The 57,043-nt window shown below is 43.8% G+C and carries 56 protein-coding genes and 2 pseudogenes (2 of these 58 only partly in view); 24 read left to right on the plus strand and 34 right to left on the minus strand.

What is annotated here, in order from left to right; translation table 11 throughout:
• Positions 1-111, plus strand: the end of a protein-coding gene (locus tag AC4CU3_RS09305) for an IS701 family transposase (RefSeq protein WP_176537626.1). 918 nt of this gene lie to the left of the window's left edge; 111 of the gene's 1,029 nt are visible here — the last part of the coding sequence; its start codon lies beyond the left edge, outside the window; the stop codon is at positions 109-111.
• 80 nt (positions 112-191) lie between these two features.
• Positions 192-1,820 carry a TonB-dependent siderophore receptor gene (locus tag AC4CU3_RS09310; RefSeq protein ID WP_490738149.1) on the plus strand — a complete coding sequence of 543 codons (1,629 nt, stop codon included), beginning with the start codon at positions 192-194 and terminating at the stop codon, positions 1,818-1,820.
• Here the strand turns inward: AC4CU3_RS09310 and AC4CU3_RS09315 are convergent.
• A pseudogene (locus AC4CU3_RS09315) lies at positions 1,742-2,131 on the minus strand (transposase); the annotation flags it as partial. The gene AC4CU3_RS09310 and the pseudogene AC4CU3_RS09315 overlap by 79 nt on opposite strands.
• 47 nt (positions 2,132-2,178) lie before the next feature.
• Positions 2,179-2,484 (minus strand): IS630 transposase-related protein, encoded by a 306-nt coding sequence (locus tag AC4CU3_RS09320; RefSeq protein WP_000122230.1) that lies wholly within the window; start codon positions 2,482-2,484, stop codon positions 2,179-2,181.
• Between the two features lie 35 nt (positions 2,485-2,519).
• Here AC4CU3_RS09320 and AC4CU3_RS09325 point away from each other — a divergent pair.
• Positions 2,520-3,182, plus strand: a pseudogene (locus AC4CU3_RS09325) (TonB-dependent siderophore receptor); the annotation flags it as partial.
• Between the two features lie 161 nt (positions 3,183-3,343).
• The gene (locus AC4CU3_RS09330; protein WP_490738150.1) at positions 3,344-4,081 is read left to right on the plus strand and encodes a sulfite exporter TauE/SafE family protein; all 738 of its coding nucleotides are present in this window, start codon (positions 3,344-3,346) and stop codon (positions 4,079-4,081) included.
• Here the strand turns inward: AC4CU3_RS09330 and AC4CU3_RS09335 are convergent.
• The 4 genes from AC4CU3_RS09335 to AC4CU3_RS09350 form a co-directional block, all read right to left on the minus strand.
• Positions 4,078-4,983: a LysR family transcriptional regulator gene (locus tag AC4CU3_RS09335; RefSeq protein ID WP_490738151.1), complete on the minus strand. Its 906-nt coding sequence runs from the start codon at positions 4,981-4,983 to the stop codon at positions 4,078-4,080. The genes AC4CU3_RS09330 and AC4CU3_RS09335 overlap by 4 nt on opposite strands.
• Positions 4,984-5,142: 159 nt before the next feature.
• Entirely contained in the window at positions 5,143-6,444 is a 1,302-nt protein-coding gene (locus AC4CU3_RS09340) for a solute carrier family 23 protein (protein WP_004691860.1), read from the minus strand.
• Between the two features lie 299 nt (positions 6,445-6,743).
• Positions 6,744-9,428 carry a phosphoenolpyruvate carboxylase gene (gene ppc / locus AC4CU3_RS09345; protein ID WP_490738153.1) on the minus strand — a complete coding sequence of 895 codons (2,685 nt, stop codon included), beginning with the start codon at positions 9,426-9,428 and terminating at the stop codon, positions 6,744-6,746.
• Between the two features lie 204 nt (positions 9,429-9,632).
• On the minus strand, positions 9,633-10,259 hold the full coding sequence (locus AC4CU3_RS09350) for a TetR/AcrR family transcriptional regulator (protein WP_270428725.1): 627 nt from the start codon (positions 10,257-10,259) through the stop codon (positions 9,633-9,635).
• Positions 10,260-10,408: 149 nt separating this feature from the next.
• Here AC4CU3_RS09350 and AC4CU3_RS09355 point away from each other — a divergent pair, with 149 nt between their 5' ends.
• The 4 genes from AC4CU3_RS09355 (at position 10,409) to dnaJ (ending at position 16,382) form a co-directional block, all read left to right on the plus strand.
• On the plus strand, positions 10,409-11,509 hold the full coding sequence (locus AC4CU3_RS09355) for an efflux RND transporter periplasmic adaptor subunit (RefSeq protein WP_125273791.1): 1,101 nt from the start codon (positions 10,409-10,411) through the stop codon (positions 11,507-11,509).
• Between the two features lie 2 nt (positions 11,510-11,511).
• Positions 11,512-14,649: an efflux RND transporter permease subunit gene (locus AC4CU3_RS09360; RefSeq protein WP_490738154.1), complete on the plus strand. Its 3,138-nt coding sequence runs from the start codon at positions 11,512-11,514 to the stop codon at positions 14,647-14,649.
• A 131-nt stretch (positions 14,650-14,780) separates the two neighbouring features.
• Positions 14,781-15,158 (plus strand): hypothetical protein, encoded by a 378-nt coding sequence (locus AC4CU3_RS09365; protein WP_004978426.1) that lies wholly within the window; start codon positions 14,781-14,783, stop codon positions 15,156-15,158.
• Positions 15,159-15,263: 105 nt separating this feature from the next.
• Entirely contained in the window at positions 15,264-16,382 is a 1,119-nt protein-coding gene (gene dnaJ / locus AC4CU3_RS09370; protein ID WP_004978425.1) for a molecular chaperone DnaJ, read from the plus strand.
• A gap of 63 nt (positions 16,383-16,445) precedes the next feature.
• Here dnaJ and AC4CU3_RS09375 read toward each other — a convergent pair whose 3' ends face one another.
• The gene (locus AC4CU3_RS09375) at positions 16,446-16,685 is read right to left on the minus strand and encodes a hypothetical protein (RefSeq protein ID WP_279663576.1); all 240 of its coding nucleotides are present in this window, start codon (positions 16,683-16,685) and stop codon (positions 16,446-16,448) included.
• 197 nt (positions 16,686-16,882) lie between these two features.
• Between AC4CU3_RS09375 and dapB the strand changes: the two genes are divergently transcribed.
• Together dapB and AC4CU3_RS09385 are read left to right on the plus strand one after the other, a co-directional pair.
• Positions 16,883-17,704, plus strand: a complete 822-nt coding sequence (gene dapB, locus AC4CU3_RS09380; protein ID WP_490738155.1) for a 4-hydroxy-tetrahydrodipicolinate reductase — start codon at positions 16,883-16,885, stop codon at positions 17,702-17,704.
• Between the two features lie 59 nt (positions 17,705-17,763).
• Positions 17,764-18,411 carry an START domain-containing protein gene (locus AC4CU3_RS09385; RefSeq protein ID WP_279663580.1) on the plus strand — a complete coding sequence of 216 codons (648 nt, stop codon included), beginning with the start codon at positions 17,764-17,766 and terminating at the stop codon, positions 18,409-18,411.
• 48 nt (positions 18,412-18,459) lie between these two features.
• On the opposite strand, the gene AC4CU3_RS09390 is transcribed toward AC4CU3_RS09385, so the two are convergent.
• Positions 18,460-18,861 carry a hypothetical protein gene (locus AC4CU3_RS09390; protein WP_490738156.1) on the minus strand — a complete coding sequence of 134 codons (402 nt, stop codon included), beginning with the start codon at positions 18,859-18,861 and terminating at the stop codon, positions 18,460-18,462.
• Positions 18,862-18,960: 99 nt separating this feature from the next.
• Between AC4CU3_RS09390 and AC4CU3_RS09395 the strand changes: the two genes are divergently transcribed.
• Positions 18,961-20,412 carry an aminotransferase-like domain-containing protein gene (locus tag AC4CU3_RS09395; protein ID WP_279747116.1) on the plus strand — a complete coding sequence of 484 codons (1,452 nt, stop codon included), beginning with the start codon at positions 18,961-18,963 and terminating at the stop codon, positions 20,410-20,412.
• 28 nt (positions 20,413-20,440) lie between these two features.
• Here the strand turns inward: AC4CU3_RS09395 and ahr are convergent, their stop codons facing one another.
• The 8 genes from ahr to AC4CU3_RS09435 form a co-directional block, all read right to left on the minus strand.
• Positions 20,441-21,463, minus strand: coding sequence for an NADPH-dependent aldehyde reductase Ahr (ahr, locus tag AC4CU3_RS09400; RefSeq protein ID WP_490738157.1), 1,023 nt, complete (start codon positions 21,461-21,463; stop codon positions 20,441-20,443).
• A 36-nt stretch (positions 21,464-21,499) separates the two neighbouring features.
• Positions 21,500-22,054, minus strand: coding sequence for a DNA-3-methyladenine glycosylase I (locus AC4CU3_RS09405; protein ID WP_490738158.1), 555 nt, complete (start codon positions 22,052-22,054; stop codon positions 21,500-21,502).
• A 19-nt stretch (positions 22,055-22,073) separates the two neighbouring features.
• Positions 22,074-22,319 carry a hypothetical protein gene (locus tag AC4CU3_RS09410; protein ID WP_004691836.1) on the minus strand — a complete coding sequence of 82 codons (246 nt, stop codon included), beginning with the start codon at positions 22,317-22,319 and terminating at the stop codon, positions 22,074-22,076.
• Between the two features lie 15 nt (positions 22,320-22,334).
• On the minus strand, positions 22,335-22,877 hold the full coding sequence (locus AC4CU3_RS09415; RefSeq protein WP_281963133.1) for a M23 family metallopeptidase: 543 nt from the start codon (positions 22,875-22,877) through the stop codon (positions 22,335-22,337).
• A gap of 84 nt (positions 22,878-22,961) precedes the next feature.
• Positions 22,962-23,996, minus strand: coding sequence for an A/G-specific adenine glycosylase (gene mutY, locus AC4CU3_RS09420; protein ID WP_279747114.1), 1,035 nt, complete (start codon positions 23,994-23,996; stop codon positions 22,962-22,964).
• A gap of 108 nt (positions 23,997-24,104) precedes the next feature.
• A complete protein-coding gene (locus tag AC4CU3_RS09425; RefSeq protein ID WP_201706929.1) occupies positions 24,105-24,467 on the minus strand; it encodes an HIT family protein in 363 nt (120 codons plus the stop codon).
• Positions 24,468-24,541: 74 nt separating this feature from the next.
• Positions 24,542-25,288: a dienelactone hydrolase family protein gene (locus tag AC4CU3_RS09430; protein ID WP_490738159.1), complete on the minus strand. Its 747-nt coding sequence runs from the start codon at positions 25,286-25,288 to the stop codon at positions 24,542-24,544.
• A 159-nt stretch (positions 25,289-25,447) separates the two neighbouring features.
• Positions 25,448-25,606: a DUF1328 domain-containing protein gene (locus AC4CU3_RS09435; RefSeq protein WP_004647174.1), complete on the minus strand. Its 159-nt coding sequence runs from the start codon at positions 25,604-25,606 to the stop codon at positions 25,448-25,450.
• Between the two features lie 202 nt (positions 25,607-25,808).
• Here AC4CU3_RS09435 and AC4CU3_RS09440 point away from each other — a divergent pair, with 202 nt between their 5' ends.
• On the plus strand, positions 25,809-26,261 hold the full coding sequence (locus AC4CU3_RS09440; protein ID WP_039890724.1) for a YcgN family cysteine cluster protein: 453 nt from the start codon (positions 25,809-25,811) through the stop codon (positions 26,259-26,261).
• A gap of 99 nt (positions 26,262-26,360) precedes the next feature.
• Positions 26,361-27,638: a replication-associated recombination protein A gene (locus tag AC4CU3_RS09445; protein WP_087011969.1), complete on the plus strand. Its 1,278-nt coding sequence runs from the start codon at positions 26,361-26,363 to the stop codon at positions 27,636-27,638.
• A 99-nt stretch (positions 27,639-27,737) separates the two neighbouring features.
• Here AC4CU3_RS09445 and AC4CU3_RS09450 read toward each other — a convergent pair whose 3' ends face one another.
• Complete coding sequence (locus tag AC4CU3_RS09450) at positions 27,738-28,358, minus strand: LysE family translocator (protein ID WP_490738160.1); 621 nt, start codon at positions 28,356-28,358, stop codon at positions 27,738-27,740.
• Positions 28,359-28,444: 86 nt separating this feature from the next.
• On the opposite strand from AC4CU3_RS09450, the gene AC4CU3_RS09455 reads away from it, so the two are divergent.
• Positions 28,445-28,900, plus strand: coding sequence for an Lrp/AsnC family transcriptional regulator (locus AC4CU3_RS09455; protein ID WP_490738161.1), 456 nt, complete (start codon positions 28,445-28,447; stop codon positions 28,898-28,900).
• A gap of 171 nt (positions 28,901-29,071) precedes the next feature.
• On the opposite strand, the gene AC4CU3_RS09460 is transcribed toward AC4CU3_RS09455, so the two are convergent.
• The 8 genes from AC4CU3_RS09460 to dapA all read right to left on the minus strand — a co-directional run bounded on the left by AC4CU3_RS09460 (position 29,072) and on the right by dapA (position 35,824).
• The gene (locus AC4CU3_RS09460; RefSeq protein ID WP_004691823.1) at positions 29,072-29,848 is read right to left on the minus strand and encodes an ABC transporter ATP-binding protein; all 777 of its coding nucleotides are present in this window, start codon (positions 29,846-29,848) and stop codon (positions 29,072-29,074) included.
• Positions 29,849-29,856: 8 nt separating this feature from the next.
• The gene (locus tag AC4CU3_RS09465; RefSeq protein WP_126034760.1) at positions 29,857-30,570 is read right to left on the minus strand and encodes an ABC transporter permease; all 714 of its coding nucleotides are present in this window, start codon (positions 30,568-30,570) and stop codon (positions 29,857-29,859) included.
• Positions 30,567-31,256 (minus strand): ABC transporter permease, encoded by a 690-nt coding sequence (locus tag AC4CU3_RS09470; protein ID WP_126034762.1) that lies wholly within the window; start codon positions 31,254-31,256, stop codon positions 30,567-30,569. Before AC4CU3_RS09470 ends, AC4CU3_RS09465 begins: the two co-directional genes overlap by 4 nt.
• A 75-nt stretch (positions 31,257-31,331) precedes the next feature.
• Positions 31,332-32,195, minus strand: coding sequence for an IS982 family transposase (locus tag AC4CU3_RS09475; protein WP_004679438.1), 864 nt, complete (start codon positions 32,193-32,195; stop codon positions 31,332-31,334).
• 131 nt (positions 32,196-32,326) lie between these two features.
• Entirely contained in the window at positions 32,327-33,112 is a 786-nt protein-coding gene (locus AC4CU3_RS09480; RefSeq protein ID WP_490738162.1) for an ABC transporter substrate-binding protein, read from the minus strand.
• Positions 33,113-33,546: 434 nt separating this feature from the next.
• A complete protein-coding gene (purC, locus tag AC4CU3_RS09485) occupies positions 33,547-34,266 on the minus strand; it encodes a phosphoribosylaminoimidazolesuccinocarboxamide synthase (RefSeq protein WP_004691818.1) in 720 nt (239 codons plus the stop codon).
• A gap of 36 nt (positions 34,267-34,302) precedes the next feature.
• Positions 34,303-34,911 (minus strand): hypothetical protein, encoded by a 609-nt coding sequence (locus AC4CU3_RS09490; protein WP_005401459.1) that lies wholly within the window; start codon positions 34,909-34,911, stop codon positions 34,303-34,305.
• 13 nt (positions 34,912-34,924) lie between these two features.
• Positions 34,925-35,824 (minus strand): 4-hydroxy-tetrahydrodipicolinate synthase, encoded by a 900-nt coding sequence (dapA, locus tag AC4CU3_RS09495; protein WP_234954706.1) that lies wholly within the window; start codon positions 35,822-35,824, stop codon positions 34,925-34,927.
• A 595-nt stretch (positions 35,825-36,419) separates the two neighbouring features.
• On the opposite strand from dapA, the gene pncA reads away from it, so the two are divergent.
• From pncA to ppk1, 3 genes are all read left to right on the plus strand, one after another.
• Positions 36,420-37,058, plus strand: coding sequence for a bifunctional nicotinamidase/pyrazinamidase (pncA, locus tag AC4CU3_RS09500; protein ID WP_490738163.1), 639 nt, complete (start codon positions 36,420-36,422; stop codon positions 37,056-37,058).
• A 70-nt stretch (positions 37,059-37,128) separates the two neighbouring features.
• A complete protein-coding gene (locus tag AC4CU3_RS09505) occupies positions 37,129-38,103 on the plus strand; it encodes a bile acid:sodium symporter family protein (protein ID WP_114837605.1) in 975 nt (324 codons plus the stop codon).
• Positions 38,104-38,248: 145 nt separating this feature from the next.
• The gene (ppk1, locus tag AC4CU3_RS09510; RefSeq protein ID WP_114837604.1) at positions 38,249-40,312 is read left to right on the plus strand and encodes a polyphosphate kinase 1; all 2,064 of its coding nucleotides are present in this window, start codon (positions 38,249-38,251) and stop codon (positions 40,310-40,312) included.
• A 56-nt stretch (positions 40,313-40,368) separates the two neighbouring features.
• Here ppk1 and AC4CU3_RS09515 read toward each other — a convergent pair whose 3' ends face one another.
• The gene (locus AC4CU3_RS09515) at positions 40,369-41,622 is read right to left on the minus strand and encodes a hypothetical protein (protein WP_004691810.1); all 1,254 of its coding nucleotides are present in this window, start codon (positions 41,620-41,622) and stop codon (positions 40,369-40,371) included.
• A gap of 77 nt (positions 41,623-41,699) precedes the next feature.
• Here AC4CU3_RS09515 and serB point away from each other — a divergent pair, with 77 nt between their 5' ends.
• The 3 genes from serB (at position 41,700) to AC4CU3_RS09530 (ending at position 44,296) form a co-directional block, all read left to right on the plus strand.
• Positions 41,700-42,920, plus strand: coding sequence for a phosphoserine phosphatase SerB (serB, locus tag AC4CU3_RS09520; protein ID WP_490738164.1), 1,221 nt, complete (start codon positions 41,700-41,702; stop codon positions 42,918-42,920).
• 410 nt (positions 42,921-43,330) lie between these two features.
• Positions 43,331-43,666, plus strand: coding sequence for a ciprofloxacin tolerance protein AciT (gene aciT, locus AC4CU3_RS09525; protein ID WP_004691806.1), 336 nt, complete (start codon positions 43,331-43,333; stop codon positions 43,664-43,666).
• Positions 43,667-43,816: 150 nt separating this feature from the next.
• The gene (locus AC4CU3_RS09530; RefSeq protein WP_004691804.1) at positions 43,817-44,296 is read left to right on the plus strand and encodes an SCP2 sterol-binding domain-containing protein; all 480 of its coding nucleotides are present in this window, start codon (positions 43,817-43,819) and stop codon (positions 44,294-44,296) included.
• A gap of 103 nt (positions 44,297-44,399) precedes the next feature.
• Here AC4CU3_RS09530 and dtd read toward each other — a convergent pair whose 3' ends face one another.
• Positions 44,400-44,840 carry a D-aminoacyl-tRNA deacylase gene (gene dtd, locus AC4CU3_RS09535; RefSeq protein WP_078425125.1) on the minus strand — a complete coding sequence of 147 codons (441 nt, stop codon included), beginning with the start codon at positions 44,838-44,840 and terminating at the stop codon, positions 44,400-44,402.
• A gap of 300 nt (positions 44,841-45,140) precedes the next feature.
• Between dtd and pncB the strand changes: the two genes are divergently transcribed.
• The 3 genes from pncB to asd all read left to right on the plus strand — a co-directional run bounded on the left by pncB (position 45,141) and on the right by asd (position 48,211).
• Entirely contained in the window at positions 45,141-46,352 is a 1,212-nt protein-coding gene (pncB, locus tag AC4CU3_RS09540) for a nicotinate phosphoribosyltransferase (protein WP_058951496.1), read from the plus strand.
• Positions 46,353-46,514: 162 nt separating this feature from the next.
• On the plus strand, positions 46,515-47,363 hold the full coding sequence (locus AC4CU3_RS09545; protein WP_490738166.1) for a sulfurtransferase: 849 nt from the start codon (positions 46,515-46,517) through the stop codon (positions 47,361-47,363).
• Complete coding sequence (asd, locus tag AC4CU3_RS09550; RefSeq protein ID WP_062031857.1) at positions 47,360-48,211, plus strand: archaetidylserine decarboxylase; 852 nt, start codon at positions 47,360-47,362, stop codon at positions 48,209-48,211. The genes AC4CU3_RS09545 and asd overlap by 4 nt, the downstream gene beginning before the upstream one ends.
• Positions 48,212-48,309: 98 nt before the next feature.
• On the opposite strand, the gene phoR is transcribed toward asd, so the two are convergent.
• From phoR to AC4CU3_RS09565, 3 genes are all read right to left on the minus strand, one after another.
• On the minus strand, positions 48,310-49,668 hold the full coding sequence (gene phoR / locus AC4CU3_RS09555; RefSeq protein WP_004691795.1) for a phosphate regulon sensor histidine kinase PhoR: 1,359 nt from the start codon (positions 49,666-49,668) through the stop codon (positions 48,310-48,312).
• A 9-nt stretch (positions 49,669-49,677) separates the two neighbouring features.
• The gene (gene phoB, locus AC4CU3_RS09560; RefSeq protein ID WP_004691794.1) at positions 49,678-50,388 is read right to left on the minus strand and encodes a phosphate regulon transcriptional regulator PhoB; all 711 of its coding nucleotides are present in this window, start codon (positions 50,386-50,388) and stop codon (positions 49,678-49,680) included.
• Positions 50,389-50,602: 214 nt separating this feature from the next.
• Entirely contained in the window at positions 50,603-51,301 is a 699-nt protein-coding gene (locus AC4CU3_RS09565; RefSeq protein ID WP_063454377.1) for a TetR/AcrR family transcriptional regulator, read from the minus strand.
• 203 nt (positions 51,302-51,504) lie between these two features.
• Between AC4CU3_RS09565 and AC4CU3_RS09570 the strand changes: the two genes are divergently transcribed.
• Positions 51,505-52,344 (plus strand): SDR family NAD(P)-dependent oxidoreductase, encoded by an 840-nt coding sequence (locus AC4CU3_RS09570; RefSeq protein WP_078388286.1) that lies wholly within the window; start codon positions 51,505-51,507, stop codon positions 52,342-52,344.
• 99 nt (positions 52,345-52,443) lie between these two features.
• On the opposite strand, the gene AC4CU3_RS09575 is transcribed toward AC4CU3_RS09570, so the two are convergent.
• The 4 genes from AC4CU3_RS09575 to AC4CU3_RS09590 form a co-directional block, all read right to left on the minus strand.
• On the minus strand, positions 52,444-53,811 hold the full coding sequence (locus AC4CU3_RS09575; protein WP_279691148.1) for an MATE family efflux transporter: 1,368 nt from the start codon (positions 53,809-53,811) through the stop codon (positions 52,444-52,446).
• A 124-nt stretch (positions 53,812-53,935) separates the two neighbouring features.
• The gene (locus AC4CU3_RS09580; protein ID WP_279691146.1) at positions 53,936-55,093 is read right to left on the minus strand and encodes a methionine aminotransferase; all 1,158 of its coding nucleotides are present in this window, start codon (positions 55,091-55,093) and stop codon (positions 53,936-53,938) included.
• 112 nt (positions 55,094-55,205) lie between these two features.
• Complete coding sequence (locus tag AC4CU3_RS09585) at positions 55,206-56,513, minus strand: DUF445 domain-containing protein (protein ID WP_178895738.1); 1,308 nt, start codon at positions 56,511-56,513, stop codon at positions 55,206-55,208.
• A 16-nt stretch (positions 56,514-56,529) separates the two neighbouring features.
• Positions 56,530-57,043, minus strand: partial view of a CC0125/CC1285 family lipoprotein gene (locus tag AC4CU3_RS09590; protein WP_125273763.1) — the 3' portion only. It continues 56 nt past the right edge of the window; only the last 514 of its 570 coding nucleotides appear in the window; its start codon lies off the right edge, out of view — the gene reads right to left on this strand; it ends in the stop codon at positions 56,530-56,532.

Raw genomic sequence — 57,043 nt, forward strand, 5'->3', positions numbered from 1 at the left:
GAAAATGTATATCGTTGGCAGAAGAAATTATTTAGACCAGTTATCAAAAACTTCATTGATGACTTTATTCTCGATAAAAATCATCTGCTACCACAGAGAATCTATAAATAATAGTGCGTAAGTCCTAAATAAATAGGCTTCCAAATGAAAATGATTATAATTAGCATTCTTTCTGTCTATTGATCGATGTTATGCGTTTTCATATTTCTTCTTTGAGTTTATCCATTCTGGCCGTGATGACTACAGCAGCGTTTGCTCAGGGCGAGACACAGGAAACAGCATCATCCCAAGTTTTACCGACTTTGCAATTTGAAGCCCAAGATGTAGATGCAAAAGCGGCATATGCAGCCAAAACGGCATCAGCTGTTTTACGTTCCGATGCACCGCTGTTTGAAACCGCGCAATCGATCAGCGTGATTAGTGAAAAACAACTGGAACAGAAACAAGCGAAAACACTGTCTGAAGCCTTGCAGGGCGTAGCGGGGGTTACCGCAGGACAGTATGGTCGCCGTGGTTGGGATGATTTTATTATTCGTGGGCAAATTTCGAGTTCGCAAACGTATATTGATGGTTTACGCATACAAGCATCGGATAATGTTTTAAGAGCAGAAGATATCTCAGGTCTTGAGTCGATTGAAGTGGTGAAAGGGCCGACATCGACTGGTTTTGGCTTTGCCTTACCGGGCGGCTTAGTTAACTTAACCACCAAACGTCCTGAAGCTAAAACTTTTTCTCGGGGCAGTGTGAGCTATGGCAGCAATGCCTTTGTGGATGGCACATTTGATATCAACTATGCGCCAAATGATAGCGAAAAAGGGGCGTTTCGTGTGGTGGGTCATGCCTCTGACCAAGATGATCCAACCGATTATGTTTATTATAAAAATTATTATATTGCACCGTCTTATAATTTTGACTTAGGTGAAAAAGACGAACTGTCTGTGATTGCCAGCTATCAGTATCGGGATTTTATTCGCCAGCAGGGGATTCCCTATAGCAATGGCGCTTATAAAAACTATTCACAGACCTTATTTTTTGGTGCGCCGAATCTAAGTAATACGGTCGATGTTTTGCGCTTAGGTTCGAACTATGCGCATTATTTTGATAATGGCTGGACCTTTAAACAAAATTTTGCGGTCACCAAAACCGATGCAGATAACAATCTTGTATTGGCGGGGAGTAATAACACTTTACCGACCATCAACCGGACGGTGGAAAGACAGATTAAAAACGATGTGAATTTTGTGCTGGATCATAATTTGTCACGTCATTTTGATTGGGGCAAAACCCAATATGATTTGATGGTTGGTTTGGACATGATGCATGAGCGCAGTGACTACGAGCGCCGTAGTAACAGCTTGTCATCCTTTAATGCCGATAATCCGATCTATACGCCTATCGCAAAGGCGACCACGACCAAATCGCATCAAATTACAGATACCCAATATATGGGCGTATATCTGCGTAATAATTTTAAAATTGATGATCATTGGATCTTGGGCTTATCGGGTCGTCATGACTGGACACAGGTCGAAGTCGATGACCTTTTCAATGATACGACGCTGAAAAACTCGGACAATGCTTTCACGGGTAATGCATCTTTGATGTATCAGATTAATGATAAGTTTGCTCCCTATAGTCAAACTACTTTATTATTCATACAAGATTCGAAAAAAACTCGAAATAACTCATCGACTGAGTCGATCAACCATTCTTTACGCTTACGTTTAACCCATGCCCACATGTGTTCTATAGGATTTAAATCAGGGCTGTATGCAGGAAGCCAAAGAATTTTATGCCCTTGTTGTTCCAATAACTCCTGAATATCTGCTCTTTTATGAAATGCTGCATTATCCATAACCACTACACTATTTTCTGGTAATGCCGGTATGAGGAATTGCTCAATCCAAAAATGAAAAACATCTGAATTGATTTTGCAGTCAAATAAACCGACTGAAAATAACTTACCCTCATGGATTGCTCCAATGGCATTGGTCTGATTCTTTAATTGCCAATTATATTGCCATAAACAGGGTACTCCTTTTCGTGAGTAGCCATGAGGTCTATAATCATGTGACTTAAAACCACTTTCATCCAGATAAATAATCGGATGGTTTTTTTCTAATTCATTCACTTGCAGAATAAATTTATCCCTAAGCTTTGTATCTGCTTTAGGATGGCTTAACGTCTTTTTTTAACTGTAATATTTAAGCGCTTTAATGCAGCACCAATAGATGAAACACCACAATTAAAACGTGCAGCACGTTCATATTGATAAGCATCAGGATACTTTTCAACATCTTCACGTAAAGCATCATCGTTAATTTTAGAAGGTTTACGTACACGAGTTTTTTTAATCTCTATACGTTTCTTCCATTCAACAATGGTATTTTTATTAATTTCAAATTGTGCAGCTACCGCTCGAATAGAATAACCTTCCTCAAGCTTAGCTAAAATTTTACGTCTAAAATGTTCTGAATAACTCATTGCACCATTGTATTGGTTTTATAATGATTTGACTATATGTGAGTTATGCAACTTCATTCTTTCCTGTGAGCGACACTGGCGCTGGCGGAACATTATTGGACCCTGAAGAGGGAGAGCAGTTTGAGGTTGGGGTTAAGTTCCAAGGGCTGAATCAACGGCTGCAAGGCTATGTGGCTTATTATGATTTAACCCGTCAGAACGTGACTGAGTCGGATTCTACCCTCGGTTATTCTGTGCAAATCGGTGAACAAAAAACCAAAGGTTTTGAGACTGAGTTATCCGCTGCGTTGACGGATCAATGGAACTTGACCGCAACCTATAGTTATATTCCTACTGCGGAAACGACAGAAAGTACCACCACCAATGATATCGGCAAACGAATTAACCATGTGCCTAAAAATGCCGCCTCTTTATCAACCCAATACTTCTTTGGTGGTGATCAACTGGGCTGGAATATTGGTGCCAGTGCGAATTATCAAGGCGAGCGTACAGCACAACGTGGGACTGATTATGTGCCACTATTGAGCTATACGCTGTATGACGTCAGTGCCGGTTATGAGGCGAAAAATTGGGGCGCAAAATTCAGCGTAAAAAACCTGTTTGATAAAGAGTATTTAGTCGGCACCACGCCAAATGCGCAATTGGTCAATTGGGGCGATCCACGTACTTTCCGCTTCAGCCTAAATTTCAAATACTAAGCAGAATCGCACTGCATCACATCTGGATTCAATAACAGTTGAGTCTAGACCATTCTTTCTAGTAAGCCTCAATCTTTGGTTGAGGCTTACTTCTAAAAACAGTGATATGAGCCCAGATTTAAATTTTATAGCATGGCGCTAAGTGTTTAGAGAGAAGCGTCATGCTTGCTTTTGTTATTTTTGTTTTTGCTGTCGCAGGCATGATTAAGGGTACCATTGGTCTGGGTTTGCCCGCCGTTTCGATGGGACTTTTATCTTTGGTGATTAGTCCATTTCAAGCGGCAACTTTGCTGATTATCCCTTCCATGGTCACGAACTTCTGGCAATTGTTCGCAGAAGGACGTGTACTGCGACTGGTACAACGCTTTTGGCCGTTGCTGGTGGGTATGATCATTGGTTCAGTTTGGAGTGTTTTTCCTACGCTCGGACATGGCGAATTTCAAAGTGAAGCCTTGTTGGGCGGGATGCTGGCCATTTACGGTCTATATGGTTTGTTTGCCAAAAACATGCCCAACTTAGCCCCGTATGAAAAATATTTATCACCGATTATGGGCTATTTGGGCGGTGCTTTGACGGTGGCGACAGGAGTGGTGGTGATTCCCGTGGTGCCGTATTTGCAGTCCTTGCATTTGAAACGGGATGATTTGGTACAATCGCTCGGCCTTACCTTTACCGTTTCAACTTTATGTTTGGCCGTGTATTTACATCTAAATCCTGTTGAAGACACCCCCATTGACTATCAACTGTCGTTGATCGCTCTACTGCCTGCATTGCTCGGAATGTGGTTGGGCACCAAAATTCGCTATCGCATCCCTGAGCAAGCCTTTCGTAAGGTGTTCTTTGTGGGCCTAGTCTTATTTGGCAGTTATATGGTTTTACATCAATTGGGCTGGCTTTAATGCGCAATGGGTTGGTCATGTTGGCTCAAGAGGAATTGACTAAAGCGTTGATAATCTGTGGGGAGCTGATCAAAACACCGTGCTGCTAATAGCAACTTGCGGTTGGCCCATTTGCCTAAGAGTTCAATTTGCTGAAAATCATACTGTGCTTTTAAACGCAGGGCTGCCCGTTTGGGAATAATCGCAATGCCGACGCCATTCGCAACGACTTGGGCAATCGCGGCAAAGTTCGGCACCCGTAGACGATAGTGGATGTCACAGCCTAAGCGTTTGGCTTGCGCTTCTATTGACTGTTGTAAGGAGTGATATTGCATGAGGCCCACAAACGGATGTTGCAGTAATTCTCCCAGTTCTAGTTGTGCCGCAGTGGCAAGTGGATGCTGGCTTGGGCAGATCAGTACCAACGGGTCTTCAGCAAACTCTTGAGTTTCAAGCTGTCCCGCATCAAAAAAACCAGAGATCAGTCCTAACTGCGCCGTGCCTGTACTGAGGGCCTGAATGATGTCATTGGTCTCGGCTTCTTTCAATTCAATATGAATCTTCGGATTTTCCATTAAATACTGCGGCAATAAGTGCGGTAAGTACTCACTCTGTGCCGATGAGTTGCACCACAATATAATGTTGCTCGTTGCACTGTGGGCAAAGGGCAGCATGGCTTGTTGTAATTGCTGCTGTTGTTGCAGCAAGTGCTGTGCATGTTCCGTAAAGGTTTGTCCAGCAAGGGTCGCTTTTACCCCAGTTGCATGGCGGGTAAATAAACTGACTTCAAAATGCTGTTCTAATTTTTTAATCCGCTCACTGGCAGCCTGTAAAGAAATGGCGGAACGTTCTGCACCTTTGGTCAGACTGCCTGTACTCAGGATATTGATAAACAATTGCAGATCAAAAAAATCAAAGCGCATGGCAGGGTCAAAGCGGAAATGTTGCTTTATCTTAGTCCTTTTTGCGCTTTGAGACATCCTTTTAGCGTAGCGGCGTGTGTAATCGGAGTCAGAGCATTAGACCAAAAAAAGCAGCCCGAAGGCTGCGATCAAAAATGAACTCTCAAAAGATAAGGCGGATTAATCTTTTTGCCCTAAGCTGAAGAACCAGTTTAAGAACAATGCTGCAAACGTAGCAGTACCAATACCACCCAAGTTAAAGTTGCCAATTTGTAAGGCAAAATCACCTGTACCTAAAATGATGGTGACTGCAGCGACCATCAGGTTTTTGTTCTGTGAAAAATCGACTTTGTTTTCAATCCAAATTTTTGCACCCGCGATGGTAATCAAACCAAACACCACAATCGACGCACCGGTTAAAATCGCGGTCGGAATGGTATGGATGATGGCACCAAATTTCGGTGACAGACCCAAGAAAATGGCAAACACACCTGCGATGGCAAAAATGATGGTCGAGTAAACTCGTGTGACTGCCATGACTCCAATGTTTTCACCATAGGTGGTCATGCCTGGTGCGCCGACACCGCCTGCTAATGTCGTTGCGACACCATCGGCAACAAACGCTTTACCAATGTGCGGATCAAGGTTTTCACCGGTCATCGCACTCACGGCTTTAATATGACCGAGGTTTTCTGCCACCAAAATTAACGCAATTGGTGCAATGATCATCATGGCATTGGCATTAAATTCAGGCGCATGGAAAGTCGGTAAACCAAACCAAGCGGCTTGTTGAATCGGGGTAAAATTAATCGCTGTGCCATAGCCCATAACATTGGTCACGATGAAATAGACCAAGTAAGACAGTAACAAACCAATTAATAATAAGAGACGCTGCAATAAACCACGGGTAAAGACTGCAATCGAGCCCATACATAATACGGTAACTAGTGCCATCCACATATTAAAGGAATTGCCCGCAACGCCTTTGACCGTCACTGGCGCAAGGTTGAGACCAATAATCATCACCACAGCACCTGTCACCACAGGCGGCATCAGTTTTTCAATCCACTTAGTGCCCGTTGCCATGACCATAAAACCAAACAAGGTATAGAGCACGCCGCAGGCAATAATACCGCCGCCCGCCATAGCTAAATTTGGATTGAGTGCGCCTGTGCCCGATGCGGTATAGCCCGTTGCTGCAATCACGACCCCAATAAAGGCAAAACTTGAACCTAAATAGCTTGGAACACGTCCACCCGTCATAATAAAGAACAAGATGGTACAAATCCCGGACATTAAAATAGCAAGGTTGGGATCGAAGCCCATTAAGAAAGGTGCAAGAACCGTTGCTCCAAACATGGCAAAGGCATGCTGCACACCTAAAATTGCACTTTGTGAAGCAGGGAGGTATTCACTTGTGCCAACAGGACGTGCATCGATATTGCCTTCGTACGGGCGCCATTTGGGAAACCAATTGGACATTTTTTGAGCACTCTAAAGATAAATTGTGCACATCATACTCTTGTTTTTTAGAAGATTTAATCAGTGATACAAAAAATTGTTCAAACTAATCTTATGACTTTTCAGAACTTTTTACCGTATGGTAAAACTTTTAATTTTTAAAAATAATGAAAAATCAAGGTTTAATTGGTAAATTTAGCCAATCGCTCATTCATAAATATTTATGATTGGATTGATAAAAAATTATAAAAGGTTTGACCATGCGGTCAATAAAAAAGCACATCATAGTGATGTGCTTTAAATGGAGTGGGCTTAAAACTTTATCCTGTGTTACGAAGACCCGCTGCAATGCCTGCGATACTTACCATAAGTGCATGATCTACAGGTGTATTTGTTTCCTGACGCTCTTCTAGGTAACGGCGACGACGTTTCATTAACTCTGCTTGGAGTAAATGCAGAGGCAATAAATACGGTTTGCGCACTCTCATTGACTGATCTAAAACTTCGTTACTGCTGAGGAGTTTAGACTCACCTTTAAGCGCCAAGAGGGTTTGCACTGCATACTTTAAGCGCTGACGTAGATGTTCACCGAGCACTTTCAAGTCCTCATCATCGGTCAGGTGCGACTCATAATATAGCGCTACATGAGCATCAGACTTTGAGAGCACCATTTCCAACATATCAATCAGGGTTTGGAAATACGGCCATGCCACCAGCATTTCATCTAAGGTGGCTTTATGTCCTTGATCAATCACTTGGTTAATTGCCGCGCCTGTACCCAACCAAGCGGGTAGCATCAAACGAATCTGGGTCCACGCAAATACCCAAGGAATGGCACGTAAGGACTCAATGCCGCCAGTGACTTTACGTTTTGCAGGGCGTGAGCCAAGCGGTAACATTTGCAGTTCAAGCTCTGGCGTGACTGTACGTAAATACTTTACGAAGTGTGGGTTTTCTCGCACGGTCTGACGATATACCTGTACCGACAAATCGGTCATGCTGTGCATTAACTCGCGCCACTCAGGTTTTGGGACGGGTGGTGGAAGTAAAGTGGCTTCTAAAGTGGCAGCGGTATAAATCTCTAGGTTTTGTAGCGCAATGCCTTCTAGGCCAAACTTGAAGCGAATCATTTCACCTTGTTCAGTGACTCGAATTGCACCTGAAATCGAACCGGGTGGCTGTGAAAACAGGGCTTGTTGCGTTGGCGCACCGCCACGGCTGATGGAACCGCCACGACCATGAAATAGTGTGAGTTGTACGCCATGCGTTTTTGCAATCGCGGTTAATTCTTCTTGCGCACGGTACTGTGCCCAATTGGCTGACATAAAGCCTGCATCTTTTGCCGAGTCTGAGTAGCCAATCATCACTTCATGCTTGCCCTGAATATGCTGTTTATACCAATGCATATTGAATAGGGTATTCATGGTGGCTGCGGCGCCATCTAAGTCTTTTAATGTTTCGAACAATGGCACCACACGTAGTGGATGTTGTATACCTGCTTCTTTTTGCAAAAGCAGTACCGCCAGCACATCACTTGGATATTCAGCCATCGAAATAATGTAGGCACCTAAACTTTCTTGAGGCTGCGCCGCCAAAGTACGCATGGTGGAAAACACTTCTTGTACTTCGGGTTGCTCAATTAAACTTTGCGCAGGTTCATTTAAATGCTTGGGCAACAGTGGACGTTTGCTTTGTAGCTCTTGCAATAAGAAGTTTTGGCGCGCTTGTTCGGTCCACGTTTCAAAATTACCCAGACCCAAATATTCAGTAATGGCGGAAATCGCTTGGCGATGACGTCCTGACTCTTGGCGAATATCCAGTTTTAGCAGTTCAATCCCGAAACAGTTCACTCGATGGATAAAGTCTAGCAATTTGCCATTGGCAATTTCAGGCAGGTTGCTGGCAATCAAAGAGCGATAACACAGCAGTAAAGGCTGTAACAGTTCCTCTTTGGCTTTAATCACCAAGCTGTCATCGGCATCGGCACCGCGCAGTTTTTCTGCGAGCCAATGGCGCGTAGCTTTTAGCCGTTCGCGGGTATCGCGTAAATATTCGCGGTAGGGTTCAGGATGGTCTTGACCCAAGGCTTGACGCAGTTCATCACTACAACTTTGAATCGACAGTTCCCAACGCAAGTCTTCAATGTCACGTAAGTAAAGATCAGCCGCTTTCCAACGCGATAGCCACAGGACTTCTTGAGTAATGTTGTGTGTCACATTCGGGTTGCCGTCACGGTCACCACCCATCCATGAAGCGAAACGTACAGGTGCGACATGGAGAGGCAGACGTTGCCCACAGTGCTCTATTACCATGCCGTCTAGTTCACGCATGAACTTCGGTACGGCATTCCATAAGGTTTGCTCAATGGTGGTGAAACCCCATTTTGCTTCATCGACTGGGGTTGGACGGTGTTGACGAATTTCATCGGTCTGCCATGCCGAACAGATCAGTTGTTTTAAGTCTTCAAGGACTGTTTGACGCTCACGAGGAGTTAGTTTTTGCTGATCCATTTTAAATAAGGCATCGTTGATACCATCATATTTTTGGATCAGGGTACGACGGCTGACTTCAGTGGGGTGAGCGGTCAGAACCAGTTCAATATTTAAATCACAGATTTGCTGGAACAGCGTATCGGTTGAAATGTCGTTATTTTTAAATTTAGCAAAAAGGTGGTCGAGTGGATTTGGAGAGGGTGCGGTCTCATCAAATTCACTTTGACGACGGCTACGGACCACATGATATTGCTCTGCAATATTGGCAAAGTTCAAAAAGTGGGTAAAGGCACGTGTCAGCGGCAGAATTTCATCATCTTCAAGGCTGAAAAACAGTTGTTCCAGCTGTTTTTCGGCTTCGACTTGACCATCCCGTGCCCCTTTGGATAAGGCCCGAATTTGCTCGACCTGATTAAACAAATCTTGTCCTGCATGCTCCTTGAGGGTTTCACCCAATAGGTTACCGAGTAATCGGACATCTTCACGTAGTGGAGCATCAATTTGTTGAATCATGATTATTATTCCCTCGTTGTTCTTAATTTGACTATACCCCGATTCGATGACAATCCAAGTAGGGGCAGACAAAAGTAGGGGATTAATTGCTGAATTTAGAATCAAATGAACCACTTAGGGCAAGCAATTGTTTTAAAATAAAGATGGTTTTAATCCCAAGTATTTGAATTAATTATAAAAAATATAAATTTGATTAGCCGAATCTTACGGTTTTTGTATGGGGTATTTTAATAAAAAAATCGCAATGGCTTCTCGAATCAGTTGCTCGCGTTGTTCGGCATTGGGCACTTCATTCATCCCCAACAACATTTCTTGGTGACGGTATCCAAACAGCAGAGACATTAATAAGGTGATGACCTCGTTGACCTGTTCAAACTGAAGCACGCCTAAGGTTTGGGCTTGGTCAAAGAACTGTTCCCAAATCGCCCGCATTTTGAGGTGGGAGGCTTTATAGAAGTTCTCTAGCAAAGGATTTTGTTCAGCGGCCAGCTGTAATAGTAAGTGCTCCAGCTTGATGGCCTCAGGCAGGTTAATAATATGCATCGATAGCGCACAAATCTGTTCGAGCATGGGCACAAAGTCTTCGGCACGTTGCAATTGAAAAGAACGACCCAGCATCAGCTTTTCACAGGTTTCCTCAATCGCACAACTGAACAGATTGGCTTTGTCTTGAAAATGGTTATACACCGTGAGTTTGGTGACGTGCGCTTCCTTGGCAATATGGTCTATGCTGGAGCCGTGGTAGCCATGTTGTAAAAACAACTGACGTGCCACCTCCAAAATACGTTGCCGTTTTTCTAAATCCTTGGGACGTCCTGCTGAAGTTTGCACACATTTTCCTAAAAAAAGTTCAAAAAGTCATTTACATCTGAGCATATCTTTAATTAGTGTACTATGCAGTATATTAATTAAAAAATAACCAAATTAAGTCTGGATATTGTGCCTGATTAATTGGTGGTTATGGAAGAAGAGCAGACTTCATGAGCAAAATTCAGACCCTTGTGGCAAGTATGATGGTGGTGTGTAGTATCACCTTGTGGGGATGTAGCAAAGACACGACCGAACCAGAGTCGGTGCCTTTGGTAATGGTGAGCCAACCGAATACCACGCATCTAGAACAAAAAAGCTATGCAGGCGAAGTGCAAGCCCGCCAACAAACTGCACTGTCCTTTCGTGTTGGGGGACAAGTTACGGAGCGTCTGGTCGATGTGGGTGACCAAGTCAAAGTTGGACAAGTTTTAGCACGTTTAGATGTACAAGATGCCCAGTTACAATTAAATGCAGCCAAAGCACAGTTAGAAAGTGCACAAGCGGCTGAAAAAAATGCGCAGGATGAACTCAAACGCTTTAAGCAATTGTTACCGAGTAATGCGGTGAGTCGTTCACAGTACGACAGCGTTGAAAATCAATATAAAGCCGCACTATCGAGCTTGAAACAAGCACAAGCCAATTACAACGTTACGCAAAATCAAACCAGTTATAACCAACTGATCGCCAATAAAAACGGCGTGATTACCGAGCGTAATATTGAAATTGGACAGGTGATTTCAGCAGGGCAACCCGCGTTTCAACTGGCCATTTCAGGTGATCGTGAAGTGGTGATTGGTGTGCCTGAACAAGCCATTGCTCAGATTAAAGTCGGACAAGATGCCCTAGTCACTTTGTGGTCTAAACCTGATGAACGTTTTGCTGCCTACGTCCGTGAAATTTCGCCTGCCGCAGATCAGTCACGTACTTTTAGTGTCAAAGTGGCTTTGCGTGAAGGACAAAATACGATTCAACTGGGACAGAGTGCACGGGTATTTTTCAGCTCAACTGAAAGCAATGTGTTGAGTGTACCTTTAGCCAGTGTTTCCGCTGCGGGTAAAAATGCTTATGTCTGGGTGGTGAATACTGATAACAGCATTCGTAAAGTCCCTGTCAGTGTGGGGGAGTATGGTCGAGACAGCGTTACCATTCGTTCAGGTTTACAGCCAAAGGACTATGTCGTGGTGGGTGGGGTGCATTTACTGCGTGAAAAACAAAAAATTCAACCGATTAGCCGTGACAATAAAACGGTCAAGATTGCGATAGGGAGTTAAGTATGAACTATAACCTGTCGGAATGGGCCTTAAAAAATAAGGGCTTGGTCCTTTATTTGATGTTGTTACTGGGCATCGTGGGTGTGGTGTCTTATTCCAAACTTGCACAAAGCGAAGACCCACCTTTTACCTTTAAAGTGATGGTGGTACAGACCTATTGGCCGGGTGCAACGGCGCGCGAGGTGTCTGAACAAGTGACCGACCGTATTGAAAAAGAGCTGATGACCACGGGTAAGTATGAGCGCATTATGGCCTACTCCAGACCCGGCGAGTCGATGGTGACTTTTGTGGCACGAGATGCCATGCGCTCCAGTGAGATACCAGATGTGTGGTATGACGTACGCAAGAAGGTTGGAGACATCAAACATCAGCTGCCCAATGGGGTACAAGGACCATTCTTTAATGATGAGTTCGGCGATACTTTCGGCAATATTTATGTGCTGACTGGTAAAGACTTTGATTATGCGGTGATGAAAGAATATGCCGACCGTCTACAGTTACAACTACAACGCGTCAAAGATGTCGCCAAGGTCAACTTGGTTGGGCTGCAAGATCAAAAGATTTGGATTGAAATTTCCAACACCAAGTCGGCACAGTTAGGCATTCCTGTGACAGCGGTGCAACAAGCCCTGCAACAGCAAAATACCATGGCCAGTGCAGGCTTTTTTGAAACAGAATCGGATCGTATTCAACTCCGAGTCACAGGGCAAATTAAGAGCGTTGAAGAACTGCAACGTATGCCTTTATTGGTCAATGGGAAAACCATCCAGCTGAGCGACGTTGCCGACGTCTATCGTGGCTTTAGTGAACCCGCTCAACCCCGTATGCGCTTTATGGGGGAAAATGGCATTGGCATTGCGGTATCGATGCGTAAAGGCGGCGACATCTTGGCTTTGGGTAAAAACTTAGAAACTGAGTTTTCCAAGCTGCAAAAAACCTTACCTTTAGGTATGGAGCTGAAAAAAGTTTCAGATCAGCCTGTTGCGGTGAAGCGTAGTGTCAACGAGTTCATGAAAGTTTTGGCTGAAGCGGTGATTATTGTACTGCTAGTCAGTTTTTTCTCGCTGGGTTTCCGTACTGGACTGGTGGTGGCATTCTCCATTCCACTGGTCTTGGCCATGACCTTTGCAGGCATGAATATTTTTGATGTCGGTCTCCATAAAATTTCTTTGGGTGCGCTCATTTTAGCGCTGGGCCTCTTGGTTGATGATGCCATTATTGCCGTGGAAATGATGGCGATCAAAATGGAGCAAGGCTACAGTCGACTACAAGCAGCAGGGCATGCGTGGCGAACGACGGCTTTCCCAATGTTGACGGGAACTTTGATTACCGCTGCGGGCTTTTTACCGATTGCCACGGCAGCGTCCAGTACAGGTGAATACACTCGTTCTATTTTCCAAGTGGTGACCATTGCCTTAATTGTGTCTTGGTTTGCAGCGGTGTTGTTTGTGCCTTATTTGGGCGACAAACTCCTGCCCGATTTTAATAAAGAGCTGATTCAAAAAGCGCCGTGGTATAGCTGTTTGTGGGCACGTTTGCGCAAACAGCCAGAACCTCAGCCGATGGTGCATCATGCAGGTGAGCATCATGATCCTTATCAAACTAAGTTCTATCAAGGTTTTCGCCGTTGGGTCGATCTGTGTGTGACCTATCGCAAAACGGTCATTGCAACGACGGTGGCTATTTTTGTACTCTCGGTGTTGATGTTTAAGTTAGTACCACAGCAGTTTTTCCCGCCTTCAAATCGTGCCGAAATTTTGGTCGACTTAAAACTTGAAGAAGGTGCATCTTTAACGGCAACTGAAAATGCGGTGAAAAAAGTTGAACAGTTCCTGTCGAAGCAAGAAGGTATAGATAATTATGTGGCATATGTGGGCACAGGCTCGCCACGTTTTTATTTACCGCTCGATCAGCAGCTACCACAGGCCAGCTTTGCTCAGTTTGTGGTCTTGGCTTCTTCACTGGATGATCGCAATGAAATTCGCAAATCCCTAGACACGCAAATTCGTCAGTTATTGCCTGATGTACGTACTCGCGTCTCTTTACTTGAAAACGGTCCACCTGTCGGTTATCCACTTCAATATCGCGTATCGGGTGAAGACTTGACCCAAGTGCGTGCTTGGGCGGATAAAGTCGCGGCGATGCTGAGTGCTAACCCCAACACCACCAATGTGCATTTGGACTGGGGTGAACCAAGCAAGATGATCAATCTAGAGATTGACCAAGACCGTGCCCGCCAAATGGGGGTGTCGAGTTTAGATTTGGCCAATTTCTTGAACAGCTCAATTTCGGGTGCCACCATTAACCAGTACCGTGAGAAACGAGAACTGATTGAAATCCGTTTACGTGGCGATCAAGCCGAGCGGGTTGAAGTAGCATCACTGGCAAGCCTTGCCGTTCCAACTTCAAATGGCGGAACAGTACCGTTGGCACAAATTGCCAAAATTGATTATAGCTTTGAAGAAGGTTTGATTTGGCATCGTAACCGCCTACCGACCATTACGGTACGCGCAGATATTCGGACCAAGTTACAGCCTGCCACCGTGGTGGATGAAATGGCTGAGCAGATGAATCAGCTGCGTGCGGAACTGCCGAATGGTTATTTGGTTGAAGTCGGCGGCACAGTGGAAGAGTCTGCGCGTGGGGGTAAATCGGTTGCAGCGGGTATGCCTTTGTTCTTGGCCGTAGTCATGACTTTGCTGATGATTCAACTGCGCAGTATGTCTCGTGCCACGATTGTCTTGCTCACTGCACCTTTAGGTTTAATCGGCGTGGTGTTGTTTCTGCTGTTGTTCAATAAACCTTTTGGTTTTGTTGCAATGTTGGGCACCATTGCCTTGTCAGGCATGATCATGCGTAACTCGCTGATCTTGATTGATCAGATTGAGCAAGATATTCAAGCGGGGCATGAATCATGGGATGCGATCATCGATGCGACGGTGCGACGTTGTCGTCCAATTGTGCTGACGGCATTGGCAGCAGTTCTGGCGATGATCCCATTGTCTAGAAGTATTTTCTTTGGACCTATGGCCGTTGCGATCATGGGCGGACTAATTGTGGCGACGCTATTAACCCTGTTCTTTTTACCTGCCTTGTACGCGCAGTGGTTTAAAGTAAAAAAAATTAGCCATAAGCCGTAAATTTATGCCAATATCAGGTGCGAAACGTTGAAAATTTCAATATAGTAGCACCTGAAATTTATGGCATTTTTATAAAGCAGTTTTTTGCTACACATTAAAAAACCAACGATGTGGCAAATGGGGTTAAACGCATGATGCAAGACAATGTAACCAAGTATCGCCGCTCTATCGCGATTTCTTATGTCTTCATGTTTTTGGCTTTGTTTACTGTGATTAGTGGCGCATTTTCCTATTGGTATGCCCGAAAAGTCACGCAAATTGATCATGCCGAAGTGTGGTTACAAGCGCAAGCACTCTGGGTCATGCGCAATATTGTGATTTATAGCATTTTGGCTTTATTTGCAGCATTGTGGTTTATTCCTCTTATTTTCTTCACTTGGGACAGCGCATTGTGGGTGACTGCATGCACGGTTGCAGGTGTGGTTTTTAGCTGTATTGCATTTCTCTTCCTTCTAAATGCATGGTTTAAAGGCCTGTCTAAATTTTTGAAAAATAAAGCAGTTTTCTAATTCTACTGATTTTTTTTCAAACACCCCCCTTGTAAAACTTGGTTTGAACCCAATTTCAGACCACAGTTGAGTATTAAATAAATTCCGTGAGGAGCATCGCCAGACATGGCTAAACGTGATTATTATGAGGTTTTAGGTGTTGCTAAAACCGCTAGTGATGATGAAATTAAAAAAGCCTACCGTAAGTTGGCGATGAAATATCATCCGGACCGCAACCCTGACAATGCTGAAGCTGAAGAGAAATTTAAAGAAGCGGCTGAAGCTTATGAAATTTTATCGGATAGCGAAAAGCGCAGCATGTATGACCGTATGGGGCATCAAGCCTTTGAAGGTGGTATGGGCGGCGGAGGCGGCTTCGGTGGTGGTTTCAGCGCAGAAGACATTTTCAGTCAATTCGGTGACATTTTCGGTGGTGCATTTGGTGGCGGCGGTGGCCGTGGTCAACAGCGTGCACGTCGTGGTTCTGACTTACGTTATGTGATGGAACTGACGTTGGAAGAAGCTGTAAGAGGGGTGAAAAAAACCATTACTTTTACTGCACCAGCGCCATGTGAAACCTGTGATGGTAAAGGCTCTAAAAACCCGAACGATGTTGAAACCTGTAAAACTTGTCATGGTGCAGGTCAGGTTCGCATGCAGCAAGGTTTCTTCTCTGTACAGCAGACCTGTAGCACTTGTCGCGGTCAGGGTAAGATCATTAAGAACCCATGTAATACTTGTCATGGTTCAGGCGTTAAAGACCGTCAACAAACCTTAGAAGTGACGATTCCTGCGGGCGTCGACAACGGTGACCGCGTTCGTTTAACGGGTAAAGGCGAAGCGATTCGTGATGGTCAGTCAGGCGACTTGTACGTAGAAGTGGTGGTGCGTGAGCACGAAATCTTCCAACGTGATGGTGCAGACCTGTATATGGATGTCCCTGTGAGCATTGCCGATGCTGCTTTGGGTAAAGAAATTGAAATCCCGACACTCGAAGGTCGTGTGAGTTTGAAAATTCCTGAAGGCACACAAACAGGTAAAATGTTCCGTTTACGTGGCAAAGGGGTTAAACCTGTACGTACCAGTATGCAAGGTGACTTACTCTGCCGTATCGTGATTGAAACGCCAGTCAACTTAACAGCACGTCAACGTGAACTGTTGAAAGAGTTGCAAGAAACTTTAGATGGAGATGATCACAAATCATCACCAAAGAAAAAGTCTTTCTTTGACCGACTGTTTGATTAATTGAATACAGTACGTCTGAATTGGTGTTGAAAAGAGCGGGAAGATTTTCCCGCTTTTTTTATGTTATTGCGCTTCTGCGGGCAACTCAGGTTGATCGATCTCTTCAACCGATACCATTTCTTCGGCCATAGGTGCAGTGGCTGGTACTTGTTGCTCGGCCTGTGCTTTGGGATGTGTGCTGGTGGTGATCTTGACCTGCGACAAACTTTCTAAGGTATCTCCCACTTGAACAGCGGGTTCAGCCTGAACCTGTGCCCAACTGCCCCCAAACGCCATCGCTAGAAAAAGTACCTTTGCTTTCATTCTATTTTCCTCATTTTAAAGTTGTTTTTAAACGCGAACCTAGTCTGCGTAAGATTGATTGCAAATTTGTGAAAAGCTGGAGAAATCATGTTTGAAAATAAAGCGATTTTTTCGATGAAAATGCCCAACAAACCTTAGTCTGGGCAATCAGTTTTGCTATAGTAAGAGCAATTTTGAAGCTAGATTAGGAATATGTTATGTCAGCAGCTCCACGCATTGGTGTCTTAGGTGCCGGCGGCCGTATGGGTCGCATCCTTATTCAAGCGGTACACGAAGCAGGCTATCAACTGGCTGCGGCAGTGGAACGCCCTGAAAGCTCACTGGTTGGTACAGATGCAGGTGAGCTTGCAGGTATTGGCAGCCTCGGCGTGAAAGTGGTGGGGAGTCTGGAAGCGGTAGTGAAAGATTGTGATGTGATCATTGACTTCACTGCACCAGTAGCGACTGTTCAGCATTTAAAAATTTGTCGTGAAGCTGGGGTTGCCATTGTCATTGGTACCACGGGCATGAATGACGAACAAAAGGTCTATTTGGATGACTCTGCCACTCAAACACCTGTGGTCTATGCAGCCAACTATTCTGTGGGGGTCAATGTTTCGATTAAACTTTTGGAATTGGCGTCTAAAGTCTTTGGCGACACAGTGGATATTGAAGTGATTGAAGCGCATCACCGTCATAAAGTCGATGCACCATCAGGCACAGCGTTGATGATGGGTGAGGCCATTGCGGGTGCTTTAGGTCGTGACTTGAAAACCGATGCAGTGTATTGCCGTGAAGGTCATACAGGATCCCGTGAGCGTCAAAGTATTGGTTTCCAAACCATTCGTGGCGGCGATATTGTCGGTGAACATACAGCTATGTTTATTGCTGATGGTGAGCGTGTTGAAATTACCCATAAAGCGACTAACCGTATGAACTTTGCTTCGGGTGCGGTACGTGCTGCGGCTTGGGTGGTAGGACGTGAAGCACGTAAATATGACATGAAAGATGTACTGGGTTTTAACGACATTCAAGTTTAAAAACCTGCTTAATTCGCCATAAAAACAAGATAAAAAACTAAAATAAGACGAAGAATAGAATGAAAAAAGTCATGTATATGGCTTGTGTTGTTGTCGTGATGACGACAGCACAGGCCAAACCTATGGATCAAGCCAAACTCAGTATTCATAAAAATAATATTAAAGTTTGGACCTATCAAAATGCGCAAAATCCGGTCTTTTTATATAAGGCTGAAACCACGTTTGATGTGCCGATTGAAAAAGCAGTGTCATTGATCTTAGATGTTGACCATGCGGTGAAATGGGTGCCGTATATGGGCAGTGTGAAAGTCTTGTCGCGCGATGATAAAAAAGGCGAGTTTCAGCTGTATATGGTGCTGGATTTTCCTTTTCCTTTAAAAGATCGCGACTTGGTGGTGCAGGGGAAAATGACCAAGGACAGTCAGGGCATTATTAGCATTAAAAATAAAGCGATTGATAAAAACATCCTTAAAAATCCAGATTATGTGCGTCTAAATCATTATGAGGGCGATTGGACCTTTCAGAAATTGGGACCAAATAAAGTCAAGGTTTCGACCTCGGGCTATGCCAACCCTGAGGGATCGATACCACTGAAGTTTGTGAATATGTTTGTCCAACAACAACCCTATCAAATGCTGCAAAAAATGAAAAATCAATTGCTGGAACAAGAAGATACTCCTGCCCATTTACCAGTTGCCTTACGTTAATTTTGAAGACGAAGAAGCCTGCAATGCAGGCTTTTTATGTTTTAAAACTTAAGGCTGTTGATAAGCGCTCAGCAGCTCTAAGGTTGAAGCCTTAGGCAGGTCTAACTGGATTAAACTGAGCATGGCATCTCCTTCACCAGCGAGCGAGATCTTGAAGTTTTCAGCACTGCTTTGGTCACATTGGAACTGTAAATTTTTCTGGCGGGGCAAGTTCATCTGCATTTCACGTTCATTGTTCAACCGAAATTGATAGGTCCGTTGGGTCGAGGTTTCAGTCAAGCTCGGCGCTAAACTTAAAAACTGATAATCAGTTAAATTTTGCGTTTTCAGAAACCCTTCAATCAGGGCTTTACAAATAAAATGCTGCTGTTGTACTTGCTGCGAAACATGTGGCGGTTGGCAAGCCGATAAGCTCAATAAGCAAAAGAGAGATATGATTATTTTTTTCATAAAAGTGCCTATTTATGGTTGTGAACGAATGACAGAAGCATAATTCTGTTGGCATAATGGATACAGATACATAAAAGTTAAAAAAATAGGTACAGATGAATGGCATTTCAGTATCAAAGCTTGGCTGCACAGTTGCTTGAAAAAATTCAAAATGCTGAATTACCCGCAGGGCAAAAGCTGTTGTCGTTACGCCAGTTTGCCAACTTACAAAAGGTCAGCTTGAATACGGCCAAGAGCTGTTATGAGCTACTCGAGTCGCAGGGGTATATTCATGTGAAAAATAAGTCGGGCTATTTTGTCAGTTATCAAAAAAATACCAGCCCATCTATTCCTGTACCGCAGCATCCTGATTTTCAGTCTCAAGCCCGTGATATTTCTAATTTAGAGCTACAGCTGGAAATTCAACAGTCTTCCATTAATAGCCGTCTCATCCATTTGGGAGCGATTCAGCTTTCTCCAAAACATGTGCCTGTAGAAGCGCTCCGCCGCTCCATTCAACGCGCCTTAAAACACAGTCAACCTGAAGACTTTTTATATAGCGATAAGCAGGGCCATATTCGCTTGCGGCAGGCCTTGTCTGAGCATTGGGCTGAAGATGGCTTCTATATTTCGCAGGATGATATCTATATCAGCAATGGCTGTATGCCTGCGTTGTCGGTGATGATCCAACACCTCAGCAAGGAGGGCGATAGCGTAATTGTACCGACCCCAAATTTTAATGGTCAGTTGCAAATGCTGGCGGGGTTAAAGCGAAAAATTATTGAAATTCCAGCTGATACTCAAGGCTTTGATCTTGAACGTTTAGAGCAGGTCATGCAAAGTTCAGGCGCAAAAGCGTGTTTACTCACGGCCAATTATCAAAATCCATTGGGGTTTTGCTTAAGCAATGCTGAAAAAGAAAAAATTGCACAACTTGCGGCGCGCTATCAATGTTATGTAATTGAGGATGATATTTATGGTGAATGTAGTTTTAGCTCGAGTCGTCCGCTGCCGATTAAATATTGGGATCAGCAGGGTTATGTGATTTTCTGTGGTTCGGTTTCCAAGTCACTTTCAACTGCGTATCGGGTAGGTTGGTTTTGTATTCCGCAGCGCTTAGCGCACTTGAAGGCTACGTTACTGATGCAAAATATCACAGTGAATACACCCTTGCAGTTGGCACTGGCCGATCTCATTTATAGTCGTGCTTATCGGGAGCATTTACAGCAGTTAAAGCCGATTTTGAAACTGCAAGTTGAGCAATACCGACACATGATTCAGCTTGCCTTTAACGGAGTTGAGTTACGTATCAATCAACCCTTAGGTGGTTATGCGCTGTGGTTACAGCTACCCGAGTGTATCGATGGATTAGATATGTACTATTTTGCTCAGCAGCACGGTATTAATATTGTGCCAGGCGAAGTCTTTGGTGAAGGGCAGCGTTATAAAAACTGTATCCGCCTCAATGCAGGTCATGAACTTTCAACAGATATTCGCGCGGCAGTCACCTTGTTGGCCGATTGGGTGAAAGCGCAACTCAGCAGTTCGACATTGGTCAAACAAGCGGTATAAAAAGCGCCTGTTTTGAGGCGCTTATAGATTAAAAATCGGCTTTGAGGACGATACGATAACGAGCTTTTCCAGAATGTAACCGTTCCAGTGCTTCATTCAACTGTGACATAGGATACAGTTCAATTTGTGGCGCAATGTTTTTACGTGCAGCGAATTTGAGTAGCTGACGTAATGCCGCAGGTGAGCCAGTGGGTGAACCCGTGATAGACTTTGCTCCAGCAATCAGACTACCTGCATTTAACTTGATGGGCTCTAGAGGCAAGCCTAGCAGATGGATCGTGCCATTCGGTGCCAGTGTACTGATATAGGCAGGCCAATTGAGCGTGACATTCACCGTACTGAGCAATAGATCGAATTTGCCTCGCTGGGTTTTAAGCGCATCCACATCACGGCTATTCACCACATGATCTGCACCCATGGCCTTGAGCTCTTCCGTTTTGTCGAGGTTCGAGGTGAACGCCGTAATTTCACAGCCCCATCCCCGAAGGAGCTTAATGGCCATATGCCCTAAACCACCGATGCCAATTACCCCAACATGGTGAATGGCTTGAATTTGGTGTTTTAGAATCGGATCAAAAACGGTAATACCACCACACAATAAAGGACCCGCTGACTCAGGATCCAGCTCTTCAGGTAAAGGAATAATCCACTGCCAACCTGCGCGAACTTTGTCGGCAAAGCCACCTGCATGACCGACGATGGTTGCAGTCGGTCCACCTGTACAGAGCACTTGTTGGCCCGACACACAGGGGTCACAGTGTTGGCAGCTTTCTGCCGTCCAGCCAATACCGACGCGCTGTCCAAGTTTAAGCCCTTTGGCTTCGGAGCCTAAGCGACTGATGGTGCCAATAATTTCATGACCAGCGACAACGGGATAGACCGAAGAGTTCCATTCATTGTTAATGACCGAAACATCGGAATGGCACAATCCACAATATTCGACTTGGACTTCGACCTGATGTGGTTGCAGTTCACCCGCATCGAATTGATAGGGTTGTAGCGCTGCACCTGCTTGCATTGCCGCATAGGCACGAATGGTGTTATCCGTCATATTCTATATCCTTATTTTCCTGTTTTTTATGTACTTTTATTTAAAATGACAGCTGTTTTCATGATCATTGACCATGCCGACCGCTTGCATAAAGGCATAGCAGGTGGTGGGTCCGACAAATTTAAAGCCCTGTTTTTTTAGGGTTTTAGACATATTTTGGCTTTGAGGTGTCTGTGCAGGCGCTGTACGGTAGTCAGGGACATCATTGTTGACTGCGTGTTGTTCGACAAAGTTCCAGAGCCACTCAACGGGGTTGATGCCTTGTTGTTTTAGGGCTTGCCATGCAATCGCATTGTCACGAATGGCGGTCAGCTTCCCGATATGGCGAATTAAGCCGATATCTTGGACTTTTTCGGCTAAGTCTATATCACTCAAAGCTGCAATTTGTTCAATGGAATATTGAAAAAACTGGCGATGATAATGTTCACGCTTTTTCAGGACGGTAATCCATGACAGCCCCGCTTGTTGACCTTCGAGGCAGAGCATCGCAAATAACTGCTTTTCATCATGTAGTGGTTTACCCCACTCATGATCATGGTAGTCGATGTAAAGTGGGTCTGAGGAGCACCATCCGCAGCGTTGAGTGGTCATGAACATGCTCCTGATCTTTTTATAGGGTAAAGGGTGCCCATTGGTCGTGTTGATTGTCCCAATAAAACAATTGGGCGTGTTCGAGGTCGGAAAAGTTAATCCAAACATCTTTTCCTGTTTTTTCAGCAAATCCAGTGCTGATTAAAAGCGCATCTTCAGTAATTTCCATGATCCAACCTTGGTGGTTTTGTCCAGCCAAGATGATTTTTTGTTGATTGCCTGATTCAGCAAATTCGACCAGACGGTTGATCAACGCTTCTGACATGAAAAATTCCTAAAGTTAACGTAAATAAGGATAGGGATTTACTGCACCACGGCCTTTACCTTGTAAATAAAGTCCATAATGCAAATGTGGGGCTGTGTGCCGTGCATTGCCTGTATTGCCGACATAGCCGATCAGGTCGCCTTTTTTGACATAGTCGCCGACACTTAAGCCGCGTTTATGGTCATCAAGATGAGCGTAGTAATGCCAAGTGCCTGCTGGCCCCATAATCCAAACCACTTTACCACCCAAATTGTTATTGCGTAAGTCTGCAACGAGACCTTCTGTGGCAGAAAAAACTTTTGTTCCACGTGGAGCCAGAATGTCGATGCCTTCATGCGTCCGTCCGCTACTGCGGGACGCTCCCCAAGTATCTGTGAGTCCATGACGTTTAATGCCTTGAACGGGTACAGGCAGCTGCTGAGCTAAACGCATGTTTTTCAGCTGTTGGACTTGTGAGGCAGGTAAATGGCTTCCACTCGGCGCAGGCGGCGTGGTACGGCACGCCGCGAGTAACAGAATCACAAAACTTAAACTGGCAAGCGCAGAAAGGCTGGGCAAACAATTACGCACGAACAATCCTTTATTATTTCAGTGATCTAATTTTAAAGTGTCAGGGTAAACCCAATCGATCACCCAACTATGTCACAGTTGAATTGCCGAGATCAATTTTTTCATCGCAGTTGGGATGCCCATTTCTGTGACGTTTTGTATGTCTAGCCATGTGCTGGCCAATTCTATACTTAAATGTTCGAGTTGATCGGCATCGACTTCAAAGCAAAGCGCTTCCAGTTGCCAAGTGAAATGGGTGAAACTATGCGAAATTTCAGTGCGTTGCGAGACTTGTTTCAGCCCTAGACTTTGGCACAGTTGCGAGAGTTCATCACGATTTTCAAAAATAGGTAAACACCATAAACCGCCCCACAGTCCACTATTGGGGCGCTGTTGCCACAGCCATTGATTGTGATGACGCAGCACCAAAATTTGGGCAGACTTCACAGGTACAGCTTTCTTGGGCTTTTTAAAAGGCAGTTCAGTTTCTAGCCCTTGTGCATGGGCCTTACAGTGTTGCTGCATTGGGCAGTATAAACACAGTGGTTTTTTAGGGGTACAGACGGTTGCCCCCAAATCCATGATGGCTTGGGTATAGTCGTGGTTACGTTCAGTTGGACAGAGTTCAGTGGCCAGTTGCCACATGCTGCGTTCATGCACAGGTTTGCTTAGATCATCCTCAATGGCAAAAAAACGCGCGAGCACGCGTTTTACGTTGCCATCCATAATGACGCCGTACTGACGTAAACCCAAAGACATCAGCGCCCCTGCGGTTGATGGACCAATACCTGGCAGTTCAATCCAGTCCTCTAAAGTTTGAGGAAAGTGTCCCTGACGTGCCACAGCCACTGCGGCTTTATGTAGATTACGTGCACGGGCATAGTAGCCCAGACCTGCCCAGTAAGGTGCGACCTCATCCCATGATGCTGTCCCTAAAGCTGCAACCGTTGGGAAGCGTTCGATAAAACGCTCGAAGTATTGCAGCACGGTTTTGACTTGGGTCTGTTGCAGCATAATTTCAGACACCCAGACTTTGTAGGGATCATCGGCGACTTGCCATGGCAGGTCATGTCGACCATGAACATCGAACCAAGTCAGTAACGCATCTGAAAAAGAGAAAGGAGACATCTGAGGCACAAGCAAGAAATTCGGCTTAGTATAACTGAATGTCTTTTCTGAGCCCGAGTTTTTGCGCATAAAAAATGGCGCTTACGCGCCATTTAAAACCATAAAAGCTTAGTCTTTTGCCATGCCCCAACGTGCATCGAGTTTTAGCTCTTGGTCTTTGTAGCGTGGAATAATATGGATATGTAAGTGTTCAGACACATTCCCAAATATTTCACCGTCATTAAAACCAATATGAAAGCCTGAAGGTTGATGACGTAATTGGAGTTCATTACGTGCCAGTTCCAGTAAAGACATTAAGCTTTTACGTTCTTTGTCGGTAATGTCAAAAAATGAGCTCACATGACGTAGAGGGATAATGACACAGTGACCTTTAGACAATGCATTGGGTTCGGGCAAAATCATCCCAAAGTCATTTTTATCAAGCACGTCATATTCATCAAAATTACAATATTGGCAGTGGGTCTCAGTCATTGTTATCTCCTCTAAAATCTAATTATGTATCCTGTTGGATCTGAAAAATCAAATAGTTGAATTCTCAGCTCTAGTTAAGCACTGAGATTGCGTTCTAGCAAGTCATACATTGCATCTAGCCCTTGTCTTTCTGCTTCTGGGTTATAGCCCAAGTCTACGCCATTGGCTTTGGCACGCTCATCGGCTAATGGGTTGCTAAAACCGTGCTTCGCATCTTCAAAAATGATGACTTCATGGTCCACTTTTGCCGCATGCATTTCTTCACGGAAGCTGGCAACATCATCCAAAGTGACCATGCTGTCTAACTCACCATGTAAAACTAAAATTTCACCCTGAATTTGACCTTCGACCGCAGGGGCTTTCGGTGCCAATGTGGCGTGGAAAGTCGCCACTGCTTTTAGTCGTGCGCTTGAGCGAGCTAAGTCTAAAACCACTTTACCGCCATAACAAAAACCAATCGCCGCCAGTTGAGTGGGATTCACTTCAGGCTGGGCAGCAAGCGTATCTAAACCTGCTTGCGCACGGTTGACGATGGTGTCGGCATCCGCAAAAGTTTGCATCATCCATTCATAGGCTTGTTTGGCATCTGTGGTGACATTTTTGTCGCCGTACATATCAATCGCCAGTGCGGCATAACCGTGTTTAGCCAGTTCGCGAGCACGTTGTTCAGTATATTCATTTCGGCCCCACCATTCGGGTGCAACGATGATACCTGCATGCGGTGTTTGAGAGCTTGGTGCTGCAAAATAACCAACTAAACGTTGTCCATCGGCGGCGTTATATTGAATTTCTCGAGTTTGAATACTGATTGTCATGCTCAAATCCTGATAGATGATCTGTTCTGATTAAAGCATAAAAACTTTTACAAGGATTTGAAAAATATTCCGATGTACATGAGAAATGTGAGAAATTATTTTTAAAGGCACACATAAAAAAGAAGGATCTGAATCCTTCTTTTTTGTGGTTAAGAATGGTGTGCTTTAGACTTTGCCACGGGATAAAAATCCGACAATCGCAAGAATCACAGCAATCACCAATAAAATAATCGCAAAGTCTTTGGATAAACCTGCTACGCCGCCAAAACCAAGTAAACTTGCAATCAGTGCAATCACTGCGAAGATAATCGCCCAACGAAACATAATTTTTCTCCATAGATGTTCTTATTTATTACTCTATTAGTATAGAAACAACGTTCGGACACACTGTGTTACTTTTGTTTAAAAAGTGTTCCGTTTGTATTTTAAGTTTATGAATATGATGTAAATATTGACACTTTAGATAGCTCTGAAAGCCATGTGACTATAGGTTATAATAGTGCATTCAGTTTTATTGGCAGTGGTTATGTCCAACGAATTAAGACCAGAGTTTTGGAAGCATTATGCGCTCACTGAGCTACGTTCAGCAGAGTGGGAAGCGTTGTGTGATGGTTGTGGTCTATGCTGTTTGGTGAAACTTGAAGATGAAGAAAGCCAAGAAGTCGCCTATACCAAAGTGGCCTGTAAACTGCTGGACTGTCAAACGGCCAGTTGTCGGGATTATCCGAACCGAAAGCAGCATGTGCCCGATTGTATCCAGCTCACGCCCGAACTTTTAGACACGATTCATTGGTTACCTCCGAGCTGTGCTTACCGCCGTCTGCATGAAGGTAAAAATTTGCCCAGATGGCACTATTTGAACACGGGCTCACGGCAAAGTATTCTGAAAGCGAAAAAGTCTGCGGCAGGACGTTGTATTTCTGAAGAAGAGATTCAGGATGACGACATTGAAGACTATATTGTGCGTTGGGTTCGCTAGTCGATAAAAGCACCATCAAATTGCATGAAAAGCTTGTGTCATTTGCCTGAATTTGCCATAACATAAGCATTCGATGAACGCATGATAAGTCCTAGCCCTATGTCCGATAGCAATATTCCACTGCCTGAACGTTTACGCCCGCGTGATTTATCTGAAATTATTGGGCAGGATCACTTATTGGGTGAGCAGGCACCGCTCCGCCAAATGATCGATCAAGGGCATTTGCCATCGATCATTTTTTGGGGGCCGCCAGGTGTGGGGAAAACCACGATTGCTTTACTGTTGGCGCAAGCAATCGACCGACCATTTGTCAGTCTATCTGCGCTCAATACGGGGGTTAAAGAGCTCCGTGAGATCATTGCTGATGGCGGAGATTTAATGCCACCTGTGGTGTTTATTGACGAAATTCATCGTTTTAACAAATCACAGCAAGATGCCTTACTGAATGCTGTGGAGAAAGGCAAAATTACCCTCATTGGTGCCACCACCGAGAATCCTTCTTTTGAAGTCAACAGTGCGTTGTTGTCGCGTTGTCAGGTCTATACCTTAAATGCGCTCGATGCCGATGCGATTCAAACTTTATTACTGCAAGCGATTAAGAACGATCCATTTTTAAAAGAGCGTTATATTCAAATTGAAGAATTTGAAGCATTGGTGCAGTTTGCTGCAGGTGATGCCCGCAAAGCCTTGAATTTAATTGAACTGATTGCGGGCACCTTCGAACCGGACCTTGAAAATATCGTGACCAATGCAATGGTGGTCAAAGTTGCACAGCAAAATATCGCCCGTTATGACAAATCGGGTGAGCAGCACTATGATTTGGTGTCGGCCTTTATTAAGTCGATTCGGGGGAGTGATCCTGATGCCACTTTGTATTGGATGGCACGTATGCTCAAAGGTGGTGAAGATCCCGTTTTTATTGCCCGTCGGATGTTGATTGCAGCCTCTGAGGACATTGGTAACTCAAACCCCAATGCACTGCTGCTTGCTGGAGAATGCTTCCGTTCTGTTCAAGCGGTGGGCATGCCAGAGTGTCGAATTATTCTTGGGCAGTGTGCGGTGTATTTGGCGACCAGTGCCAAAAGTAATAGTACTTATCTTGCGATCAACAAAGCGTTGGATTTGGCCGAGAAAACAGCGAATTTACCTGTGCCGCTGCATTTAAGAAATGCACCGACCAAGTTGATGAAAGAGCAGGGCTATGGCGTCGACTACTTGTATCCGCACAACTATCCAGAGCATTTTGTGATGCAAGAATATTTACCTCCTGAGCTCAAAGGAACCAAACTTTATGAGTCGGCACGCAATAAGCGTGAGGTTGAGGGTGAGCGTTTACAGCAACGCCGTTGGCAACAAGAACAGCAACAGCAGCAGTAATAAAAAAGCCTGATGCACAAATCAGGCTTTTTTGTTTTTTGGGGCTTAGGATTTAGTCACATTCATTGAGCAGTTTTTTCTTTAAGCACTGTAGCGTTTTTATGTTCCGATGTGCGTATTCATCAATTTTAATGCCGCAGGTAGCACCGCGGCTAATAAGGTGATTGCCATCGTGATGTTAAAGCTCAAGGCAAAGCGCGGTTTCATCAGATATTGGCGTAAGAAAAGACCACCGACAGCCCAAACCCCGACACATGGAATGGAAATCACCATTAAAATCAGGGCCGCATAAAGAATATCACTGACATGATGGTTTAAAGCAAAATAAGTGGCAATGGTGCTGATGGAGATAATCCACGCTTTGGGATTGACCCACTGAAAAAGAGCCCCTTGTAGAAAACCCATCGATGGTTTTTGTTCTAATTCGATGTTGAGTGGCCCACTGGACGCGATTTTCCATGCGAGCCACAGAATATAAGCTGTGCCGATTAAACTTAAAATAAATTGGAGCTGGGGCAGGGCCAGAAACACCTGATTTAACCCGATGCCGATGGCGAAGAGTTGCACGGCCACACCAAAGGCAATGCCTAAAACCAGAGGTAGGGTTTTACTGATGCCAAATCGTGCACCAGACAGCATGACCAGTGCATTATTGGGCCCAGGCGTGCAGGTCATTACGACACAGAACAGCAGATAAGAGACAAACAGTGAAGCGTTCATAAAAGGGATGGCGTAATCAAATAAGTATCATTTTATTGTTGATCTATCACAATTTGGTTGTATATTGATCGTTAATACTGAGTTTTATGCAACAAATGATTGAATTAGATCGATTAGACCGAAAAATATTGTGTGAACTTGAGCGCGATGCACATTTAACCAATATTAAACTGGCAGAACGCGTGGGTTTGTCACCTTCGGCCTGTTTACGACGCGTGCAAGAGTTAGAAAGAATTGGTGTGATCCGAGGCTATAAAGCGGTGATTGACCGTTCGCTTTTGGGTATCGGCTTAACTGTTTATGTGACCATCGGGCTGTCTTGTCACTCAAAAGAGAGCTTGAGTCAGTTTGAGGATGTGATCACTGCAACGGATGAAGTCAGAGAGTGTCATACCATTACAGGCTCGGTCGAGTATTTGCTCAGGGTTGAAGTGGCAGACATTAAGTCTTATAAAAAGTTTCATACTGATGTTTTAGGAACGATTCCATCCATTAGCTCGATCACCAGTTTTTTGGTGATGGATACCACTAAAAATCGATAAACCAATCTATAAAAGCTTAGGTGGAAAGGTAAAAAAACCGAGCGAAATGGCTCGGTTTTTTATCTGAATGCATATAGTTTCGTGGGATCAGATCAAACAAGGCGCTTTATCTTTTCAACTAAGTATTGAATGTTGAATCATTGCTGCATCAAGCTCTTGAAGACTATTCAATTATTTAAAGTTACCCTCTAAAAACTGTTGCAGGCGTTCACTTTTGGGGTGAATCAAAACTTCTTTTGGATCACCTTGTTCTTCAATTTTGCCTTGATCTAAGAAAATGACATGATTGGACACATGGCGTGCGAAGCCCATTTCATGAGTGACCACAATCATGGTTCGGCCTTCTTCAGCCAAACTTTGCATCACTTTCAACACCTCACCCACCAGTTCAGGATCTAGAGCACTGGTCGGTTCATCAAACAACATCACTTCAGGCTCCATCGCTAAGGCACGGGCAATCGCAACACGCTGTTGTTGTCCTCCTGACAAAAAAGACGGATATTTCTTTTCGACACTTTCAGCAAGCCCAACTTTTCTTAAATATTTTCGCGCACGCTCTTCTGCCTCACTCCGCTTTAGCCCCAAGACATGAATGGGTCCTTCAATAATATTTTCTAATACCGTCATATGCGACCATAAATTGAAATGTTGAAAGACCATCATCAGTTGAGTGCGCATTTTTTGTAGTTGTTTAGGGTTTGTGGCTTTAAGATCGCCATTTTTATCTAAAGTAGTCTCTAACTGTTCACCATTGAGTTGAATGCTGCCTTGGCTCGGTTGTTCTAGAAAATTGATGCAACGAAGAAAGGTACTTTTACCTGAACCTGAGGAACCAATAATACTAATCACATCACCTGCGCGTGCCTCAAGTGAAACCCCTTTTAAGACTTCATGATCGCCAAAACTTTTACAAAGGTCTCGAATCACCAGTTTTGCTGAATTTTCCATTGTTTCTCCTAATGATTCGATGGTTTTAAAAACGCCAACCAGCGTTGTTCCAATTTACGAAAGATCCAAATGAGGATAAATGCCAGACAGGCATACAGCACAGCGGCAATGCCAAAGGCATCAAACGTGGCATAAGTGGCAGCATTGACATCCCGTGCAATTTTGAGAATATCAGGCACGGTTGCAGTGAAGGCAATGGTGGTTGCATGCAGCATCAAAATGACTTCATTGCCATAAAACGGCAATGCTCGGCGTAGCATCGACGGAATAATAATGCGGGTATAGCGTTTCCAAGGCGACATTCCAAAGGCTTTTGCTGCCTCAATTTCGCCGTAGGGAATCGAACGTATCGCCCCTGCAAAAATTTCAGTGGTATAAGCTGCTGTATTGAGTGCAAACGCTAAAATGGTGCAATTAAGCCCTTCTCTAAAAAATTCATCGAGCCGTTCATGGGCATGCACAAATTCAAGGCTATAAATCCCTGTATAGATAATCAGTAGCTGCACATATAAGGGGGTACCACGGAAAATATAAGTAAAAAACCAAACAGGTCCACGTAAAAAAGCATGCTCAGAAACTCGAGCAATTGACAAAGGCACAGCCAGAACAAAACCAATCGCAATCGATAAGACCAGTAGCCACGCGGTCATGGCGACCCCAGTCATTTGAAAACCATCGGTCCACAGATAGGACTGCCAGTATTGTTGAATAATTTCAATCATAGTTGTCCCTTTTTCACACCAGCAGAATAACGACGTTCCAGCCACATGAGAATCAAATTCGAAAGGGTGGTGATGGCCAGATAAATGATGGCTGCAACAATACTGAAATAGAACACTTGCATGCTGCTTCGACCTGCATCTTGGGTAATTTTGACGATGTCGGTCAAACCAATTAAGGACACCAAGGCAGTGGCTTTGATGAGGACTTGCCAGTTATTGCCAATCCCCGGTAAGGCAAAACGCATCATTTGTGGAAAGAGGACACGCCTGAAGACTTGAAATGGGGTCATGCCATAGGCATATGCAGCTTCAAGTTGACCTTTGGGGACGGCTTGAAATGCGCCACGGAAGGTTTCCGTAAAATAGGCCCCATAAATAAAGGCTAAAGTAATCACCCCTGCCACAAAGGGATTGATGTCAATTTGCTCCATATGAATCGATTCGGTAATCGAGTTCAATCCAAGTTGCAGGCTATAGAACAACAACAACATGATTACCAGATCAGGAACACTACGAATGAGCGTGGTATAGAGGGTTGCAACATGACGTAAGATTTGAATACGAGAGAGTTTGGCACTTGCCCCAAACAATCCAATAATGATCGAAAGTACCAGTGATAACAAAGCAAGCTGTATGGTCATCCAAGTGCCACTGAGTAATACGGGACCATAGCCAGACAGAAACATACTCAGTTTCTCCGAGTAAAAATATAAAATTTTATAAATCAGCAATATATATAACCTGAGTTCGATGAAATCCACTTAACCTTTTAGCATATTTTGGAAAGTTGGCTTATTGGGGTTCAAACAATAAGCCACTACAGCAGCCATGATATTCACCATGAAGTTATTTACCGAACGATGACGTGAATGTTCAAGTTGATGTAAATTTTTTAATTGATCATTCACTGTTTCGATCAATCCTCTTCTGCAAAGTAATTGTTTTTCTTCTTCAGTTTGGATGGGTTTATTTTTCATATTCCGACGTGATGGGGTCAATATTTTCAGTCCTCTTGCTGCTAAAGCTTCGGCTTTTGCTTTGCTCAAATAGCCTTTGTCTCCGAGTAGGATCCCTTTTAATTCTTGAGTTAAAGATTCTAATATAGCAACATCATGAACATTTCCCGATGTCAGCTTGAGATTAATAATTTCACCTAAATTATTGATAACGAGATGTAATTTAAAACCATAAAACCAACCCGTACTACTTTTTCCACGACCGGCCAAGCCTTTAAATACACGATGCCTTTTAATCCGAAGATTATGGCAAACTACCAATTTAGTGGAGTCAATGATACTGATTCCCGTATCTTTTCCTTTCACCTGATGGAAGAAACTACTCAGAGCTTGCAAACAACGGGGCATGATTTCAATAAATCGGTTGTAGCTAAGCAGTTTAGGAAAAGCAGATTTCCAGAATGGAACGATCATTTGGCAATAAAAATATTTGAAGAATCTAAAACCGGATTGATGAAATAAAATGACAATGGTCATTGCTTCAGACAAGCTTAAAGCTGACTTTTTCAACCTGGTTTTTTGATTAGAAATTAAAGCTTTCTCTAAAGATTCATTAAATTTTTTGCAGAAATCATCCAAAATACAAAATAATTCGGTAATATGATCCATTGAGAAGCCTTGTTTTATAACATTTTGTCTTGAGAACCAATATGTTACAAAAACAGGGCTTTTTTTCTACTCTTTTTTTATATCGAACTCAGGTTATATAGGGTGTCGGTGTTGAACCGACACCCTATAAATTAATAAATGCTGAAGGAGAAGTATTTTTTCTCGAGTTTCTTATAGGTGCCGTCGGCAATAATTTCAGCTAACGCTTTATCAATATTCTTTTTCAGATCGACATCTTCTTTACGTAAGCCGATTGCAGCCCCCACACCGAGTGTTTTGGCATCGACCACATTATTACCTGCAAAAGCAAAGCCTTTACCTTTCGCCGATTTTAGGAAACCTGCATCGACCATAATCGCATCTTGTAATGTTGCATCTAGACGTCCTGAAACCATGTCTTGGTAAAGCACATCTTGGTTTGGATAAGGAACTACATTGACACCTTTAGGCGCCCAATAGGCTTTTGCATAGCCTTCTTGAATCGTACCTTGTTGTACACCCACACGTTTGCCTTTTAGGGATGCAGGCGTAGGGAGTAAAGGAGAGCCTTTCTTCGCGACCATGCGGGTAGGCGTGTTGTAAATTTTATTACTAAACGCGATTTGTTTTGCACGATCCGTAGTGACCGTCATTGAAGACAGAATACCGTCGAATTTCTTCGCTTTGAGCGCAGGAATCATCCCATCAAAGGAGTTTTCTACCCAGACACATTTGGCTTTTAATTTGGCACAAATGGCATTGCCTAAGTCAATGTCAAAACCGACCAGCTTATTGTCTGGTGTTTTATATTCAAAAGGTGCATACGCAGATTCTGTGCCAAAACGAATGGTTTTCCATTCTTTTGCTTGGACAGTACTGCTTAGTGCTACGGCTACGAATGTAGTGGGAAGTAGTAATTTTTTTTGCCAGTTTTTCATTTTAAATATAGCCATCCATAAAAAATAAAATCTAAGAAATAAGACGAAGATAGAACTTACCCTACTGAGTACTTTTGAATAAAAGCAACATCTATACCAGCTTTCTGCTCTTAGGGGATCTATGGATCTTGTCGCCATGAGAGATGAGGAAGTAAGGGTATTTTTTCGGTTGGAATAATTTTTATCTGAGAACATCCTGTTCATATGTTTTTATCATATGAAAAAATGAAGGTGAGACATAGCTGAAATATACCTGAAGTCTTGTGCGCTATGGCGTACAGAATTGATGATTTTTTAACAGTGGCTCAGTGTTTTACAAGACTATTTTTCAGTGTTGAATAGCTCACAAATAAACTGAAGTACTGTAATAGCTATGGAGCTGAAAACAAAAAAACCGAGCGTTTAGGCTCGGTTTTTTTTGAATCTGTAACTGATTAGATATCAGAAAGGTCGATACCTAAACGTGCAGCAACTTCTTCATAAGCTTCAACCACACCACCTAAACCTTGACGGAAACGGTCTTTGTCGAGTTTTTTCTTGGTTTCTTTGTCCCATAGACGACAACCGTCTGGAGAGAACTCATCACCTAGAACGATACGGTCGTGGAATACGCCAAACTCAAGTTTGAAGTCCACAAGTAGCATGCCGCCTTGGTCAAATAAGTTTTTAAGCACTTCGTTCACTTGGTAAGTGAGGACTTTCATTTGCTCAAGTTGCTCAGCAGTTGCCCAACCTAAAGCAATCGCTTGAGACTCATTGACCATTGGGTCACCAAGTGCATCGTCTTTGAAGAATAATTCGAAAGTCGGCGGGGTTAATTCCTTGCCTTCTTCTACACCTAAGCGACGGCATAAAGAACCTGCTGCATAATTACGAATTACACATTCAACAGGGATCATGCTGAGTTTTTTCACTAGAACTTCTGTTGGAGAAAGAAGTTTTTCAAAGTGAGTCTCAATGCCAGCCGCAGCCAATTTATCCATGATAAAGGCGTTAAAACGGTTGTTCACCTTACCTTTACGATCTAGTTGTTCGATCTTTTCACCATTGAATGCCGAAGCATCATCACGAAAGACTAAAATCAGGTGGTCTGCACTGTCTGTTTCATAGACAGATTTCGCTTTACCAGTATAGAGCAAGGTTTGTTTTAACATGAGGGAACCTTTTTCAAAAAAAAATGCCTAGTACGACTAGGCTGGCCAATTTTGGTAAATCTGGGTTAACAATTCTGTGGCTTTTTCAGGCGCTGCAAAACTGTTATCGGCATTGAACACAGCGAGGTTGTTGCTGCTACCGACCGCGGTCAGTCTTAACACATAGACCTGTTGATCGATTTTAATGGTTGCTTCATAACCATTTTTGCTTTGACCAACAATTTGATGGTTGAGGCTGCTGAGGGTGGCAAGCGTATATTGCCAAATTGTAGCAGAATTTCCCTCAATTTTGAGCAGCGGATTCTTATTTCCGTCAATAATCAATTGAGGGCGACTCACAGCTGTATCAACTGTTTCCGTTGATTCTGCATTCGACATGACTTGAGCAGCTTGAGGGCGCGGCATTGCAAAACGGTTTCCGCGCTTGTTTTCAAGTACAGGTGCATGTTCAAGAGCGAGTGCTTCAACCGTTGGAGCTGGATACAACGGCGTTGCAGGTCGAACCATAGAGCCTTCAGGGTACTTAAGAGGTTCTAAGGTTGCTGTTTCTTTATAGTCCAAACTACCGTTATTGACTGCAAGGGAACTACAACCCGCTAAACTGACGACTGAAAGTGCGAGAGTAAGACCTAAACGTAATTGCATATTGATGTGCTCTTTATTTAATGACACCCGCCGTTGTGAGTGCTTCACGGAGCGGTGTGCGATATTGTTCTGCAAGTGGTGTTAATGGTAAACGAATACCCGTTTCGATTAACTCCATTTCATGAAGTGCCCATTTCACAGGAATTGGGTTCGATTCGCAAAATAGAATTTCGTGTAAATTTGCAACTTGGGTATTTAGGTTTTCAGCTGTTTCAGCTTCGCCTGCCAGTGCTGCCGCGCAAACATCGCTCATTTCTTTTGGTGCAACGTTTGCAGTCACAGAAATATTGCCTTTTGCACCCGACAGAATCAATTGATAAGCCGTTGCATCATCACCTGAATAGACGGTCATTGCCTTGCCAGCAAGACCTTCGAGCAGTGCTTGACCACGCGGGACATCACCTGTGGCATCTTTGATGCCCACAATTTGTGGAATATCGGCTAAACGAATGACCGTTTCATTCGCCATATCGACACCCGTACGACCAGGTACGTTATATAGAATTTGAGGAAGATCAACAGCTTCAGCAATAGCTTTATAGTGCTGATATAAGCCTTCTTGGGTCGGTTTATTATAATAAGGGGTAACCAGAAGAGCAGCATCTGCACCGAGTTCTTTGGCTTCTTTAGTCAACTCGATGGCTTCACGCGTTGAATTCGCGCCAGTACCCGCAATAATCGGGATGCGTTTGTTCGCGACACGAATGATTTCTTTAATCACTTGTGTATGCTCTTTCATGCTTAGAGTAGACGCTTCACCCGTTGTACCGACAGCAACAATGCTATTTGTGCCTTGTGCGATGTGCCACTCAACGAGCTTCTCTAGACCCTTCCAATCTACACTGCCATCTTCAAACATAGGGGTGACGATTGCGACAATTGAGCCTTGGATGGTCTGTGCTTGCTGAGTCATTTTAAAAAAATATCCTATTTGTCCATCCAGTTAGGCCAGAAAAACATAAGATTGGATGGGTGCGTATTTTAATTTATAGCATTTTCAAAGCGCTGATGCATTGAATAATGCTTATGCAAATTATGAACGAACACAACATGAAGAACAATATGCTTTAGTCAAAGTGTATAAAAACTTTATCTTTCGCTACAAAAATACAGCTTGTTCAAATGGTAGACAAAGAAAAGCATCTTATTTTGCGTCTGAAAAGGGCGTTTTGCATAACCTATGGCCATGGATTGAAGTATTTAATGAAAGGAGATTCTTCATCTCAATCGAGCATTAGAAGTCGATCAAACTAAATATTGGGATATAAGGTCAGGATTTTAACGCTTACACGATCTCTCTAAACAGCGATGATATCGTCCTTTTAACCTTATAGATCAATGTCCAGCATTTTATTCTATATTCTATATTCTATTTCCGTTTCAATTTGCCGCAATACCCATTGCACTAAAGGCTGCGGTCATTTAATTTTGACCCGCGAGGATGAATACTGTTTTATAAATTAAGCTAAGCTTGGCCTTCGAGCGCAGAACAAAAAGGACAGAGAATAATGCAGAAGAATATGGCATTGATTGTGGTGGATGTACAAAATGGTTTTACGCCTGGTGGAAATTTAGCGGTAGTAGGATCAGATCAAATTATTCCTAAAATTAATCAGCTTGGCGATTATTTTGACACTATTGTACTCACTCAAGATTGGCATCCTGAAAATCACGTTTCTTTTGCAGACAACCATCCCGATCAACAGGCCTTTCAAACGATTGAATTAGACTACGGCACACAAGTGCTCTGGCCACGTCACTGTGTACAAGGCACACAGGATGCGGAATTGCATCCCGATCTTGACCTTGCCAAAGCGCAGTTGATCATTCGTAAAGGATGTCATGCGCACATTGATAGTTATTCTGCTTTTTTAGAAGCGGATCATAAAACCCAGACGGGACTCGCAGGCTATTTAAGAGAGCGTGGGATTGATACAGTGTTTATTGTTGGGATTGCAACTGACTTTTGTGTGGCATGGACGGCAATTGATGCCTGTAAACTCGGTTTTCAAACCTATGTGATTGCCGATGCCACCAAAGGTATTGATCTACATGGTTCTTTACAACATGCATGGCAAGAGATGCTGGCCCATGGTGTGAAACGTCTGTATTGCAAAGATATTGTGCAACAATATGCCGTGAATTGATGCGCTGATCCAATTGGCTCACCTCAATCACTAATATCGATATTATAAAAACATGCAGTAGGGAAAGGTCATGGGCACTTTTTTAAAATTTACCGCTTGGATTCAAAAAACCTTTGCTCTATGGGTCGTGTTATTTGCAGGCATTGCGCTCCTAAGCCCTGAAACTTTTGTCTGGATGAAAGCTTATATCACGTGGATGTTAGGGCTGATCATGTTTGGTATGGGTATGACCATGACACTGGATGATTTTAAAGGTGTGATGCAAAGTCCTAAAGCGGTTGCAATTGGGGTGGCGGCTCAGTTTGTGGTGATGCCAAGCGTGGCTTATCTGTTGTGTTTATTGTTTCGCTTGCCGACTGAAATTGCGATCGGGGTGATTTTAGTGGGTTGCTGTCCGGGTGGCACGGCATCCAATGTGATTACTTATATGGCGAAAGGCAATACGGCTTTGTCTGTCGCATGTACTACGGTATCGACCTTATTGGCACCTGTTCTGACTCCCGCGATTTTCTATCTGTTGGCCAGCCAATGGATTGAAATTAATGCATGGTCGATGCTGAGTTCAATTTTACAGGTGGTTCTGTTCCCGATTATTTTAGGGCTGGTGATACGCGCCGTGCTGAAACAGAAAGTCGAAAGTTATATTTCGGTGATGCCCTTAATTTCAGTGGTCGCAATTGTGCTGATTGTGGCAGCGATTATTGGCGGCTCAAAAGCACAAATTTTAGAATCAGGCTTATTGATTTTAGCTGTGGTGGCGTTACATAACGCGATTGGTTATTTACTTGGCTTTGCAGCAGCACGGATGTTTCACTTGCCACATGCCGACTGTAAAGCGGTTTCGATTGAGGTCGGGATGCAAAACTCAGGACTAGGCGTGGCTTTGGCGGCTGTGCATTTTGCTGCTTCACCAATTACGGCGGTACCCAGTGCGATCTTTAGTTTGTGGCATAACATTTCAGGGCCAATATTAGCCAGTTATTGGGCCGCGAAAGCAGACGCCACTGCCAAGGAAAAAAGTGAAAAGGAACATATGTCGGTTTGAGTATTGTACGCTGTTGCAGCTTCAAGCATAAAGTCAGGATGAATTTTCTATTTGGCATGAGGTTGTAACTAAACTGTCATAAAGACTACCTAACATCCCTGCCAAACACTTCATAACAGACTGTTGCAAACAGCATTGAGAGGGTATGGATAATTTTCAGCATTCATCGGCGACGTATTTTAACCGAGAGCTATCGTTATTTGAGTTTCATCAGCGGGTTTTAGCACAAGCATTAGATCCGAGTTTGCCTGTGCTGGAGCGCTTAACTTTTTTAATTATTTTTTCACGTAATTTAGATGAGTTTTTTGAAATTCGTATTGCGGGCTTAATGAAACAACGCGATATGAATGTGATAGCACGAACCCCTGATGCTGTTCCCACTGAAGTGATATTAGAAGACCTGTCCCAATCCATTCATCGTGCCGTTAAAAAACAGTTTGAAGTTTTAAATCATTCGATTTTGCCTGAGTTACAAGCACAAGGCATTCAGTTCATCCAGTTCCAAGATATTTTAGAAAAACATAAAGCGTGGATTGCAGAATATTTCGCCAGAGAAATTCAACCGGTTTTGACCCCAATCAGCTTAGATCCGTCACATCCTTTTCCTCGCCTCGTGAATAAAAGTCTGAATTTCATTGTGAGTTTACAAGGTAAAGATGCTTTTGGACGAAGCATTGAAATGGCGATTGTCCCTGCACCGCGCTCATTACCGCGTTTAATTCAGATGCCGAAAAACGTGGCAGGCAATATCGACACGCAGATTTTTTTAACCGCAATGATTCAGCAGCACATCAGTGATCTGTTTCCGGGGATGAAAGCCACGGGTTGTTATGCTTTTCGTGTGACGCGTAATGCCGATCTGATTTTGTCGGAAGATGTTGATGATTTGGCGGTGGCATTGAAAGATGAGCTGTCTTCACGCCGTTTTGGTCGTGCGGTGCGTTTAGAAATCGAAGATGACTGCCCCGAAACGGTGATTGATTATTTGCTTAAGGAGTTTGATTTAACCGAGCAGGAGCTTTATCGCATTGATGGGCCGATCAATCTTTCACGCCTCAGCACCAGTTGTGACCGGCCTGAATTAAAGCATCCAGTGTTTATTCCAGTCATTCCCAGAGTCTTGCGTAAACAAAAAAGTACCTTTGATACCTTAAAAGCACAGGATGTGTTGTTGCATCATCCTTTTGATTCTTTTCAGCCTGTGATTGGTTTATTAAAAGAAGCAGCGAAAGACCCAAATGTGCTGGCGATTAAACAAACCCTTTACCGCAGTGGGCCTGACTCAGAAATTGTACAGGTCTTGGCAGAAGCAGCACGAAATGGCAAGGAAGTCACAGCCGTGATTGAGTTACGGGCGCGTTTTGATGAAGAGTCGAACATTATCGTGGCGAATATTTTGCAAGAAGCTGGGGCGGTGGTGGTGTATGGCATTGTCGGTTATAAAACCCATGCCAAAATGATTTTGATTGTACGTCGTGAAAATGCCCAGTTGATCCGTTATGCCCATCTGGGCACAGGCAATTATCATGCGGGCAATGCGCGTATGTATACCGATTATGGGTTGATGACCACACAGCCTGACATTTGTGAAGATGTACATCGTATGTTCCAAGAACTGACGGGGATGGGCAAAATGGCCAAGTTGAAGGCGTTGTTACATGCGCCTTTTACGTTACACAGTGAACTGTTAAAACTGATTGAGCAAGAAATTCAGTTTGCACAAGCCGGTCAAAAGGCGCGTATCATCATTAAAGTCAATGCCTTAACGGAGCCGCAGTTAATTGCTGCACTGTATCGTGCATCACAAGCGGGGGTACAGGTCGATCTGATTATCCGTTCGATCTGCTGCTTGATTCCACAGGTCCAGGGCATGTCTGAGAATATTCGTGTGCGTTCGATTGTGGGCCGTTTTCTGGAACATACCCGCGTGTATTGTTTTGAGCATGGCGGTGAGAAAAAGCTGTACTGTGCCAGCGCAGACTGGATGGGCCGTAATTTATTTTCGCGTGTGGAAACTTGCTTTCCAATATTAGATCGTGTTTTGAAAAAACAGATTTATAAAGACGGATTAATCAGTTACTTAAATGATTGTTTGAATGCTTGGGAGCTACAAGCCGATGGTCATTGGCTTAAAGTGGCCTGTACCGATCCAGAGCAAAGGTATAGCGCGCAGCAACATTTGATTGCGCAGAAGCAACTCAAAATTTAACAGTTGCCATAAAAAAAGCCTGACGTAGGTCAGGCTTTTTTTATGATTGGATGTAATTAAGAGGCTTTAGATTGTTTTGCTTTTAAAATTTCCGTTCTTAAGCTTTGCGCCAACTCTGCAGACTCCGCACCCATGCCATTGACCATAAAGGCATGACGGGTCAAGACATTGGTTGGATTAGGTAAATTCACCAATTGGTAACTTTCAGAAATGTCTTTCAATAATTCGTTGCTTAAATGTACGGCACTTTCTTTGGCCGATAACTGTTGGACCAAACGCTCAGCAGCTTGATTTGCAGACAGCTGCATCGCATCGACTGCAGTTGAAATGCCACAACGCGTTTGTAAAACAAAGCGCTTTTCTTCGCGGTAACGTTTATACAAAACCTCAGAAAGCAGTTGGAACACACTGCTGATCATCATTAAACATGGCACTGCATTAGGTGTGTCTGTCGACATGCTGAGGGTGGCACCATGCTCATTAAAGGATTGAACTGTAGTGATGTCCGAGCTGTTGAGTTTGTAGTGTTTTAAACAGAGCTCTGTGCTTTTATTGAGGAAAATCTGACACAAATTAAAGTATGGAATAGACACGGTTGTATTCACCGAGTCCATCAACTGTTTCGGGTCGTAGAATTGAATATTGAGTGCAACCGAATGATTATCCACGATCACGGGTTTTTGTTCTTTAGGTTTCGCACTGGTTTTGATTTGTTGTTGTGCTTGAGCAATCGCGACTGCAGTATGGTGTTTTTCCTGTTCAAGCGTTTGGGTTAAAACTTGAATTTCATGTTTTAAGCGGGATTCGTTATTGATCCGTGCCAAATATTCGGTACGGCTTGGGCGCGCAATGGCGCGATAAGCTAACCACAGTAAACCATGAATCGCTAAGGACAATAAAATCGCTAACCACTGAGTACGTAAAATCTCCCCCATACTTGGTTTAATGAGCGTGATTTCAATGCTACCCACTTTCTTTTCGTTTTGCAGCGCATCACGGACAAATACTTCACCATCACGTGTTCGAACTTGGCCACCTGTGGCCAAGACTTGATTGTTGGCATCCAAAATACGAATGGAAGCTACGCTTGGATTAGTCGCATAGCGATCCACCAAAAGCGCAAGGGAAACCGTGTTGGCAGGCTCCAGCTCTGCAAGACTGTCTGTGACCAATTGAGAGGTCATCAGTTGGCCTTGGTTGGCACGGTTTTCATTCAGTTGATGAGTCGTTGCCAATACCAATAAAAAGGTATGTAAAGCAAAACTTACAATTAATAGGCTAGCAAATAGCCCTTGTCTAGGCGCATTCAACGTAAACTTCCAAAGAAAATATATTCAATTTCGATTATGATTCTAACAATAGTCGTAGCTCAGACCCGAGTCAATTCATGCGAGAAATCATTCTTATTTCATTTTTAGGACCAGACCAGCCGAATCAGTTCACTCGATTAATGCAGGTATTGACCACTCATTCATTACAAATTTTAGATGTCGGACAAGCAGTTATTCATAACCAATTGACCTTAGGTATTGTTATTTCTTCAGACGACCAAACCGCAACAGCTTTGGCGATGAAGGAAATTCTAATTTTAGCACATGATATTGGTTTAACTGTACGTTTTAAACCAATCACTACAACTGAATATGACCAGTGGGTGAGCGAAGGTGGACGAACGCGTTATATCGTCACGGCTTTGGCGCCAGAGCTTGAGGCGTCTCACTTACAAGCAGTTACAAATATTGTGTCTAACCAAGGTTTCAACATCGAAACCGTGACCCGTCTGTCAGGTCGTCCAGTCTTAAATGGCGAAGTCGATGGGCCGAAACGCGCCTGTGTTCAATTCGGTTTAAGTGGTCAAATGTTGGATGCCGCAGCCATGCGTGCAGCCTGTTTACGTTTGTCACATGAACTGAATGTCGATGTGGCGGTACAAGAAGACAATGCCTACCGTCGTAACCGCCGTTTGGTGTGTTTTGACATGGACTCGACCTTAATTGAGCAAGAAGTGATTGATGAGTTGGCGATTGAAGCGGGTGTTGGCGTACAAGTCGCTGAAATCACAGAACGTGCAATGCAGGGTGAGCTGGATTTCCAACAAAGCTTCCGTGCACGTGTCGCACTGCTCAAAGGGATGGATGCCTCTGTCCTACCTAAAATTGCAGAACGTCTGACCGTTACAGAAGGTGCTGAACGCTTAATTTCGACTTTAAAAGCATTAGGTTACCGCACGGCTATCTTATCGGGTGGTTTTCAGTACTTTGCAGAGTATCTACAAGCCAAACTTGGTATTGATGAAGTCCATGCCAATGTCTTAGACGTTGAAAATGGGTTGGTGACGGGCGAAGTTAAAGGTCACATTGTCGATGGCGCACGTAAGGCATTATTATTACGTGAGTTAGCCGATAAGATGGGCATTTCTCTTGAGCAGGCGATTGCAGTGGGCGATGGTGCGAACGATTTACCTATGCTGTCGATTGCTGGCCTAGGTGTCGCTTTCCGTGCGAAACCGCTGGTGAGACAAAACGCCAATCAAGCCATTTCAAGTGTTGGCTTAGATGGGGTGTTGTATTTATTGGGTGTGCACGATAAAGATTTAAATCGTGCTTAAAGCATCTCGGTGTTATCAAAAACGCAGCCTTTGAGCTGCGTTTTTTTGTTGCAAATTTAAGCGAAAAACGATGAGCGGTCAGTGAAAAATGTCGATAAAAACAACGATCAACAGAATTGGAAAAAATATTTTTAAGCGCTGAAAATACGGGTTTTATTTTGTAATGACACGCCAAGACTGAGCGCGTCTTTGTTTTGGAAAAGTTCAAATCTAAAAAAATGTAATGACAATATAATATGGCGACAAGGTATGTCGCATTCTAAAAATACAAGCCTTTTTTTCTTTTCAAAACTGCTCATAATGCATGCATAGAGTTTGAAAGCTACACAATCCATTAATTTTAAACGGTATCGGGGATGAGTTCAGCACAGTGTATCAGTCGCCTGAATTTATCTTAGACGGAGGTTTTTATGGTAACAGCGAATTTAGCAACCATCGTTGGCTTAAGTTTAGTCGCCGCTGCGTTAATTGCTGTTTTCTTTTCGCCTTATCGTCGCTGGTTGAGTTTTATGGTGGCGGGTATGGTGTTTTGGGGAATATTGGAAGTCATTCGCCTAGGTGTGCAAGCAGTGTTTGAAATGCCGATCACTTATAGCTACTTAACTGCTTTAACTTCAGCGATGCTTATTGTGACGATGTTGCTTCTACGTGAAGATCGTCGCGCAGAACGTGCACTGGCGCAGCGCCGTTGTATTGAACATACACCTGTATATGAAGATGACCAACAGCAGTGTTCTAGCCGCTAAGTCATAACCTCATACCGTAAAAGAAGATGCCTAGAGCATCTTTTTTACGTTCTTACATGATTGTTATACAAAGCCTAGCGGTAAAAATGGCAACTTGTGGTAGCATTGAAAACAGTCAATTTATCAACAATTACAATAGGCTTTCATGTCATGAAACTATCTTCAATTCCTGTGGTTAAACTTCCATTGGTTGATGTCAGCACGGATCCGCTGGATTTAATGGTTACAGGTTTGGCACTTCGTATGAAACAGCTGGCGCGTACCAGTCCAAAATTTATTGAATTAGTTCATGAACGTCAGTTCCGTATTCAAATTGGTACGGATCTGGGTATGGCGCGCCAAATTATTGTGAACAATGGTCAGATTGATACCGTTTCAGGTGATGCTGAAAAAGCCGATTTTATTTTACAGTTTGCGGACAGTGAGCAGGGTGTGAAAACTTTAATCAAAGGTGACCCAACCGCATTTATGACGGGCATGCAAAACGGCAGCATTAAAATGGAAGGTGATTTTGGTCTCTTAGTTTGGTTTAACCAAGTTGCAAAATTGGTTCCACCCAAGCTACCAAAGCCTGTGAAAGCAAAAATTAAAGCCGCTCGCGCATTTTTGAAAGAAAAAACAGGTAAGTAAAAAGATTTTTTAAACGTCTCGATTCCGTCTCCTTTATAAAAGGCAGATTGAGCACCATGCATAAAAAAGCCCTCTATCGAGGGCTTTTTTATGCATGGTGCTTTTATTCGACTTCTAAATTGAAAGTCACGGGTCCATCATTGACCAAATGTACTTTCATGTCGGCAGCAAAAATACCGGTTTGCACATGCTCAAACTGGGTCTTGGCATATTCAACCAGTTGTTCGTATAAAGCCTCAGCATCATTTGGTGGCATGGCTGGTCCAAAGTCAGGGCGTAAGCCTTTTTGGGTTTGCGCCATTAAGGTGAACTGCGAAACCAGAAGAATACCCCCACCGGCTTGGCTGACATTCCAGCCCATTTTGCCTTGTTCGTCGTCAAAAAAACGATACTTTAAAATTTTATCGATCATTTTTTTGCCTTTGTCTAAAGTGTCTTCTTTCCCAAGACCTAAGAAAACCAAGATACCGTGTTGAATTTCGCCTGTGGTTTCACCATCGACCACCACTTTGGCTTCGAGAACGCGTTGTAATAAGGCCCGCATGACTGATTCTATCTACCTTTTGATTGTGCAGACTGAAATTGTAGCAAACCAAGTGCAGCACAGGAGAGATATCGATTGAAAAAACAAGGTCGTTGCGTTGATATTTACAGCAATGTTTAAGTAAAAGAGCATAGGCCAAGAGCGATGACAATAAAGACATCAACACTTGGATTCTGAATCAAGAGAAACAAGGATCTATCGAGTAATTGGTCGAATAGCAAGACCGAATTACCAAAACATGGCTATGCAGTTTAAAAAAATGTGCTTTAATGCAATAAGTTGCTAAAAACCGAAAATGATATGTCTGCCATCATCCAATCCTTATTAGATACTGATCTGTACAAATTTACGATGCTACAGGTGGTTCTGCATAAGTTTCCCCAAGCGCATAGTGTGTACCAGTTCCGTTGTCGCAATTTGGATGACACGGTCTATCCTTTGGTCGATATTCTCGATGATTTAAACCACCAATTAGATTTGCTCTGCCAATTACGTTTTCAAGACGATGAACTGCAATACCTGCGCGGTTTGCGCTTTATCAAAAGTGATTTTGTCGATTATTTAGAGTTATTTCAGCTCAAACGCCGCTTTATTGTGGCCAGTATTGATCATCAAGGCCGTTTAGACATTCGAATTGAAGGGCCGATGGTTCAAGCCATGATGTTTGAAATCTTTGTGCTTGCTATCGTCAATGAGCTGTATTTCCGCCGTATTCGAACGGATGAGGTCATGGCTGAGGGCGAACGTCGCTTACAGGCCAAAGTGGCTTTATTAAAACACTATGAAACATCGCAAACGCCAAATGATCCTCCATTTTTAGTCTCTGATTTTGGCACGCGGCGACGTTATAGTTTGGCGTGGCAAAAACATGTGATTGAAGTGTTTAATCAAGCTGCACCGCATATTTTCCGTGGCACCAGTAATGTCTTAATTGCGAAGCAATTGGGCCTAACCCCGATTGGCACCATGGCACATGAATTCCTACAAGCATTCCAAGCGTTGGATGTACGTTTACGTAATTTCCAAAAATCAGCACTGGAAACCTGGGTACAAGAGTACCGTGGTGATTTAGGTATTGCTTTGACGGATGTGGTGGGGATGGACGCATTCCTGCGTGATTTTGACTTGTACTTTGCCAAATTGTTCGATGGCTTGCGCCATGACAGTGGTGACCCGTATGAATGGGGCGATAAGGCCTATGCCCACTATAAAAAGTTGAAAATTGACAGTAAAACCAAAATGCTGACCTTTAGTGATGGACTGAATTTAGAGAAAGCGTGGGATCTGCACAATTATTTCAAAGACCGTTTCCAAGTCAGCTTCGGGATTGGCACCAATTTGACCAATGATATGGGACAAACCCCTTTAAATATTGTGCTCAAGCTAGTCGAGTGTAATGGTCAGTCGGTTGCGAAAATCTCGGACAGTCCGGGTAAAACTATGACGGATAACGACACCTTTTTGGCGTATTTACGTCAGGTTTTTGAGATTGCTGAAGCAGAAGTCAATTAATCCAGAATATATACCATGCCAGAATCCGTTCTGGCATTGCGCATTAAAAAACTGGTGAATAGTGATATCTCTAATTCTGCTAAAAGAATGCAAAAAATCAGAATAATTGTAAAAATGAGTTGTGCTAAGATCAAAGCATGATCTGAAAATATACGAAATAATATGACACATTCTGCCTTTGATTTTGGCTTGTTGATAGACGCAGAGCAGTTGGTTCCGCATTTAGGGAATGACAAATTACGCATCGTCGATTTAAGTCGAGCTTCAGTCTATGACCAATTGCATATTCCACATGCTTTACATTTAAAGCCAAAATTTTTGGTGCGCCAAGATGAACAAGCCACCGGTCTACTTCCTGATGTGGAAGGTTTACAAGAGCTGATTCGTTATTTGAATATTTCACCTGAGCATCATGTGGTGGTTTACGATGATGAAGGTGGTGCTTGGGCAGGGCGCTTGATTTGGAATTTACACTGCTTAGGTTTTGAAAATACCAGCCTGCTGAATGGTGGAATTCATGCATGGCTTGCAGCAGGACTTCCAACCACTTCCGAAGTGGAACAGTTTGAACCTGTCAATACTTTGGTGCAGGTCGATCAAGCCAAAATACAGCAGTATCGAATTGAATATGCTGAGTTATTAGAGAAAGTTCAAAGCAGCCAAGTCCAACTTTGGGACTGCCGAACAGAAGATGAATATACGGGCCTGCGTCTTGCAGCGCGACGCGGCGGTCACATTCCAAATGCACTACATTTTGAATGGAGTACTGCCCTTAACCGTGAAAATCATTTAAGATTGCACCCTTTAGAACGCACGCAGCAACGCTTAGAGCAATTGGGTTTTAACTTAAATGAACCTGTGGTGGTGTATTGTCAGTCACATCACCGTTCAGGACTGGCTTATATTTTAGGTCGTTTATTGGGTTGGAATATTCAGGCGTATGACGGTGCGTGGAGTGAATGGGGCAACCGCCTCGACAGTCCTATCATTACCGGAGAGATGCCGTCTTGAGCCTCACATCACGCTTAAAAAAACAAATTTTCATTCAAGCTCAACGTGTTGTACCCCAACATCAGTTATCACGTGTCGTGGGCAGAGTCGCAGCCAGCGAAAATCCGATTGTGAAAAATGCGGTCATCACTGCATTTAAAGCGCAGTACGGCATTGATATGTCGATTGCTGAGCAGAGTAATGCACTGAAATTCAAGTCCTTTAATGAGTTCTTTACCCGTGCATTAAAAGAGGGTGTACGTGATATTGATACGGATGCAACCAGTATTGTATCGCCTGCGGACGGTGCGATTTCACAGTTAGGTCCCATTGTGGAAGGTGATATTTTCCAAGCCAAAGGACAAAAATTCACCGTTGATAATTTAATTGCAGATCCACAGTTGGCTGAACCGTTTAAAAATGGTCAGTTTGCAACGGTGTATTTATCGCCTAAAGATTATCACCGTGTGCATATGCCATTTGCAGGCACATTGACGGAAACCTTATATGTGCCGGGTGAATTGTTCTCGGTCAATCAAACCACTGCTGAAAACATTCCAGGCCTGTTTGCCCGCAATGAACGTATGGTTTGTTTATTTGATACAGAAATCGGCCGTATGGCCGTGGTCCTCGTTGGCGCCATGATTGTGGCGGGGATTGAAACGGTTGCAACAGGAAAAGTGAAACCGACTGGCCGTTTAGAATTAAATCAGCATAACCTGTTCTTGGACAAAGGCGCTGAACTCGGTCGTTTCTACCTAGGCTCAACCGCTGTGGTACTGTTTGAAAAAGACAAAATGACGTGGGATGCAGCCTTTAAAGCCAACTCGACTGTGGTGATGGGTGAAGCGATGGGACATACAGTTTAATCGTGTCAGCTCTAGGCCACCGTCCTTGTTAAACGGACGGTGAGAGACAAAAAAAGCACCGATATCGGTGCTTTTTTCATGCTTTTGAAGAAAGAGGCTTATTCAGGATTATAGGTGCGTTCTTTGGGGAAAATCACTTTAAAAATAGAGCCTTGATTTTCTTTGGATTCAATTTCTAAATGAGCTTGGTGTTGCATTAACACATGTTTCACAATTGCTAACCCTAAGCCTGTGCCACCCGTTTGTCGACTGCGCGCGCTGTCAACACGGTAGAAGCGTTCGGTTAAACGAGGCAAGTGTTTAGGATCAATGCCTATGCCAGTATCTTCCACAGTAAAATAAGCCTGTTCACCATTGTCATGCCAACCCATGGTCACCGTTCCGCCTTTCGGTGTGTATTTGATGGCATTGGTAATCAGATTACTAAAAGCACTGGCTAACTCCATATCTGAACCGATTAAGTCGCAGTGACTGTCGATATCGAGATTGAGCGTATGCCCATAATCAATATTATAGGCATGCGCATCGTCATAAAGTTGGTTCATTAAGCTAGGCATATCAATGATTTGATTTTTAGCAATTTGCTTGTCATTTTCTAGGCGTGACAGTAAGAGCAAATCATTCACCAAGGCATTCATGCGTTTAGCCTGTGCCTGCATTTGATCAAAGGCCCGCTTCCAACGTGGGTTGAGGTCTTCTTGGTCTGTAAAAGTCTCAATATAACCACTGAGTACTGTGAGTGGTGTACGTAGTTCATGTGAAATGTTATCGACAAAGTCTTTACGCATTTGTTCGAGATTGTGCATGCGGGTCACGTCATAGGCGACCAGTAAGCGACTTTCACCACCAAAACGGGTCATTTTGACTTGAACATAATGTTCATCAAAACTGGATGACTTCATTTTTAAGCCATCTGGTGCCGCATCAATATTATTGTAATAATCCACAAAACTCGGTTGGCGTAATAAAGTCAAAATATTACGGCCACGGTCATTTTGTTCGATGCCTAATAACCGTTCTGCGGCAGGGTTCCACCATTCAATTTGTTGCATGTCATCAATCAGCACCACGGCTTCTTGCAAAGCGACCAATGATGACTGTGCCCGATCAATCAACCCGACCATTTCCGCTTGTACAATCCGTTCTTGGCGCTGTGCACGATAAACATTGAACAATAATGCCCCCCAAATGCCCCCAAGGTTGGGTGGAACTTCGTAGGGACGATTGGAAATCCAGTCATTGACCAAATACAAAGAGCGCATTTGCAGAATGAAAAAAACGGCAAAGGCAAAGGAGATACACGTCCAAAAATAACCAACGCCAAAACCAATCAAGCTTGCAATCAGCAAGAAAAAGGCAAGGAGACGTAAGTCCTGTTTGGCAAAGCCCCATAAACTGCTGTATCGCGTTTTTTTATGCTCGCGCGCAAGTTCAGGGACCGGGTAGGGTTCATACATAAAACAAAATTAACCTAGGGCGATATCCGCACGTGTAGAGAATCGATAGCCTGTACCCCGAACTGTTTGCACAAAACGATCTGCAGCATAAGGCTCAAGCACTTTACGTAAACGGCGAATATGCACGTCGATGGTACGGTCTTCAATATACACGTTTCCGCCCCAGACTTGGTCAAGAAGTTGTGCACGGGTGTAGGCACGCTCAGGATGGGTCATGAAGAAGGCCAATAAACGATACTCGGTTGGCCCCATATCGAGGAAATTATTGCCAAAGCTGACCCGTTGGCTGACAGGGTCTAAGATTAAACCATTGGCATCAATCGATTTTTCACCGCTGAGCGCATTAGCGCGGCGTAAAACAGCTTTAATGCGTGAAACCAATTCACGGGTCGAAAACGGTTTAGTCATGTAGTCATCTGCACCAGCATCCAGACCTTGCACTTTATGGTCTTCTTCACCACGTGCCGTGAGCATAATCACTGGAATTTCAGAGAGATTTTCATCGCGCTTGAGACGACGACATAAGTCTACACCACTGACGCCACCAGGCATCATCCAGTCGAGCAAGATCAAAGCAGGGCGCTGATCCACAATCATTTGGTGGGCTTGTTTTGCATCTTCTGCTTGTAAGCATTGAAAGCCTGCCATATCCAACGAGGTGTGAATCATTTCTCGAATGGGAAGTTCATCATCGACGATTAAAATGTAGTCATCTTTCACAACGCAATATCCTATTGTAGGTAACGGCAGGCCGTTTTAATTTTATGACAGGCTTATTACAAAGATTAATTATGACAGTATCATTGCAAAAAACAGACGATTGATGAAATTTGCAAAAAAATGTGACAAAAAATCGTCATATTGGGATTCAAAATTAATGGAAGTTTAATCTAAATTGCATTCGGAAATGCCGATTGCATCCAAGTGAAAAGTCTTAGACATCCAATTTTGCCCGTGTATTGGGATCTGAAAAGGTTTCTAGAAGTGAAATAAACACAATACGGCTCGAGGATAAAACCTCTTCAAAGGATTGTTTAAACCCACTGACCACCCAACGGATCGCAATTTGTGTGACATAGCCATTGAGGCCTGTGGCAACCAGCGAAATTTCTCGTTCGGACCGGTTAATTTGCGGCATCATCAACATCACAAAGGCTTGAATCATGCGGTCAAAACGGGTCATGGTTTCATGAATGGTGGCTTGGTTATGTAATTCTTGGACCAACATTGCATCGATATAAATAATACGCGCCATGCGGGGATTATCTTTTAAGGTGGTGAGCAGGGCACGCAGTCCAGCATCAATCATTTTGTGTGGATCTGAAGAGGCTTGCATAATGGCTTGCATGACATTGTGCTGTAACTCATCGATCAGCTTTAAAAAAATGGTTTGAAATAGTTGCTCACTTTTTTTAAACGACTCATAAAAATAACGTTCAGTAAGTTTAGCTTCATTACAAATATCTTTCACCGTCACGGCAAAAAAGCCGTGAGTGCCGTAGGCTTCAATTCCTGCTTCAATCAGTTTTTCACGACGCAGCTGTTTACGTTCAGAAAGCGATAAGCCTTTGAATTGTCTTTCTTTGGTTTTATTGTTATCGCTGTTTTGTTGTACTGGTTCAGATGCCGTCATCAGATTTTATCGCCCTATTTTAAAGCCAAGGTTTTGTATAGTTTAGCAATAAACCATGACTCTACCTATGCGTAGGCTTTAATCTCTATCTGGTTTTCATGGACTTGACACTTTTGGCTATTAAATTTATGACAATTGATATTGTCAATTATAAAAAAAGCATCTACAGTCGATGTACAAAGATAAAGGGCAACCACAATCTCATGAAGAATTTTAAAAATAAAGTTGCAGCCATTACAGGCGCTGGGTCGGGTATTGGCCAACAATTGGCACTTTTATTGGCCAAGGCGGGCTGTCATGTTTCATTGAGTGATGTCAATGAGCAAGGGTTGGCGAAAACGGTTGAACTGCTACAAAGCAGCAATGTACGTGTCACCACGAAAAAATTAGATGTTTCGGACCGTTTAGCGATGCAAGCGTGGGCTGAAGAAACTGTACAAAATCATGGTTCTGTGAATATGATTTTTAATAATGCTGGTGTTGCTTTGGGTTCAACCGTAGAAGGTGCATCCTATGAAGAGTTGGAATGGATCGTGGGAATTAATTTCTGGGGCGTGGTCTATGGCACCAAAGAGTTTTTGCCTTATATTAAGAAAACAGGCGATGGACATATCATCAATATTTCCAGCTTATTTGGCCTAACCGCTCAACCGACTCAGTCTGCTTACAATGCCACTAAGTTTGCGGTGCGTGGCTTTACGGAGTCATTACGCCAAGAGTTAGATATGGAAAACTCTGGCGTGAGCGCGTTGTGCGTGCATCCGGGTGGGATTCGAACCAATATTGCCAATGCTGCCAAAGTGAATGACAGCTTGCGTAGCATCGGGATGAACCCTGAGAAATCTGCGCAGACCTTTAATAAATTATTACGCTGTCCACCCGAAGAAGCAGCGCGTCAAATTTTAGAGGCGGTACAAAAAGACAAGCGTCGTTTATTGATTGGCAACGATGCGAAAACCTTAGATTTGATTCAACGTATCTTACCGACGGGCTACCAAAAAGTGACTGCTTTTGCGACCAAATTAAGCCAAAGAAAGTCTTAATGTTGTGATGTAAAAAAACCCGCCTTGGCGGGTTCTTTTATGCTTAATTTTAAAGAGTGTCATGATCAAAAACGTGTTCTATCAAATATCCGTTTAGCTTTAAATGAGCGTTTCAATGGTCTTTTTCTTCCAAACAAATTGATAATAAAGCCCTTGCATGATGCATAAGCTGACAAAGGCCAGTGCATAAGCATACCAAATCCCTTCCAGTCCCCACCATTCACTAAATAAGTAGGCACAGGGCACTTCAATCGCAATAATCGCAACGATATTGATCACCATAGGCATGGTGACTGTACCGCTGGCCCGCATAATAGAGGCAAAAATAGCACTGGCACCAAAGAATAAAATGGACCACAGCACAATAAACAACAGCTGTTGCCCTAGCTCAACTACCGCATGGTCCGTGATAAAAAGTGCCATGAGGTATTTGGAGAAGAGGTAGGCTAAAACCACCAAAGAGCCCGTAATGATAATGTTCATGCCGAGCGCGGTACGCGTGACTTTGGCCAACAACTCGGACTTGCCTGCGCCAATGGCCTGTGCACCAAAAATCGATGCAGCAATGGCAATCGATAGAGCAGGGAATTGAATATAATTCAGAACCTGATTGACCGCGCCATAAGCAGCTGTTGCATCGGCCCCATGGCGGTTGACTAGGCCCACAATCACAAGACCCGCGACGGAGGTGGTGATCATTTGAATGCCTGTTGGAACCCCTAAGCGGAGAATGATTTTACTTAGCTGGCGTTCAAAGCGAATATGACGTAGCAGTTGTGCATCGAGCCTGAGTGGGTGCTGTTTATAGTTCAAATAGAAATATAAAAAGGTCAGCACGGAAACAAAGCCTAAAATGGTCGCAATGGCAGGGGCAACAATCCCGAGTTTGGGAAAGCCAAAATAACCCGCAATCAGAACTGGCGTGACACAAAGCCCAATCAAGATGGTCATGCCAGAAGCAATCAGAGGTGTTGTGCTGTCTCCGACACCGCGTAAAATTGAGGTATAAATAATATATACAAACAGTAAAGGGCTACCTGCCAACATCCATTGCACATAAGGTAACGAGAGATGCATGACGTCTTCATCGATACCCAAAGCCGATAAAATTGGTCGCGCAAAAACTACCCCTAAAAATGCAATAAAGCTGCCACCAATGAGAGTCATAAAAATAGTGGAGCCGACCACCGCACGGACTTTTTCAATATTCTGTGCGCCCCATGCTTGACCAACCAAGACGGTCGATCCCGCGGATAGTCCAATTACGAAGGCCATTAAGCAAAACAGGATGGGGAAGAACACTGCAACCGCTGCAATCGCCTGCACACCCATCATCTGTCCGACAAAGATGGTATTAATCGTACCCGACAGATTTTGCAGAATATTGGTGGCAATCAAAGGCATCAGGAAAATAAAAAAGGCTTTCCATAGCTTTTGTTGTTGCACCAATGGGGTGTGTGCTGACATAAGTCATCCTGAGGTTATTTTTATTACATTTCTAAGGCTTACCCTAGCATAGTTCGGTGCTGAAAAGCCGATGTATTTCAGTAAGCGAAGCCTGTTCTTGTGCAAAAGTAAAGCTGAAAAAGGTTTAAACGCTTTGCAAAATTTCAGCTGCCTGAGCCAAGGTTTGATCGGTCTTGGCAAAGCAAAAACGAATCATGCGCAAAGCCTCTGATGCCTGCTGATAAAACACGGAAACAGGAATGCCAACAATGCCATGCTGCTCTGCCAGAAAGCGGCAAAATTCAACATCGTTTAAATCGGGACGAATGCGGCTGTAGTCGACATTTTGAAAGTAAGTGCCTTGCGAAGGCAGCCATTGAAAGCGTGAACCAGTTAAACCCTCAATAAAACGATCGCGTTTTGCTTGATAAAAGCCCGCTAAGTTTTGAATATGCTCAGGATGTTGCTGCATATAATTGGCTAAAGCCAGTTGTACTGGGGTGACTCCGCAGAAGTTGGCAAACTGATAGACCTGACGGAACAGTTGCATCAGCGCAGGTGTAGCAACGCAGTAGCCCGTTTTCCAGCCCGTCACATGAAAAGTTTTGCCAAAGGAACCCACCACCACACTGCGTTCACGCAGTTCAGGAAAAGACAGCGCCGAATAGTGACGTTGACTATCAAATACCAGATGTTCATAGACTTCATCGGACAGGACTAAAATATTGGTGTCGCGAATCAGTTCAATTAGGGTGAGCCAATCTTGCTTGCTCCAAATGGCACCACTTGGGTTATGTGGTGTGTTGATAATGATCAGTTTGGTTTTGGCCGTAATGGCTGATTTGACCTGCTCCCAATCGACCGAAAAATGCGGTGCTTGGAGCGCAATATGAATGGCCTTACCCCCGACCAAAGCCACACTTGGCGCATAGCTGTCATAACTGGGGTCAAAAATGATGACTTCATCATCCGCATGGACTACGGCTTGAATGGTAGCAAAAAGGCCAATGGTTGCGCCCGGAGTGATGGTAATTTCGGTCATCGGGTCGAGCTGAATCTGATCGCGTTGTGCAAATTGCTGTGCCAGTTGCTCGCGTAACAACCAGACTCCATCACCGGGAGCATACTGATTGAACCCACTTTGAGTGGCCTGTGCTAAAGCATCCAGCAGTTCAGCGGAGGCTTCGAAGTCTGGAAAACCTTGGGATAGATTTAGGGCATTTAAGCGCTGTGCCATGGCAGTCATGGTGCTGAAAATAGTGACGCCTTGTGCAGGCAGTTTAGATGAAGGCAACTGAATCATGAATGCTTAAAAGTGTCTAAATATCAGCCCAAAATAGCATATTCATCCCCTTTTACTTATGCAAATTTTGCATGTAGGGCAGGGGTGAAGTATGCATTTTTGTGGATTGCCTTTATAAGAGCAGTTCAACCGCCGCGCGAATAATCCCCAGCGCTAAGCCAATAAATGCACCGACCACCACGCCATTGACCCGAATCATATGCAAGTCGCCACCGACTTCATTTTCGATCTTATCAATCATTACACTGGAGTCCCATTCGTGAATACGTTCACTGATAAAACGAATGACTTTTTCACTGTATTGGTCACTGAGATTGACCGCAATGCCGCTGAGACGTTGATTGAGCAAGTCTCTGACGGCTTGATTGGAGATGATGTTCTCCCCAATTTGTTGAATGGATACACGGATGTTGTGAGCAATGCCAGAGTCTGGTTTTTGTAAGTCTTGCTTAATGGCATCACATAAAATGACCACTGCACCGCTAATAAAATTCAGCACTTGTGGGCTATCTAGCAGGGCATCTTTGGTTTGGTTTAAACGCTGGCTGGCTTTACTGTCTGTGTCTGCCAGTTCGAGCATGAGCGCGTGCCCTATCGCTTCAATCTTTTGACGCCACGGATGCTCAGGATCGGCCAACATCGACTCGACTCGTTGAATGAGTGAGTCGATGGTTCTTTGCTGCACATCGATGCCAATCCAACTGGCCCCTTTGGCCAGTTTCCAAACCCCGAGTTCTTTGAACAAGGTTCGGGTCAACTCACGACTTTGTTCAGGATGTTGGGTCATCCAGTCATGCGCCAAGTCGAGTCCGCGTTGTAATACATCTTGATGGAAATCATTTTCTAGCACTGCACGAAGCATTTCACTGGCCAAATGATTGACCTGAGTGTTACGCACCCACTGCACGCTGTTACTTTGAATAAAGCGCCCGATTTGTTCTTGGCCCACAAACTCAAAGACTTTAGGCACCGTTTGTTGAATGACTTGGGTGACTTGCAGATTGTTTTGTGGGTTGGCGAGCCATTGGCCAACCGCCAAAGACAGGTCGGTACTTTGCAGGCTTTTTTCCACCACTTGTGGAGAAAGAAAATTCTCTTGTACAAAGCGGCCCATAGACTCTGCAATACGGTCTTTGTTACGAGGAATAATTTCGGTGTGATCGCGTAAAAACTTTGGAATCGGCATTTTTCCAAAGGGATTACGGAACAGCACAGTAATGGCATACCAGTCAGCCAAGCCGCCGACCACACCTGCTTCTGCGGATAACATTAAAATATGAATGATCCAAACCTTGTCTGTGGGGACAAACTTGGCCACGACCATCAGCAGCAGCCATGTCACCACTGCCGTGATCAAGGCAATGGTGGCAAAGCGTTTACTGCGTTTCAGACTCGATGGGACGGCTTGAGGTTCATTCATAGGCAGGCTCTATGCTTTATTTACTGGTCGACGCTGGACTGCTGGGTTCGGGCGGTGGGAGCACTTCACCAGTTGGACTCAAACCGTATTTTCCACCCAGCGATTTTAAAATCAGCGTGGCATCAAAGGCATCGCTTGGTGCCGATTTTTGGTCTTTAAAGCATTGAATGCTGTATGACACTTGCACGGGGTCAATGTCGACTACACGTGGTACATCGTAGAACGGATCAGGCCAAAAGGCTGGATGGCGAGAATAATAACCATATGGGTAATAAGGCATTGGGTTTGAATACACCACGGCCTGCCTTGGTGGTTGGTTTTGGTTGCTCGGATCATTCAGCACTTTAAAGAAGCGATAACCATTTTGTACCGTAGTTTGCGCGGCTTTGACCAAGGTAATTTCTTCAGCCGTGCCATAGCTCATATTTGGACGCGCTTGGAAGCTGATGCGATAAGTCGAAGTGTTTAATGGTGTATTGCTAAACCGACCTAACTGGTCGAAGGTTAAGGGCTTTGAGGCGGTAGAGGCA

The organism is Acinetobacter sp. 802_lipA (assembly GCF_058242885.1).

Excerpts from the sequence above, each read along its gene's own strand:
- AC4CU3_RS09460 (WP_004691823.1), bottom strand. The coding sequence starts at position 29,848 with ATGGAAAATTCAGCAAAACTGGTGATTCGAGACCTTTGTAAAAGTTTT.
- phoR (WP_004691795.1), bottom strand. The coding sequence starts at position 49,668 with ATGTATGAACCCTACCCGGTCCCTGAACTTGCGCGCGAGCATAAAAAA.
- purC (WP_004691818.1), bottom strand. The coding sequence starts at position 34,266 with ATGTTAAAACAAACCTTGCTCTATACTGGTAAAGCGAAATCTGTCTAT.
- AC4CU3_RS09530 (WP_004691804.1), top strand. The coding sequence starts at position 43,817 with ATGAAACTATCTTCAATTCCTGTGGTTAAACTTCCATTGGTTGATGTC.
- dapA (WP_234954706.1), bottom strand. The coding sequence starts at position 35,824 with ATGACTCAGCAAGCACAGACCATCCAAGGCTCAATTGTCGCAATCGTC.
- AC4CU3_RS09310 (WP_490738149.1), top strand. The coding sequence starts at position 192 with ATGCGTTTTCATATTTCTTCTTTGAGTTTATCCATTCTGGCCGTGATG.
- AC4CU3_RS09465 (WP_126034760.1), bottom strand. The coding sequence starts at position 30,570 with ATGATTGAAATTATTCAACAATACTGGCAGTCCTATCTGTGGACCGAT.
- AC4CU3_RS09390 (WP_490738156.1), bottom strand. The coding sequence starts at position 18,861 with ATGAAAAAAATAATCATATCTCTCTTTTGCTTATTGAGCTTATCGGCT.
- pncB (WP_058951496.1), top strand. The coding sequence starts at position 45,141 with ATGTCTGCCATCATCCAATCCTTATTAGATACTGATCTGTACAAATTT.
- AC4CU3_RS09505 (WP_114837605.1), top strand. The coding sequence starts at position 37,129 with ATGGGCACTTTTTTAAAATTTACCGCTTGGATTCAAAAAACCTTTGCT.
- AC4CU3_RS09490 (WP_005401459.1), bottom strand. The coding sequence starts at position 34,911 with ATGCAATTACGTTTAGGTCTTACTCTCGCACTTTCAGTCGTCAGTTTA.
- mutY (WP_279747114.1), bottom strand. The coding sequence starts at position 23,996 with ATGTCTCCTTTCTCTTTTTCAGATGCGTTACTGACTTGGTTCGATGTT.
- serB (WP_490738164.1), top strand. The coding sequence starts at position 41,700 with ATGCGAGAAATCATTCTTATTTCATTTTTAGGACCAGACCAGCCGAAT.
- aciT (WP_004691806.1), top strand. The coding sequence starts at position 43,331 with ATGGTAACAGCGAATTTAGCAACCATCGTTGGCTTAAGTTTAGTCGCC.
- AC4CU3_RS09320 (WP_000122230.1), bottom strand. The coding sequence starts at position 2,484 with ATGAGTTATTCAGAACATTTTAGACGTAAAATTTTAGCTAAGCTTGAG.
- AC4CU3_RS09410 (WP_004691836.1), bottom strand. The coding sequence starts at position 22,319 with ATGTCAGAAGCGTTGATCAACCGTCTGGTCGAATTTGCTGAATCAGGC.
- AC4CU3_RS09435 (WP_004647174.1), bottom strand. The coding sequence starts at position 25,606 with ATGTTTCGTTGGGCGATTATCTTCGCAGTGATTGCACTGATTGCAAGT.
- AC4CU3_RS09580 (WP_279691146.1), bottom strand. The coding sequence starts at position 55,093 with ATGATTCAGTTGCCTTCATCTAAACTGCCTGCACAAGGCGTCACTATT.
- ppk1 (WP_114837604.1), top strand. The coding sequence starts at position 38,249 with ATGGATAATTTTCAGCATTCATCGGCGACGTATTTTAACCGAGAGCTA.
- AC4CU3_RS09450 (WP_490738160.1), bottom strand. The coding sequence starts at position 28,358 with ATGAACGCTTCACTGTTTGTCTCTTATCTGCTGTTCTGTGTCGTAATG.
- ppc (WP_490738153.1), bottom strand. The coding sequence starts at position 9,428 with ATGATTCAACAAATTGATGCTCCACTACGTGAAGATGTCCGATTACTC.
- AC4CU3_RS09340 (WP_004691860.1), bottom strand. The coding sequence starts at position 6,444 with ATGTCCAATTGGTTTCCCAAATGGCGCCCGTACGAAGGCAATATCGAT.
- AC4CU3_RS09565 (WP_063454377.1), bottom strand. The coding sequence starts at position 51,301 with ATGACGGCATCTGAACCAGTACAACAAAACAGCGATAACAATAAAACC.
- AC4CU3_RS09545 (WP_490738166.1), top strand. The coding sequence starts at position 46,515 with ATGACACATTCTGCCTTTGATTTTGGCTTGTTGATAGACGCAGAGCAG.
- AC4CU3_RS09440 (WP_039890724.1), top strand. The coding sequence starts at position 25,809 with ATGTCCAACGAATTAAGACCAGAGTTTTGGAAGCATTATGCGCTCACT.
- AC4CU3_RS09395 (WP_279747116.1), top strand. The coding sequence starts at position 18,961 with ATGGCATTTCAGTATCAAAGCTTGGCTGCACAGTTGCTTGAAAAAATT.
- dnaJ (WP_004978425.1), top strand. The coding sequence starts at position 15,264 with ATGGCTAAACGTGATTATTATGAGGTTTTAGGTGTTGCTAAAACCGCT.
- AC4CU3_RS09585 (WP_178895738.1), bottom strand. The coding sequence starts at position 56,513 with ATGAATGAACCTCAAGCCGTCCCATCGAGTCTGAAACGCAGTAAACGC.
- AC4CU3_RS09365 (WP_004978426.1), top strand. The coding sequence starts at position 14,781 with ATGATGCAAGACAATGTAACCAAGTATCGCCGCTCTATCGCGATTTCT.
- AC4CU3_RS09405 (WP_490738158.1), bottom strand. The coding sequence starts at position 22,054 with ATGACCACTCAACGCTGCGGATGGTGCTCCTCAGACCCACTTTACATC.
- AC4CU3_RS09470 (WP_126034762.1), bottom strand. The coding sequence starts at position 31,256 with ATGTTTCTGTCTGGCTATGGTCCCGTATTACTCAGTGGCACTTGGATG.
- dapB (WP_490738155.1), top strand. The coding sequence starts at position 16,883 with ATGTCAGCAGCTCCACGCATTGGTGTCTTAGGTGCCGGCGGCCGTATG.
- AC4CU3_RS09330 (WP_490738150.1), top strand. The coding sequence starts at position 3,344 with ATGCTTGCTTTTGTTATTTTTGTTTTTGCTGTCGCAGGCATGATTAAG.
- AC4CU3_RS09475 (WP_004679438.1), bottom strand. The coding sequence starts at position 32,195 with ATGGATCATATTACCGAATTATTTTGTATTTTGGATGATTTCTGCAAA.
- AC4CU3_RS09455 (WP_490738161.1), top strand. The coding sequence starts at position 28,445 with ATGCAACAAATGATTGAATTAGATCGATTAGACCGAAAAATATTGTGT.
- AC4CU3_RS09570 (WP_078388286.1), top strand. The coding sequence starts at position 51,505 with ATGAAGAATTTTAAAAATAAAGTTGCAGCCATTACAGGCGCTGGGTCG.
- AC4CU3_RS09480 (WP_490738162.1), bottom strand. The coding sequence starts at position 33,112 with ATGAAAAACTGGCAAAAAAAATTACTACTTCCCACTACATTCGTAGCC.
- AC4CU3_RS09335 (WP_490738151.1), bottom strand. The coding sequence starts at position 4,983 with ATGCGCTTTGATTTTTTTGATCTGCAATTGTTTATCAATATCCTGAGT.
- dtd (WP_078425125.1), bottom strand. The coding sequence starts at position 44,840 with ATGCGGGCCTTATTACAACGCGTTCTCGAAGCCAAAGTGGTGGTCGAT.
- AC4CU3_RS09360 (WP_490738154.1), top strand. The coding sequence starts at position 11,512 with ATGAACTATAACCTGTCGGAATGGGCCTTAAAAAATAAGGGCTTGGTC.
- AC4CU3_RS09385 (WP_279663580.1), top strand. The coding sequence starts at position 17,764 with ATGAAAAAAGTCATGTATATGGCTTGTGTTGTTGTCGTGATGACGACA.
- AC4CU3_RS09445 (WP_087011969.1), top strand. The coding sequence starts at position 26,361 with ATGTCCGATAGCAATATTCCACTGCCTGAACGTTTACGCCCGCGTGAT.
- pncA (WP_490738163.1), top strand. The coding sequence starts at position 36,420 with ATGCAGAAGAATATGGCATTGATTGTGGTGGATGTACAAAATGGTTTT.
- AC4CU3_RS09355 (WP_125273791.1), top strand. The coding sequence starts at position 10,409 with ATGAGCAAAATTCAGACCCTTGTGGCAAGTATGATGGTGGTGTGTAGT.
- ahr (WP_490738157.1), bottom strand. The coding sequence starts at position 21,463 with ATGACGGATAACACCATTCGTGCCTATGCGGCAATGCAAGCAGGTGCA.
- AC4CU3_RS09575 (WP_279691148.1), bottom strand. The coding sequence starts at position 53,811 with ATGTCAGCACACACCCCATTGGTGCAACAACAAAAGCTATGGAAAGCC.
- AC4CU3_RS09375 (WP_279663576.1), bottom strand. The coding sequence starts at position 16,685 with ATGAAAGCAAAGGTACTTTTTCTAGCGATGGCGTTTGGGGGCAGTTGG.
- AC4CU3_RS09425 (WP_201706929.1), bottom strand. The coding sequence starts at position 24,467 with ATGACTGAGACCCACTGCCAATATTGTAATTTTGATGAATATGACGTG.